This is a genomic window from Flavobacterium hydrocarbonoxydans (assembly GCF_009789235.1).
GTDB lineage: Bacteria > Bacteroidota > Bacteroidia > Flavobacteriales > Flavobacteriaceae > Flavobacterium > Flavobacterium hydrocarbonoxydans.
Genome location: NZ_WSTB01000001.1, coordinates 519044 through 576714, shown reverse-complemented (window position 1 = coordinate 576714; position 57671 = coordinate 519044). Strand labels below are relative to the sequence as shown.

Annotated in this window: 49 protein-coding genes and 1 other RNA gene (2 of these 50 running past the window's edge); 25 read left to right on the top strand and 25 right to left on the bottom strand. The window is 34.5% G+C overall.

The window, feature by feature from the left end; genetic code table 11:
- The 5 genes from nagB to GON26_RS02435 form a co-directional block, all read left to right on the top strand.
- A protein-coding gene (gene nagB / locus GON26_RS02455; protein ID WP_160373123.1) for a glucosamine-6-phosphate deaminase crosses the window boundary here: on the top strand, positions 1-19 show its 3' end. Its footprint begins 1919 nt before the window's first position; the window shows 19 of its 1938 coding nt (coding positions 1920-1938); its start codon lies beyond the left edge, outside the window; it ends in the stop codon at positions 17-19.
- Positions 20-180: 161 nt separating this feature from the next.
- Positions 181-2247 carry a beta-N-acetylhexosaminidase gene (locus GON26_RS02450; protein ID WP_160373122.1) on the top strand — a complete coding sequence of 689 codons (2067 nt, stop codon included), beginning with the start codon at positions 181-183 and terminating at the stop codon, positions 2245-2247.
- Between the two features lie 515 nt (positions 2248-2762).
- On the top strand, positions 2763-8267 hold the full coding sequence (locus GON26_RS02445; protein ID WP_160373121.1) for a glycosyl hydrolase family 18 protein: 5505 nt from the start codon (positions 2763-2765) through the stop codon (positions 8265-8267).
- A 187-nt stretch (positions 8268-8454) separates the two neighbouring features.
- A complete protein-coding gene (locus GON26_RS02440) occupies positions 8455-8661 on the top strand; it encodes a hypothetical protein (RefSeq protein ID WP_160373120.1) in 207 nt (68 codons plus the stop codon).
- Positions 8662-8682: 21 nt separating this feature from the next.
- Positions 8683-9456, top strand: coding sequence for a TlpA family protein disulfide reductase (locus GON26_RS02435; protein ID WP_160373119.1), 774 nt, complete (start codon positions 8683-8685; stop codon positions 9454-9456).
- Between the two features lie 93 nt (positions 9457-9549).
- On the opposite strand, the gene GON26_RS02430 is transcribed toward GON26_RS02435, so the two are convergent.
- On the bottom strand, positions 9550-10542 hold the full coding sequence (locus tag GON26_RS02430) for a virulence RhuM family protein (RefSeq protein ID WP_160373118.1): 993 nt from the start codon (positions 10540-10542) through the stop codon (positions 9550-9552).
- Positions 10543-10996: 454 nt separating this feature from the next.
- Between GON26_RS02430 and GON26_RS02425 the strand changes: the two genes are divergently transcribed.
- A complete protein-coding gene (locus tag GON26_RS02425; protein ID WP_160373117.1) occupies positions 10997-12616 on the top strand; it encodes an ABC-F family ATP-binding cassette domain-containing protein in 1620 nt (539 codons plus the stop codon).
- Positions 12617-12957: 341 nt separating this feature from the next.
- Here the strand turns inward: GON26_RS02425 and GON26_RS02420 are convergent, their stop codons facing one another.
- The 4 genes from GON26_RS02420 to GON26_RS02405 all read right to left on the bottom strand — a co-directional run bounded on the left by GON26_RS02420 (position 12958) and on the right by GON26_RS02405 (position 15365).
- The gene (locus tag GON26_RS02420; RefSeq protein WP_160373116.1) at positions 12958-13551 is read right to left on the bottom strand and encodes a dihydrofolate reductase family protein; all 594 of its coding nucleotides are present in this window, start codon (positions 13549-13551) and stop codon (positions 12958-12960) included.
- A 109-nt stretch (positions 13552-13660) separates the two neighbouring features.
- A complete protein-coding gene (locus GON26_RS02415) occupies positions 13661-14158 on the bottom strand; it encodes an SRPBCC family protein (protein WP_160373115.1) in 498 nt (165 codons plus the stop codon).
- 5 nt (positions 14159-14163) lie between these two features.
- Entirely contained in the window at positions 14164-14475 is a 312-nt protein-coding gene (locus GON26_RS02410; protein ID WP_160373114.1) for an ArsR/SmtB family transcription factor, read from the bottom strand.
- 698 nt (positions 14476-15173) lie between these two features.
- Entirely contained in the window at positions 15174-15365 is a 192-nt protein-coding gene (locus GON26_RS02405) for a hypothetical protein (RefSeq protein WP_160373113.1), read from the bottom strand.
- Between the two features lie 192 nt (positions 15366-15557).
- Here GON26_RS02405 and pyrR point away from each other — a divergent pair, with 192 nt between their 5' ends.
- From pyrR to GON26_RS02375, 6 genes are all read left to right on the top strand, one after another.
- Positions 15558-16097 carry a bifunctional pyr operon transcriptional regulator/uracil phosphoribosyltransferase PyrR gene (gene pyrR, locus GON26_RS02400; RefSeq protein WP_160373112.1) on the top strand — a complete coding sequence of 180 codons (540 nt, stop codon included), beginning with the start codon at positions 15558-15560 and terminating at the stop codon, positions 16095-16097.
- A 51-nt stretch (positions 16098-16148) separates the two neighbouring features.
- Positions 16149-17075, top strand: coding sequence for an aspartate carbamoyltransferase catalytic subunit (locus GON26_RS02395; protein ID WP_160373111.1), 927 nt, complete (start codon positions 16149-16151; stop codon positions 17073-17075).
- Positions 17076-17213: 138 nt separating this feature from the next.
- Positions 17214-17546 carry a ribonuclease Z gene (locus GON26_RS02390; protein WP_160373110.1) on the top strand — a complete coding sequence of 111 codons (333 nt, stop codon included), beginning with the start codon at positions 17214-17216 and terminating at the stop codon, positions 17544-17546.
- Positions 17547-17644: 98 nt separating this feature from the next.
- Positions 17645-18550 (top strand): ribonuclease Z, encoded by a 906-nt coding sequence (locus GON26_RS02385; RefSeq protein ID WP_160373109.1) that lies wholly within the window; start codon positions 17645-17647, stop codon positions 18548-18550.
- Between the two features lie 88 nt (positions 18551-18638).
- Positions 18639-19283 carry a pyridoxamine 5'-phosphate oxidase gene (gene pdxH / locus GON26_RS02380; protein WP_160373108.1) on the top strand — a complete coding sequence of 215 codons (645 nt, stop codon included), beginning with the start codon at positions 18639-18641 and terminating at the stop codon, positions 19281-19283.
- A 164-nt stretch (positions 19284-19447) separates the two neighbouring features.
- Positions 19448-19951 (top strand): CAP domain-containing protein, encoded by a 504-nt coding sequence (locus GON26_RS02375; RefSeq protein WP_202110821.1) that lies wholly within the window; start codon positions 19448-19450, stop codon positions 19949-19951.
- A 64-nt stretch (positions 19952-20015) separates the two neighbouring features.
- On the opposite strand, the gene GON26_RS02370 is transcribed toward GON26_RS02375, so the two are convergent.
- The 3 genes from GON26_RS02370 to GON26_RS02360 form a co-directional block, all read right to left on the bottom strand.
- Positions 20016-21956 carry an OmpA family protein gene (locus tag GON26_RS02370; protein ID WP_160373107.1) on the bottom strand — a complete coding sequence of 647 codons (1941 nt, stop codon included), beginning with the start codon at positions 21954-21956 and terminating at the stop codon, positions 20016-20018.
- A gap of 198 nt (positions 21957-22154) precedes the next feature.
- On the bottom strand, positions 22155-24095 hold the full coding sequence (locus tag GON26_RS02365; protein ID WP_160373106.1) for an OmpA family protein: 1941 nt from the start codon (positions 24093-24095) through the stop codon (positions 22155-22157).
- Positions 24096-24107: 12 nt separating this feature from the next.
- Positions 24108-25025 carry a PorP/SprF family type IX secretion system membrane protein gene (locus GON26_RS02360; RefSeq protein WP_160373105.1) on the bottom strand — a complete coding sequence of 306 codons (918 nt, stop codon included), beginning with the start codon at positions 25023-25025 and terminating at the stop codon, positions 24108-24110.
- 439 nt (positions 25026-25464) lie between these two features.
- Here GON26_RS02360 and GON26_RS02355 point away from each other — a divergent pair, with 439 nt between their 5' ends.
- The 4 genes from GON26_RS02355 to GON26_RS02340 are packed head-to-tail and all read left to right on the top strand — an operon-like array spanning position 25465 to position 29561.
- Complete coding sequence (locus GON26_RS02355; RefSeq protein ID WP_160373104.1) at positions 25465-25950, top strand: SixA phosphatase family protein; 486 nt, start codon at positions 25465-25467, stop codon at positions 25948-25950.
- A gap of 13 nt (positions 25951-25963) precedes the next feature.
- Positions 25964-28039, top strand: a complete 2076-nt coding sequence (ppk1, locus tag GON26_RS02350; protein ID WP_160373103.1) for a polyphosphate kinase 1 — start codon at positions 25964-25966, stop codon at positions 28037-28039.
- A gap of 47 nt (positions 28040-28086) precedes the next feature.
- Positions 28087-28977: a Ppx/GppA phosphatase family protein gene (locus tag GON26_RS02345; RefSeq protein WP_160373102.1), complete on the top strand. Its 891-nt coding sequence runs from the start codon at positions 28087-28089 to the stop codon at positions 28975-28977.
- Between the two features lie 8 nt (positions 28978-28985).
- Positions 28986-29561: a TMEM175 family protein gene (locus tag GON26_RS02340; protein WP_160373101.1), complete on the top strand. Its 576-nt coding sequence runs from the start codon at positions 28986-28988 to the stop codon at positions 29559-29561.
- Here GON26_RS02340 and GON26_RS02335 read toward each other — a convergent pair.
- From GON26_RS02335 to GON26_RS02325, 3 genes are all read right to left on the bottom strand, one after another.
- Positions 29550-29993 (bottom strand): DNA polymerase III subunit gamma/tau, encoded by a 444-nt coding sequence (locus tag GON26_RS02335; RefSeq protein ID WP_230407885.1) that lies wholly within the window; start codon positions 29991-29993, stop codon positions 29550-29552. The two genes, GON26_RS02340 and GON26_RS02335, sit on opposite strands and share 12 nt — an antisense overlap.
- Before the next feature lie 272 nt (positions 29994-30265).
- Positions 30266-31351, bottom strand: coding sequence for a DNA polymerase III subunit gamma/tau (dnaX, locus tag GON26_RS02330; RefSeq protein ID WP_160373100.1), 1086 nt, complete (start codon positions 31349-31351; stop codon positions 30266-30268).
- Between the two features lie 357 nt (positions 31352-31708).
- Positions 31709-32383 (bottom strand): hypothetical protein, encoded by a 675-nt coding sequence (locus GON26_RS02325; protein ID WP_160373099.1) that lies wholly within the window; start codon positions 32381-32383, stop codon positions 31709-31711.
- 712 nt (positions 32384-33095) lie between these two features.
- On the opposite strand from GON26_RS02325, the gene GON26_RS02320 reads away from it, so the two are divergent.
- The 3 genes from GON26_RS02320 to GON26_RS02310 all read left to right on the top strand — a co-directional run bounded on the left by GON26_RS02320 (position 33096) and on the right by GON26_RS02310 (position 35291).
- The gene (locus tag GON26_RS02320) at positions 33096-34325 is read left to right on the top strand and encodes a TMEM143 family protein (RefSeq protein ID WP_160373098.1); all 1230 of its coding nucleotides are present in this window, start codon (positions 33096-33098) and stop codon (positions 34323-34325) included.
- Between the two features lie 111 nt (positions 34326-34436).
- Positions 34437-34913, top strand: coding sequence for a BON domain-containing protein (locus tag GON26_RS02315; protein WP_160373097.1), 477 nt, complete (start codon positions 34437-34439; stop codon positions 34911-34913).
- A 6-nt stretch (positions 34914-34919) separates the two neighbouring features.
- Complete coding sequence (locus tag GON26_RS02310) at positions 34920-35291, top strand: LysM peptidoglycan-binding domain-containing protein (protein ID WP_160373096.1); 372 nt, start codon at positions 34920-34922, stop codon at positions 35289-35291.
- A 141-nt stretch (positions 35292-35432) separates the two neighbouring features.
- Here GON26_RS02310 and GON26_RS02305 read toward each other — a convergent pair whose 3' ends face one another.
- Positions 35433-35726: an SH3 domain-containing protein gene (locus GON26_RS02305; RefSeq protein WP_160373095.1), complete on the bottom strand. Its 294-nt coding sequence runs from the start codon at positions 35724-35726 to the stop codon at positions 35433-35435.
- A 124-nt stretch (positions 35727-35850) separates the two neighbouring features.
- Between GON26_RS02305 and rnpB the strand changes: the two genes are divergently transcribed.
- Together rnpB and GON26_RS02295 are read left to right on the top strand one after the other, a co-directional pair.
- Positions 35851-36168, top strand: an RNA gene (gene rnpB, locus GON26_RS02300) — RNase P RNA component class A.
- A 31-nt stretch (positions 36169-36199) separates the two neighbouring features.
- A complete protein-coding gene (locus tag GON26_RS02295; RefSeq protein WP_160373094.1) occupies positions 36200-37450 on the top strand; it encodes a cation:dicarboxylate symporter family transporter in 1251 nt (416 codons plus the stop codon).
- 232 nt (positions 37451-37682) lie between these two features.
- On the opposite strand, the gene GON26_RS02290 is transcribed toward GON26_RS02295, so the two are convergent.
- The 3 genes from GON26_RS02290 to GON26_RS02280 all read right to left on the bottom strand — a co-directional run bounded on the left by GON26_RS02290 (position 37683) and on the right by GON26_RS02280 (position 40029).
- The gene (locus tag GON26_RS02290) at positions 37683-37877 is read right to left on the bottom strand and encodes a hypothetical protein (protein ID WP_160373093.1); all 195 of its coding nucleotides are present in this window, start codon (positions 37875-37877) and stop codon (positions 37683-37685) included.
- 99 nt (positions 37878-37976) lie between these two features.
- The gene (locus GON26_RS02285) at positions 37977-38663 is read right to left on the bottom strand and encodes a response regulator transcription factor (RefSeq protein ID WP_160373092.1); all 687 of its coding nucleotides are present in this window, start codon (positions 38661-38663) and stop codon (positions 37977-37979) included.
- Between the two features lie 7 nt (positions 38664-38670).
- Complete coding sequence (locus tag GON26_RS02280) at positions 38671-40029, bottom strand: sensor histidine kinase (protein WP_160373091.1); 1359 nt, start codon at positions 40027-40029, stop codon at positions 38671-38673.
- A gap of 146 nt (positions 40030-40175) precedes the next feature.
- Between GON26_RS02280 and GON26_RS02275 the strand changes: the two genes are divergently transcribed.
- Positions 40176-42278, top strand: a complete 2103-nt coding sequence (locus GON26_RS02275; RefSeq protein WP_160373090.1) for an outer membrane beta-barrel family protein — start codon at positions 40176-40178, stop codon at positions 42276-42278.
- Between the two features lie 15 nt (positions 42279-42293).
- On the opposite strand, the gene GON26_RS02270 is transcribed toward GON26_RS02275, so the two are convergent.
- The 3 genes from GON26_RS02270 to GON26_RS02260 form a co-directional block, all read right to left on the bottom strand.
- Positions 42294-43364 (bottom strand): BamA/TamA family outer membrane protein, encoded by a 1071-nt coding sequence (locus GON26_RS02270; protein WP_160373089.1) that lies wholly within the window; start codon positions 43362-43364, stop codon positions 42294-42296.
- Positions 43365-43581: 217 nt separating this feature from the next.
- Positions 43582-44181: an RsmD family RNA methyltransferase gene (locus tag GON26_RS02265; RefSeq protein WP_160373088.1), complete on the bottom strand. Its 600-nt coding sequence runs from the start codon at positions 44179-44181 to the stop codon at positions 43582-43584.
- Positions 44178-44999 (bottom strand): DUF3822 family protein, encoded by an 822-nt coding sequence (locus tag GON26_RS02260; protein ID WP_160373087.1) that lies wholly within the window; start codon positions 44997-44999, stop codon positions 44178-44180. Before GON26_RS02260 ends, GON26_RS02265 begins: the two co-directional genes overlap by 4 nt.
- A 153-nt stretch (positions 45000-45152) precedes the next feature.
- Here GON26_RS02260 and GON26_RS02255 point away from each other — a divergent pair, with 153 nt between their 5' ends.
- From GON26_RS02255 to kdsB, 3 genes are all read left to right on the top strand, one after another.
- Positions 45153-46577, top strand: coding sequence for an ATP-dependent DNA helicase (locus GON26_RS02255; protein ID WP_160373086.1), 1425 nt, complete (start codon positions 45153-45155; stop codon positions 46575-46577).
- 121 nt (positions 46578-46698) lie between these two features.
- Entirely contained in the window at positions 46699-47529 is an 831-nt protein-coding gene (ygiD, locus tag GON26_RS02250) for a 4,5-DOPA-extradiol-dioxygenase (protein ID WP_160373085.1), read from the top strand.
- 154 nt (positions 47530-47683) lie between these two features.
- A complete protein-coding gene (gene kdsB, locus GON26_RS02245) occupies positions 47684-48418 on the top strand; it encodes a 3-deoxy-manno-octulosonate cytidylyltransferase (protein WP_160373084.1) in 735 nt (244 codons plus the stop codon).
- A 591-nt stretch (positions 48419-49009) separates the two neighbouring features.
- On the opposite strand, the gene GON26_RS02240 is transcribed toward kdsB, so the two are convergent.
- The 7 genes from GON26_RS02240 to uvrA form a co-directional block, all read right to left on the bottom strand.
- Positions 49010-51421, bottom strand: a complete 2412-nt coding sequence (locus GON26_RS02240) for an alpha-ketoacid dehydrogenase subunit alpha/beta (RefSeq protein WP_160373083.1) — start codon at positions 51419-51421, stop codon at positions 49010-49012.
- A 188-nt stretch (positions 51422-51609) separates the two neighbouring features.
- Positions 51610-54360: a gluzincin family metallopeptidase gene (locus GON26_RS02235; RefSeq protein ID WP_160373280.1), complete on the bottom strand. Its 2751-nt coding sequence runs from the start codon at positions 54358-54360 to the stop codon at positions 51610-51612.
- A gap of 540 nt (positions 54361-54900) precedes the next feature.
- Positions 54901-55629: an LOG family protein gene (locus GON26_RS02230; protein WP_160373082.1), complete on the bottom strand. Its 729-nt coding sequence runs from the start codon at positions 55627-55629 to the stop codon at positions 54901-54903.
- A 154-nt stretch (positions 55630-55783) separates the two neighbouring features.
- Positions 55784-56143, bottom strand: coding sequence for a cupin domain-containing protein (locus GON26_RS02225; protein WP_160373081.1), 360 nt, complete (start codon positions 56141-56143; stop codon positions 55784-55786).
- A gap of 374 nt (positions 56144-56517) precedes the next feature.
- Positions 56518-56988 carry a hypothetical protein gene (locus GON26_RS02220; RefSeq protein ID WP_160373080.1) on the bottom strand — a complete coding sequence of 157 codons (471 nt, stop codon included), beginning with the start codon at positions 56986-56988 and terminating at the stop codon, positions 56518-56520.
- A gap of 330 nt (positions 56989-57318) precedes the next feature.
- Positions 57319-57576: an addiction module protein gene (locus GON26_RS02215; RefSeq protein WP_160373079.1), complete on the bottom strand. Its 258-nt coding sequence runs from the start codon at positions 57574-57576 to the stop codon at positions 57319-57321.
- Positions 57576-57671 carry the final stretch of an excinuclease ABC subunit UvrA gene (gene uvrA, locus GON26_RS02210; protein ID WP_160373078.1) on the bottom strand. The gene runs 2736 nt beyond the window's last position, so 96 of the gene's 2832 nt are visible here — the last part of the coding sequence; its start codon lies beyond the right edge, outside the window; it ends in the stop codon at positions 57576-57578. Before uvrA ends, GON26_RS02215 begins: the two co-directional genes overlap by 1 nt.

The window sequence follows — 57671 nt, the reverse complement described above, 5'->3', positions numbered from 1 at the left end:
TAAACGTTTTGATTATTAAAGAGTACCTTTTTTAGGATTCGTTTTGGGAGCGAATCTAATAACAAAATTCAGATTGATTTCATAGCGATTAGTGAGGTTCAATAGCGATCACTCTGGGTTTTGTTTCTTTTATCTATTTAATAATGTTGCTATGGTAACATCTTTTTCAAATTCAATAAAATGAAATACTTACTAGTTTTACTATTCGCCGGTTTGACCTCTACTGCTCAGATTCAGAAAGAGCAGCTAAATCTTATGCCCTGGCCTCAGAATGTTGTTTTAAATGACGGAAATTTTACTTTGGATAAAACCTTTAAAGTAAACATTACCGGTAACCCTAATTCAAGAATATTTGGAGGAGTAACTCGTTTTTTACGCAGACTGGATGGTAGAACCGGATTGTTTTTCGAACAGGGATTTATTACAAAACTAAATGAATTTCCGGCTGCTTCGTTGCAAATAAACTGTGAGAAAAGCGGCAAAATTGGTTTGTATGAAGATGAAAGTTATCATTTGGATATTAAACAAAATCAAATTACAATAAATGCAACCAGCGATTTAGGAGCATTACATGGTCTTGAAACGTTATTGCAAATGCTGCAAAATAATAATAGTTCATTTTATTTTCCTACAGCCCAAATTTCAGACTTTCCAAGATTTACCTGGAGAGGTTTAATGATTGATGTATCCAGACATTTTCAGCCTATAGATGTTATTAAAAGAAACATAGATGCGTTGGCCGCAATGAAAATGAATGTTTTTCACTGGCATTTAGTGGATGATCAGGGATGGAGAATCGAGATGAAGAAACATCCTAAACTGATAGAATTAGCATCTGACGGATTGTATTATACACAGGAAGAAATTAAAAATATTGTAAAATATGCTGATGAGCGCGGTATTTTAGTTGTTCCTGAAATTGATGTTCCGGGTCACGGATCCTCTATATTAACGGCTTACCCTGAAATTGGAAGTAAAGTAATTACACTTACTGGGGGAACTTCTGAAAAAAATATTCAAGGCACCGCAATTGCGACCTATGGAATTGAAAGAAATGCTGGTATTTTTTCGCCAACATTAGATCCTTCAAATCCTAAAACATACCAATTATTAAGCGAAATTTTTGATGAGGTTTGTCCTCTGTTTCCGGGTGCTTATTTTCATATCGGAGGAGATGAAAACGAAGGGAAAGACTGGGATGCGAACCCTAAAATTCAGGAGTTCAAAAAGAAACATAAACTGGCAACCAATCATGAATTGCAGACGTATTTTACCATGCAATTAGTTCCGATGCTTAAAAAACACGGAAAACAATTGATGGGTTGGGAAGAAATTTTGACTAAAAACATGTCGAAAGAAGCAATTATTCATTCGTGGAGAGGACCAAATGAAGGAGTTGCTCCGGGACAATCATTAGTTGAAGCAGTAAAAAAAGGCTACAAAACAGTTTTGTCTAACGGCTATTATATCGATTTGATGTATCCGGTTGAAAGCCATTACCTAAACGACCCAATGCCTAAAGGTACAGAACTGACTACTGAAGAAAAAGCAAGAATTCTTGGAGGTGAAGCGACTATGTGGACAGAACTTGTATCATCATCAACAGTAGATTCAAGACTTTGGCCAAGAACAGCGGCTATTGCAGAAAGACTTTGGTCAGCCGAAAACATTACAGATTTGGCAAGTATGCGCAGACGTCTGGATGTGGTTTCTTTTAGATTAGAAGAATTGGGTCTGACACACATTCGTAACAGGGCTGTGATTCTAAGAAACATTGCAAACAATCAAAACATAAAATCAATTAATGAATTTTCTAATGTTTGTGAGCCTCTTAAAGGATATACCCGTAATAAAGGTGGAACGGAATATCAGATGTATTCTCCGTTGACACTTTTTGCAGATGCCTGTACGCCGGATGCTAAAGATGCCTTGGCTTTTGATGAGGCGGTTAAACAATACCTAACGAATAAAACAACTGAAAATAAAACAAAAGTAGCGGCCTTTTTTAATAAATGGATTGCGGTAAATAAAGGATTAATCGAATTGAGTGCAAACGCTCCTTTGGTTCAGCCCATTTTACCACTGTCTAAAAAATTAAATGACGCTTCTCAGGAATTGTTACTTGTTTTAGATAATAAATCAACTTTAAAAACAGAGGATTTAAAGAATCTGATAGAACAGTGTAATACAAAAGAACACGCTGATGTGGAGTTAGCAGTTTATGCAAGTCTTAAAAAATTAATATAATAAATTGAATAATAAGTTTGGTTTGAATTAGTGTTTAGTAAGTAAGTTTAGTTGCCATGATTATTTTAGAGTGTAATCCTTATCTCTACTAGAAATCTCTAGTAGAGATTATGGCAAAATTTAATTAAAAACATCTTTTTTGACCATCGAAATATAAAAACAAAAACCACCGAAACATAAAAAAAAATTATTAACACCTAAAACCAAATAGCTAGAAGAAACATGACAAATAAGTAAAGTATTTTTAAGAGGTAAGTCTGCTGATTTGCCCAATATGTTTAATACTAATTTTTAAAATAGCGTATAAATACAAATCACCTTATTTACTGATGAGCAGTAAAACCGGGAATTTTATTTATAAATGTAATACGAATAAATAAACCCAGTCGATTGTGACTTTTTTAGATTTTTCAATCGATTGAACCCTGATTTTTTTGTTTTATGATCGGATTTATCCGAATGTAATCTGAGAAGATTGGATTATTTTTTTTCTATTAACCAATTACTAATTAATTATGAAACATTATTACAGATTGCTTTTTTTGTTATTGTTTCCCTTACTCGCGTTAGCTCAACCAGCTCACGGTAAAAAAGTAGTGGGGTACTATGCGCAATGGTCGATCTATGCCCGGGACTTTAACGTTCCGAAAATAGACGGGAGTAAATTGACGCATTTGAATTATTCTTTTTATGGGACAACGTTTGATCCTGCCCATCCGGAGAATACAAAGTTATTATGTTTAGATTCGTATGCTGATTTTGAGCATATGGAAGGTGGAATTCCGTGGGATGCTCCTGTAAAAGGAAACTTTTATGATTTGAAAAAGTTAAAGGAAAAATATCCACATTTGAAAATCTTAATTTCTGTTGGAGGATGGACTAAAGGTCAGGATCTTTCTCCAATTGCCGCAAGTCCTGTGGCAAGAGCCGCATTGGCTGCAGATATGGCAAACTTCATTACAACTTATCCTTTTATTGACGGATTTGACATTGACTGGGAATATCCTCTTTCTGGAGGTACAGACGGTACCGAAGTAATCAACGGATCACCAATTCCTCCGCAAAAGTACAGCCCGGACGACAACAAAAACTTAGTGTATTTATTGAAAGCAATGCGTCAGGCAATGCCGAATAAATTAGTTACCATTGCTGCCGGAAACAATGTTCGCAAAGTCGGTTCGCAATATTTAGGACCAAACAACCGATCGCAATACGGAATGACAGAAGACATTTCGACTTATTGCGATTATATCACCTATTTCGGATACGATTTGGGAGGAAACTGGTATGATAAAACATGCTACAATGCTCCTCTGTATGCAAGTGGAAATACAAATGATCCATTATACGGAGCTACACAATCAGAATCACTTGATGAACTGACGAATCAGTTTTTAAACGTTGTTGGTTTTCCTGCCAATAAATTAATCATGGGATTGCCTTTCTACGGAAAAAAATTCGATAATGTTGCTAATAACGGAACCAATCCAAATTTACCAGGATTATTTGTTGCTGCTCCAAGATATATAGTTTCAGGCTGCACCAATCCACAAAATCCAACAGGAACCTGGGATGGACCGGCTGCTTGCGAAAAATCTGGAAGTATCGAAATCTGCGATTTAGTAGGCGGTCCTGTTACGAATCCGCATCATTATTTAGATCCAACTACTATGTTAGTAACTCCTACGGCAGCTGCTGCAGGATGGGTTCGTTATTTTGATAATACAACTAAAGTTCCTTATTTATACAATGCAACCCTAAAACAGTTTATCTCTTACGAGGATAAACAATCAATGGACTTGAAAGTACAATACATTAAATCTAGAAACCTTGCTGGTGGAATGATTTGGGAGTTGTCTCAGGATACCAGAGGTGCTGTACCGAATGCTTTGATTAATCAGGTAGATACTTCTTTTGGGAGTGCTGTTCCTGGAAGCGTAAGCATTGCTGGTTCAGTAAAAAACGGAACAGTTTTAGTTCCGCATGTTACAGTAGAATTAAGAGACGCCAGCAATACTGTTTTGACTACTATAGTTTCAACTGCGGGTAATTTTACTTTTAATAATTTGCCTTCTGGACAAAATTATTCACTTACCGCTTTAAAAGCAACTTATACTTTTACTCCGGTAAATTTGACTAACGTAACGGTAAATCAAACTGGAGTTACGATTCAGGGAACTCAGCCAACATATACCGTAAGCGGAACAATTCTTGACGGAACAACGCCAGTTTCAGGTGTTACCGTTACAGCGACTGCAGGAACAACAGTTCTAACGGCGGTTTCAAACGCAAGCGGAGTGTATAGTGTTGCAGGTTTAACAGCTGGACTTAATTTTACGGTTACGGCTGCAAAATCAGGGTTCTCTTATGCACCGATTTCAACGGTTTACAATGCCATAAGTTCGAACAAAACGTTAAACTTTACGCAAAGTCCTCCAATTGTTTATTATACCGTTAGCGGATCAGTTTTAAACAATACTACTCCGGTTTCAGGCGTTACGGTAACAGCTTCTTCAACAGGAGGAACGTTTACTGCGACATCAAATGCTGCTGGTGCTTATTCGGTTAGTTTACCATCAGGTGGAACTTATACGGTTACAGCAGCACTAACAGGTCAGACTTATACACCGGCTTCTACGGTTTATACAAATTTGACAGCCAATAAAACATTAAACTTTACTCAGGACGTAATTGTTATTGGTACCAATAAAATTAGCGGAACCGTTAAAAACGGAACTACCCCGGTTTCCGGTGCAAAAGTCGAATTGATTTTACCTTGGACAGATAGTACGCATGGGTACAAAAGCGTATTGGCAATAACAAATGCTCAGGGAAAATATAGTTTTGATAATGCAATTTTAGATGGCTATACGACTATTTCAAGTTTAAAATTGAATACATGGGAAAATGGCGAAGTAACATATTTACCATCTAATCTGGCGAACTTCCCTGTTCCTGCAACAGCAACGGTTTATGATTTTAATACAAGTGTAGTAACACCAGTATTTTATACCGTAACCGGAAGTGTTAAAAACGGAGCGACAGCAGTTTCAGGCGCGACAATTTCAGCTGTTTCTGGTGGTACGACACTAACGGCAACTTCTGACGCAAGCGGAAATTACACATTGGCTAATTTAGCTGCGGGACAGAATTATACCGTTACAGCTGCTAAAACAGGTTTGAGTTTTACTCCGGCTTCAACAGTTTATACTGCCATTGCCGAAAATAAAACATTAAACTTTACACAAGTAGTAACACCAGTTTATTACATAATTAGCGGAACTACTAAAAACGGTGCAACTGCAGTAGCAGGAGTTACAGTTTCAGCGGTTTCAGGATCAACTACGCTTACAGCAACATCAGATGCAAGCGGTAATTACAGTATTGCAAATGTGGTAGGAGGTTCAAATTATACGGTAACAGCTGCTAAAACAGGTTTGAGCTTCACACCGGCTTCAACAGTTTACAACGCCATTGCTGCAAATCAGACTTTGAATTTTGTACAGGTAGTTTCTCCGGTATATTACACCGTAAGCGGAACTACTAAAAACGGTAGTGTTGCAGTAGCAGGCGTTACAGTTTCTGCAGTTTCAGGAACTACTACGCTTACAGCCACTTCAGATGCTAGTGGTAATTATACGGTTGCTAATTTAGTTGCAGGGTCAGATTATATTGTAACTGCTGCTAAAACAGGAGTAACTTTCAGTCCGGCTTCTACAGTGTATTCGGCTATTAGTTCTAATAAAACTTTAAACTTTACACAAAATATCGTTAGCGGAAACCTCATTAGCGGAAGCGTAAAAAATGGTTCAACTCCTGTAGCTGGTGCCAAAGTAGAATTAATTTTACCTTGGACAGACAATACACATGGTTATGCCAGCATTATTGCGTTAACAGATGCATCGGGTAATTTTACGTATAACAATTCGGTTTTGGCTGGATATACTACTATTACAAGTTTGAAATTGAATAGTTGGGAAAATGGTGAAATTGCCTATTTTCCAAATAATTTGACAAACTTTGCGGTGCCAACATCTCCACAAGTTTATAATTTTAATACACAAGCGGTGGTTGTGACTAAGCCAGTGGTGGCTATTACAGCGCCAACAGCTTCGGCGATTGCTATAAATTTAGGATCAGCAATTAATTTTGTTGCAAGTGTTGGATTAAGTGCTGCTGATGCCACTATAATCTCATCTGTTGTATTTAGTTTAGACGGACAAAGCCTGAGTGCTACCAATTCTTCGGGAACTTATATCTCTATTTGGACACCAGCAGCAAATCAGTTTTCACTTCCTCATACGTTAACCGTTACGGCTACTGCATCAAACGGAACAACAGATTCAAAAACTTATAGTTTTACATTAAATTGTTCAGGTTCAAACTGCCCAAATTCATTGCCTGTAATTACTTGGAATTCACCATCAAATACTACTGTATATCAGAATTCTTTCCAGGCTGTGCCAATTTCAGTTACAGCTGTTGATACTGACGGATCGGTTTCAGGTGTTACTATTACAATAAATGGAGGTACATTTAATATGACTGCAGGTACAAATGGTACTTATACGTATAATTTTACGCCATCTGCTTATCAGGATTATCCAGTTGTAATCAAAGCAACCGATAATATAGCTGCTGTAACCACATTAAACAATACCATTAAAATTGCTCAGGTGGGCACTAATAGATTCATTCCGCTTCCATCTAGAATTATTTTAGGGTACGCACATTCTTGGGAAAATGCAGGTGCACCATTTTTATATTTTTCTCAAATGATCGGAAGTAAGTTTAACGTAGTTGATTATTCTTTCGTAGAAACCGTTAATCGTGATGGTTATACACCAGTATTAACTACAAATGACAACAGATATCTGACCAATGGTGTTTTCGATAAGCAATTGTTGAAAAACGATATAAAATCTTTAAGAGATAGCGGTGTTCCTGTTATTGTCTCTATCGGAGGTCAAAATGGGCATGTTGTTTTAGAGAATGTAGCTCAAAAAAATATTTTTGTTAATGGTCTAAAAGCAATTATTGACGAGTATCAATTTGATGGAGTCGATATAGATTTTGAAGGCGGATCGATGAATTTTAGCGCAGGAGGTTTAAGAGATATTTCTTATACAGGAATTTCTGCTTATCCAAGATTAAAAAACGTAGTAGATGCTTTCAAAGAATTAAAAGCGCACTATGGCCCTGGATTTTTATTAACTGCAGCTCCGGAAACACAATACGTACAAGGAGGATATTCTACCTATACGGATACTTTTGGTTCCTTCCTGCCAATCATTCAAAACTTGCGTAACGAATTAGATTTGTTAGCGGTACAATTGTATAATACAGGAGGAGAAAACGGATTAGATGGTCAATATTATGGTTCTGCTAAGAAAGCAAACATGGTAACAGCCCTGACCGATATGATTATAAAAGGGTATAACATTGGCACAACAGGAATGCGTTTTGATGGTTTACCGCCTTCAAAAGTTCTTATTGCATTACCAGCTTGTCCAAGTGCAGCAGGTAGCGGTTATTTAACGCCGGCAGAAGGAATTAGTGCGATGCATTATTTAAGAACCGGAACCACTTTTTCAGGAAGAACATACACGATGCAGCCAGGCGGACCCTATCCTTCTTTAAGAGGTTTAATGACCTGGTCTGTAAACTGGGACGCATCTTCTTGTGGTAATTCATCCGAATTATCTAATGCCTATGCAGCTTATTTTGCATCACAGGCGGCTGGTAAAACATTATCTCTTGATAAAATTGAGATTAAGAGCAGTACCGTAGCTTACTTTAAAAACAATGCCTTATCTGTTACAAATGACACTGAAAACATTGCTCAGGTTGACGTTTATAACACCGTTGGTCAGTCTTTAGTAAGTTATAGAAATATCCAAAACAATAAAGAAGTGCTACTGCAAAACCAAAGTTTCTCAACAAAACAATTGTTTATAGTAGTCGTTACGGATAGTCTTGGAAACAAAAAGTCATTCAAAGTAATTAACTTTTTAAACTAGAATAAAACAATGAAACAGAAATAAAAAAATTAGGACGGTTAAAATTGAGTTTGGTTATTTATTTTTTAATCTGATTTTTATATTTCGATAAATGTTCCAAATCAGGGTGATTTGTTATTTGGTTTTCACCTTGAGGAGGAGCATTATGAACCTGGCAATTATGTTGTCAGGTTTTTTTTGTTTTAAAATGAAAAGTAATTTAGTTAGTTTTCAGGAGCTGTTTCCTGCTATCCGCTTGTATCTTTTCCTCGCTAAAGAAGCGAGAAAAAGGATACCGCTGCTATCAGGGCTAGGGCATCAGTTTTCATCAGAAAGCATCTTTTTTAAAACAAATAATAATAAAAAAGAAAACAAAAATCTGCTAAATCTGCGAGCAAAAAAAAAGTACTTTTGATGCCAATAAGTAAAAGGTTTTATGCAGAAATTCATCAGTTTTATTATAACAGTATTCATTTTCACTTCTAGCTTCAGTCAAACCAAATACGGAAAGCCTGAAGTACATCCAATTCAAATCCAAAATACTTTTGAGACTTGGTCAGCCTATCAAAAGAAAAACATCATGCTTTCAAGAGATTTTGTAGCATTAGATGCTTCTTCAAAAGAAATCTCAAAAGAAGCCTTCTTAAACGAATTAATAAACGGAAATCACATTCCAATTCGCTTACAATCAACCGATTCTGTTTTCTATTATAAATTATTCAAAATTCAGCCCAAATCGGATACCAGCATAAAAGCCACCATCGGCCAAACCGCTTTTGATGAACTCAAAAATCATAAAACAGAAGGAAAACCTTTTCCAAAATTCTCCTTCACAGATTTAAACGGAAATATAGTTTCAAACGAAACCATGAAAGGAAAAATCATTGTTATAAAATGCTGGTACATTCACTGCGCTGCCTGCATCAAAGAATTTCCGGCCGTAAATGCGTTAGTAGAAAAATACAAAACTCAAAAAGACATCCTTTTCATAAGCCTGGCCGAAGATTCTCCAGAACAATTAAATACTTTTTTAGCCAGAAAACCATTGTCGTATTCCGTAATTCCAGACATGAAAAGCTATATGAATGAAACCCTGGAACTAAATGCTTTCCCAACGCATTTTATTCTAAACAAAGAAGGTGTAATTACCAAAGTAGTCAACAGTTACGAGAGTTTGGAAGTAGCTTTGGAGATAGAGAGTAAATTGTAAATTGTTAGAAGTAAGATGTGAAATGTAAGATGTTAGAAGTTTCTAGTTTAATCATATCTCCCAACTCCCATCTTACATTTCACATTTCACAACTCACTTCTTATTCAGCTTCATTATTTCTTTATCAAAATCAGATAAATATTCTCTGTCCTGAATAATTCTAAATTTATCAAATTCCATTTCAGCCTTAATTTTTGCTTCTAAATGCGAAATTTTTCCTTTCTCATTCAGTATTGGATAATTGGAAAGTTGTAGAAAATTATTTAGAAAGACAGTCCAGTCTTCCATTTTCATAATAATTTGTCTTTTAGCATAGTTTTCAGCCAAATCTAAATACGCAGAAACAATTCTGTTCAGTTCCTGAAGATGAGCTGTATTCAAATAATTTTTTGCTACACTAACATCACTTTTCTGAATTTTTCCGTCAGGAGCATCTTTCCATGTAGAAAGTCCCATATAGATTTTAGTAGCGTCTGCTTCTGAGTAAATAATTTCGGCTGCAGTTTTTCCGGTTATAGCCCAATGTAGTTTGTTTTGTACCGTTGCAAAAAAGGATTTTGTTTCAGCACTCTCTTTGTCGTAATTTGCTGAAAGAGAATAAATATCAGTTATTTTTTGATAAAATCTTCTTTCAGAAGAACGAATTTCGCGAATGCGTTCCAGTAATTCTTCAAAATAATCTCTACCAAATGCTTTTCCGTTTTTCAGCATTTCATCATTCAAAACAAAGCCTTTAATAATGAATTCTTTTAGCGTTTTTGTTGCCCAAATTCTAAATTGAGTAGCTTGCTTCGAGTTTACTCTGTAACCTACTGCAATAATAGCGTCAAGATTGTAAAAATCAATTTCTCGATTAACTTCTCTTTTTCCTTCAATTTGAACTATCCGGATTTTCCGGTTAGTTGAATTTTTTTCTAATTCAAATGAATTAAATATATTTTGAAGATGTTCATTTATTGTTCTTGTATCTACATCAAATAATAAAGCCATCGCTTTTTGTGATAGCCAAAAATTTTCATCTAAAAATGTAACTTCTACTTCTATATTATTTTCAGAAGTTTGATATAATAAAATAGGTGCCTGCATAATTTTGAATAAAAAGTGAAGGTAATCAAATTTGTAATTTTAAACCATATAAGTTGTATAAGAGATTTTAAGTCAAACTTTTTAGTTTTAAAACTTATATGGTTTGAAAAACTTTTTCAGAAATAGAGGTCTAGTTTAAATGCCCTTATATAACTTATATGGTGAAAAAAAACTTTTATAAAACATAAAAAACTTAGATTACGAAAGTTTAGAAGTGGCTTTGGAGAAAGAAAGTAAATTGTAAAATGTTAGAAGTAAGATGTGAAATGTTAAAAGTAATGTTAGAAGCTTTTAGTTTAATCAATATCTCCCAACTTCCAACTCCCAACTTCCAACTCCCATCTTACATCTTACTTTTTTACGTCTTACACTAAAAAAAACTTAGCACCTAAGCACCTTTGCAACTTAGAACCTTTTTTCATACTTTTGCACAAAATTAATTAAAAAGACATTCATGTTAACAGTCAATAATTTATCAGTTCAATTTGGCAAACGAATTTTGTTTGACGAAGTAAATACTACTTTCACTCACGGAAATATTTACGGCGTTATTGGAGCCAATGGTGCTGGAAAATCTACTTTTCTTAAAATCATTTCGGGCGATATCGACCCAACTTCCGGACACATTCATTTAGAACCGGGAAAACGTATGTCGGTTTTAAACCAAAATCACAACATGTTCGATGAACATACCGTTTTGGAAACCGTTTTGATGGGGAATAAAGTATTGTACGCTGTTAAAAAAGAAATGGATGAACTTTACTTAGACTACAACGACAAAAACGCGGATAGAATAGGGGAGTTACAGGTTCAGTTCGAAGAAATGAACGGATGGAATGCTGATTCTGATGCCGCTTCGATGTTGTCTAACTTAGGAATCAACGAAGAGCATCATTATACCTTAATGGGCGATTTGGAGGGAAAAATTAAAGTTCGTGTGCTTTTGGCGCAGGCACTTTTTGGAAACCCGGATTTGCTTATCATGGATGAGCCTACCAACGACCTGGATTTCGAAACCATCGCATGGTTAGAAAACTTCCTGGCAAATTATGAAAACACAGTAATTGTAGTATCGCACGACCGTCACTTTTTAGATTCGGTTTGTACACATATTTCGGATATCGATTTTGGAAAAATAAATCATTACTCAGGAAACTATACGTTCTGGTACGAGTCTAGCCAATTAGCGGCAAAACAACGTGCGCAGCAAAACAAAAAAGCCGAAGAAAAGAAACAGGAATTAGAAGAATTTATTCGTCGTTTTTCTGCGAACGTTGCAAAATCGAAACAGGCAACTTCCCGTAAAAAAATGATCTCTAAATTGAATATTTCAGATATCAAACCTTCAAGCCGACGTTATCCTGCTATCATTTTTGATCAGGATCGTGAAGCAGGTGATCAGATTTTGAATGTTGAAAATTTATCAGCTTCTATTGATGGAGAACTTTTGTTTAAAGACGTACATCTGAATATGGCAAAAGGCGATAAAATCGTGCTTTTCTCTAAAGATTCACGTGCTACAACCGCTTTCTACGAAATTCTAAACGGAAATCAAAAAGCAGATGCAGGAACTTTCGATTGGGGAATTACGACCAATCAGGCCTATTTGCCGGCTGAGAATCATTCTTTCTTCGAAAATGATTTGACTTTGGTAGATTGGTTACGCCAATACGCAAAAACGGAAGAAGAGCGTGATGAGGTATTTATTAGAGGTTTCTTAGGGAAAATGATTTTCTCTGGAGAAGAAGCTTTAAAAACAAGCAGAGTTTTATCAGGAGGAGAAAAAGTACGTTGTATGTTGTCTCGCATGATGATGGAACGCGCCAATATCCTGATGCTGGACGAACCTACGAATCACTTAGATCTGGAATCGATTACGGCTTTTAACAACTCGCTAAAAAACTTTAAAGGTTCAGTGATTTTCACCACACATGACCACGAATTTGCACAAACTGTTGGTAACAGAGTAGTAGAGCTTACACCAAACGGAGCAATCGATCGTTATATGACATTTGACGAATACCTGGATGACGAAAAAATTCAGGAACAAAGAAAGAAAATGTATAATTTGTAATTGACATAAAAAGTAAAACCCGTTATGCGAATAACGGGTTTTTTTATGCTTATTTCCTTCCGAAAAGTTTGGCGAAAACAAAAATAATAATGGCTAATACCAGGATAAAAAGAAAGATCCCGAAGCCCATTCCGGCTTTAAAAATGTCTCCTATAACTTCGCAGCTTGTGAATGAAAATAGTATTACAAATACCATTAGCAAACGTGTAATTTTATTTTGCATGATTCTGATGTTTTAATTATTTGAAAAAGAATAAATCCTTTTGTTATAATGTAAAATTACAGCTGTCAGCAAAAAAAAGTTTTATATAATTTAGTTGAAAAGTTCTATGATTTGTGGATTACTCCCCAATAGTTCCTGTTTTTACATCACCCGCCCGTTTGTAGCTTACAGCAATTACGCCACTGGGAGTAGTGGTACTTTCAGTTAAAGTAAATCCTGCTGGAGTTGAGCTATTATCAAACATTTTTTTGCCTTTGCCCAGAATTATGGGATAAATCAGGAGTCCAAGTTCATCAACTAAATCATGCTCAAGCAGCAGTTGAACCAGTGTCGCGCTTCCCCAGACTTTTAAATCGCCTCCTTCTGAATTTTTGAGTTTTTTAATAGCATCTACAGTCGAAAGAAATTCTGAGTTCTCCCAATCGGAATATTTTCTGGAAGTCGATAAAACGTATTTAGTAACTTCATTAATTCCCGGCCATCCTTCAGCATGTTTGGGCCAATAATCTTCAAAAATATCAAATGTTTTTCTGCCCAAAAGGATATCGGCAGGTTCCATTTGTTTCTGCATGACCTTGCCGTATTCTTCATCTCCAAAAGGCGCCACCCAGCCTCCATATTCAAAACCTCCCGAAGTATCTTCTTCAGGAGCACCAGGCGCCTGCATTACGCCATCGATTGTAATCATGGTTATAACGATTATTTTTCTCATGATGTTTGGTGTTTTTTGTTGTATCAAATATAAGAAAAATGCTAAAAATATGCGAAACCAAATAAAGAGCCTAGAGCTCTTTATTTGGTATTCATTCTGCAAACTAAAATTATTTTTGAGACAAACTTGCCAATAATTCCTCTAAGCTTTGTAATGTCATTGTAAATCCTTCTTTGAAGCCCATTTCGATCATTTGTTCCATTCGCTCCAGAGATTCGTTGTAAATCGTAATTACTACTTTGGTATTTTCGTTTAGGTCAGTAAAGTTTAAGTCCCATTCAGAACCCGGTAATTGTGGGTTTTCATCTTTGTCTGCAAAAGAATTATAAAGTTTAAAATTTGTTTTCGGACTAATAGAAGTATATTTCTGAAGCGCCCAATGTTCCTGTCCTTCCGGACTCACCATCGCATAAAAGCGTTTTCCACCTTCTTCAAAGTTCATTACTTTGGTTACTGATTTCCATGGTTTTGGTGCCCACCATTGGTCCAGAATTTCCTGTTTGGTATAAGCGTCCCAAACCAAAGAAAGTTCGGCTGCAAATTCTTTTACGATAGTTACGGTTTTGCTTGGTTTGTCAACTGTAAAATCAAATACTAAATTTTCCATCTTTTTTATTTTTTAATTGTTGCTAATAATTCATCCAGTTGATTGAATCTGGTTTGCCAGATCTCTCTGTATTGGCTCAGCCATTGGTCAATCTCTTTCATTTTTTCGATTTCAAGCGAGTAATAAATTTCCCGGCCTTGTTGTTCCTGTTTCACTAATTCGCATTCGCTCAAAATGCGAAGATGTTTCGAAATGGCTTGTCTTGTAGTATTAAAATTTTCTGCAATGGCGTTGGGTGTCATCGCTTGTAAAGCAATCAAAGATATAATAGCCCGCCTGGTTGGGTCGGCTATTGCCTGAAAAATGTCTCTTCTCATTTTGTTTTAACTATTAAATACGAAACTAATTGGTTGCAAATATATGTGCAACTTTTCGGTTTCGCAAATTTTTAAGAGGTTATTTTTTAATGAGTTAGAAAAAAAGCGTGAGATTGTTGGTTTTTTTAGGTGAGTTCAAAGCAAGAGCCATTGGCTCGATAAAATATTGTAGGGCTTTCCCGAAGCTTCGGGATTAAACCAGTTTAGATATGTAAGATAAAAAAGAGCCGTAGGTTCGGCAGATATTTGCGTTTGATATGGTTTGTTCCTATGAAATTCTTGTGTGTGGTGTTTCATTTTACAACGGATTAAAATCCGTTGCTACAATATGGTTCATTCCTATGGAATTTAATATCTGAATTGTAGGGTTATGAAAATATTATGTTTAATCGTTTTGCATATAAGTTCAAAGCAAGAGCCTTAGGCTCGATAAAATATTGTAGAGCTGGATTTTAATCCAGTTTAGATATGCAAGATGAAAAAGAGTCGGAGGTTCGGCACATATTTAGGTTTAATATGTTTCGTTCCTACGGAACTCTTGTGCGTGGCGTTTCATTTCTACAACGGATTAAAATCCGTTGCTACAATATGATTCATTCCTACGGAATTTTAATGTTGCTAATGTTGACATTTTAGCAGCACTAAATTAATTATAGCTTGTCAAATATTATGAATAATCTCAACTTCCTTTAAAGAAATCATTGAGCAAGTTTATGTAGTAATTCGCTGTCTTCAGAAAGAATTTTTTTGAAGTTTGTAGTCAAGGTGGTTGAACTTGTAGTTTTTTCAGCTTGAACTTTTTTTAGGAGGTCTAAAATATCAACAAGAAATTTTTCTGGAACTTGATCCAATACTTTACCAATTTCTTTTTTAATTTCTATAGCTGTCATATTTCAAAGATACTATTTTTCTTAATCGTATGATTTTTTTTTGAATTGCTTGTAGCAAAAATAATAATTGAGCGCAGCTTTTTATTTTCAAATTTAGATCTAAATTTCAAAAAATAATATTTCCCCACACAACACCCCAACAAATAAATTCTGATTTCGTATATTTGCACAACCAAACATCACACTTAAATTATGAGCCCAAAAGTATTACTTAATTCAAAAGAAGTTACTATCATACTCCATCGTTTGGCTTGTCAGTTAATTGAAAAACATCTTGATTTCTCAGACACCATTTTGGTCGGGATTCAGCCAAGAGGCGTTTTCCTTGCTGAACGTTTAAAACAAATATTAGAAAACGAATACCAAACGCCCGAAATTTCGTTGGGATATCTGGACATTACTTTTTTTAGAGATGATTTTCGCCGTACTGATAAACCGCTTGAAGCCAATAAAACACAAATAAATTTTATAGTCGAAAACAAAAAAGTCATTTTTATCGATGACGTTTTGTTTACCGGACGCAGCATTCGCTCTGCCTTAACCGCGATTCAGTCTTTCGGGAGACCGTCAGAAATCGAATTGTTAGTGTTAATCGACAGACGTTTTAGTAGAAATCTGCCAATTCAGCCCGATTATCGCGGCCGTCAGGTAGATGCCATAAATAATGAAAAAGTAAAAGTAAGCTGGAAAGAAAACGAGGGTGAAGATGTTGTCTATTTGATAACGAGCTAATTCACCTTTCATTTTAATACCACTATTCAAAAAAATATAATCGAAACAAAAATGAAAGAATTAAGCGTAAATCACTTATTAGGAATTAAATACATCAACGAGAATGATATTAACCTAATTTTTGAAACGGCAGATCATTTTAAAGAAGTCATTAACAGACCCATTAAAAAAGTTCCTTCATTACGAGATATTACCATTGCCAACATTTTTTTCGAAAACAGTACGAGAACAAAACTTTCTTTTGAGTTGGCTCAAAAACGATTATCAGCCGATGTTATTAGTTTTTCGGCAGCACAATCTTCCGTTAAAAAAGGCGAAACCCTGATAGATACCGTAAACAATATCCTTTCGATGAAAGTAGATATGGTAGTAATGCGCCACTCCAATCCCGGAGCGGCTTATTTTTTATCCAAAAATGTCAAAGCCAGTATAGTAAACGCTGGAGACGGAGCACACGAACATCCAACTCAGGCTTTGTTAGACAGTTATTCTATCAGAGAAAAACTGGGTGACGTAGCCGGAAAAAAAGTAGTGATTGTAGGTGATATTCTGCACTCAAGAGTAGCACTTTCTAATATTTATGCTTTGCAAATGCAAGGTGCCGAAGTAAAAGTTTGCGGACCAAAAACCTTGATTCCGAGATATATTGAATCGCTTGGTGTTACGGTCGAGCCGAATTTACGTAAAGCTTTAGAATGGTGCGACGTGGCGAACATGCTTCGTGTACAAAACGAACGTATGGATGTGAATTTCTTCCCTTCAACACGTGAATACGCACAACAATATGGTGTTGATAAACCGCTTTTGGATTCTCTTGGAAAAGAAATTGTCATCATGCACCCGGGACCAATCAACAGAGGAGTAGAGATCACTTCTGAAGTAGCAGATTCGAATCATTCGGTAATTCTGAATCAGGTGGAGAATGGTGTAGCAATCAGAATGGCGGTTATTTATCTTTTGGCGTCTAAGATTCAGTAATAGTTAGTTTTTATAGTTTCAAGTTTCAGGTTTCATGTTGTGGAACGCACAGCTTATCAAACCTGAAACAAAAACTAAAGAAAACTTCGTACCTTAGCGCTCAAAACGATTATTTGTATAAGCCCAGATTTAATAAAAATGAAAGTAGATCAAAAAGGACATACCGTTACGATAAAAGACACCCAGGGAGATTTTAATGCTTTTTTGGAGAAAGTGACGCAGCAGTTTAAAACCTTTGAAAAACAAAATATTATCATCGATTTGACTGCAGATACTGAATTGTCTGAAAAAGAATTGAAGTTGTTTTTACCACTTTCGAAACAACAAAAAAAAGCAAAAAAGTCTTTTGTAATTGTGGTTGCTGACCTTGATTTTAATGCTGTTTCTGATAAATTAGTTGTAGTTCCTTCACTTCTGGAAGCACACGATATTATCGAAATGGAAGAAATCGAAAGAGACCTGGGATTCTAATTTTAGATTTCTGATTTTAGAGTTTAGATTTTTATTTCTGAATTCTGAAGTAATTTTTGTTAATCTAAAATCTGCGATCTAAAATCTAAAATCAAAAAATGAAGCTCACCATACTTGGCTGTTATGCCGCAACTCCCAGAACGATTACCAATCCGACTTCGCAGGTTCTTGAAATCAAAAACAGATTGTTTTTAATTGATTGTGGAGAGGGAACTCAGGTGCAATTGCGCAAGAACAAGGTTAAGTTTTCGAAAATCAATCATATTTTTATTTCGCATCTGCATGGCGATCATTTCTACGGACTGATTGGTGTTATTTCGACTTTTGCACTTTTGGGCAGAACAACCGATTTGCATATTTACGGGCCAAAAGGCGTAAAAGAAATTATTACCTTACAGCTTAAACTCTCGAATTCCTGGACGACTTATAATTTGTTTTTTCATGAATTAGAGTCCAACGAAAGCGAAGTGATTTTTGAGGATAATAGGGTAGTAGTCAAAACGATTCCGCTCAAACACCGTATTTATACCAATGGTTTTTTATTCGAAGAAAAGCCTGCAGAACGAAAACTAAATGTGGAAGCGGTCGAAAATTATAATATTCATATTGCTTACTATCAAAAAATAAAAAACGGAGGCGACATCACACTCGATGACGGAACCGTGATTGAAAACGAAAAATTGTCATTCGATCCAATTCCGCCACAGCGTTATGCTTTTTGTTCGGATACGGTGTATAATGAAGCTATAATTCCGATTATAAAAGAAGTGGATGTTTTGTATCACGAAGCTACTTTCTTAGAATCTGAAGCAGCATTAGCCCAAAAAACTTTGCATTCAACAGCAAAGGAAGCAGCAACAATTGCCCTAAAAGCAAATGTAAAACAATTGGTTTTAGGACATTATTCGACCCGTTACGGCGACATCAATGTTTTCAAACAAGAAGCCGAAACCATTTTTCCGAATGTTTTATCGGGAGATGATGGAACTTGTTTTGAGTTTTAAAATGTAAAAAAGTGATATGTAAAAAGTGAAAAGTCATTCGGTTTAAATATATCACATTTCACATCTCACGTTTAACAAAGTACATATTATGAGCGATTTAAGTAATTATAGAAAATCATACGAAAAAAGCGAATTGCTGGAAACTTCGATTCCGGAAGATCCAATTAATCTTTTTAACAGATGGTTTCACGAAATGGAAGCATTTGACGGAAGTGGCGAAGTAAATGCAATGACGGTTTCTACCATTGGTTTGGATGGTTTTCCGAAAGCCAGAGTGGTTTTACTAAAGAAATTTTCTGAAGAAGGATTCATTTTCTACACCAATTACGATTCCGAAAAAGGAAAAGCAATAGCGCAAAACCCGCATGTTTGCCTGTCTTTTTTCTGGCAGGAAATGGAACGTCAGGTGATTATAAAAGGAATTGCCCAGAAGACGTCTGAAAATATATCAGATAATTATTTTGATTCCCGTCCCGATGGAAGTAAATTGGGTGCGATTGTTTCGAATCAAAGCGAAATTATACCGTCAAGAACATTTCTGGAGGATAATTTAAAGCAATTAGAAAATAACTTTGAAGGAAAACCGATTCCGCGTCCTGAAAATTGGGGAGGTTATTTGGTGACACCGCTGCAAGTTGAATTTTGGCAGGGAAGACCTAACAGACTGCATGACAGGATTCGATATACAAGTAAGTCAGATTTTTCATGGATAATTGATAGATTGTCTCCATAAGTAAGATTTTTACCTTATATAATGTTTTTATAGTGCATTTCATCGATTTTTTTTGGTAGTTAAACGTTTTATTGCTTATTTTTATTGTAAGAAATAAACGATTTATCAAAAATATAGTTAAGGAATTTGCCCCACATCTACTTTAAACTTAAACTACTCAGGTTATGAAAAAGATATTTCGTGCTACTTGGTTCATTATAATGCTAATGGTAATGAATTCCTGCTCTAATGATTCGAATGAATCCGAAGATAGTACTAGTAGTACGCCCGAAGTATTAGTTACAGATTACGTCTATAACCAGTCTGAGCTAGCGTTAATACAATTGGTAAATGATTATCGTCTTAGTATTGGATTAAATGCTTTGCAGGAAGTAAATCACATTTCGTACCAGTCAAGTTTGCATAATGAGTACATGATTGCGAATAATGTGATGAATCATAATGGTTTTGATAAGCGAGCTCAAAACATTATGAAATTTCTGAATGCAAAAAGTGTGGCCGAAAATGTTGCGTATGAGTACATTACTTCGGAGTCTGCCTTTAATGCTTGGTTGGTTAGTTCCGGACATAAAGCAAACATCGAAGGTGATTACACACATTTTGGAATCGCAGTAAAAGCAGATGCAAAAGGTAAAAAATATTATACCGCTATTTTTGCTAAAATCTAAAGCTAAGAATTGGTTTGGTTTGTTTTGGTATAGTCGTTGCAATTTTTTTTGCAACGACTTTTTTTTATAATGCTTTGATAATAAATTCGATACGGTTGTTAAGCTGATGTTCTTCTTCAGAACATTTAATACCATCAGTACAATTATTAATTAATTGAGTTTCAGCGTAACCTTTGGCTGTTAAATTGTTGGTGTTTGCCCCTTTTTTTATTAGCCATGATAAAATTGCATCTGCTCGTTTGTCGGATAATGCCTGATTGAATTTATGTATTTGTTTGTTATCGGTATGCGAACGAATATCGAGTTTCATCGTCGGATTTTGTTCTAAAATGTCTAATATTTTTTCTAAATCAATTGCAGCGGTTTGAGTTATGTTAAATTCATTCAAATCAAAAGGAATTATCTTTTTAATAAAACATTTCCCTAAATCATCGCCTATTTTTACACTAAAATTTGTTTTTTCTAATGCAATGGGCAAATTGCTTTTTCCAGCCTGAAAAGAAATTAAAATGTTTGTTTCTTTAGTATTGTATGCTGTTGTTTCGGTTCTTATAAAATAGGTTTTTCCACATTCAACACTAAAAGAGTAGTTTCCGTCAATATCGGTTGTCACTGTTTTTTGGACTACTAAATTTTGGTCATATAAAATAACTTTTGCTCCGGTCAATTTTAACCCTGATTGAAAATCTGTTATTTGTCCGGATAATTCCTGATTGCAGCTTAGTTTGGCAATTTCTAAAAAAGAATAAATGTCATCAGATCCTTTTCCGCCGTTTTTATTAGAACTAAAATAACCTCTTTTGGTAACGGGGTCAAATATGCAGGCAAAATCATCCAGAGGAGAGTTTATGTCAGCTCCAAGATTTTGAATGTTACCGATACTTCCATCCAGATTTAAATTTGCAGAAAACAGATCAAAACCACCTAATCCAGGATGACTGTTTGAGGCAAAATAAATGATGTTGTCATCGGTTATATAAGGAAAGCTTTCTCTTCCTGCGGTATTAATTTCCTTACCTAAATTAATAGGTTTTCCGTAGGTGCCATCACTATTTATACTCACTTTAAAAAGATCCGATTGTCCTAACGTTCCAGGCATATCAGAGGCAAAAAATAATGTTTTTCCGTCTGGACTAAGCGCAGGATGTGCCGTGCTGTAATTATCACTGTTAAAGGGAAGTTCTGTTACTTTTGTTGCTTTGCCGTTTTCGATAGTGGCCGAATATATTTTTACCAAAGTAACATTTTTGGTATTTTCACCTTTTTTGCCTTCTAAATAGTTGTTTCGAGTAAAATAAATTGTTTTACCATCTTTGGATACTACTGGCGAAGATTCATTAAATTTAGAATTGATGTTATTATCCAATTTGGTTATTTCCGTATTGGGTCTGCCATCAGAATCTAATGCTGCCGTATATATATCCGTAAAATATTTTCCGGTTAAATTTTGCTTTTGTTGTTTTACACCACCAGTATCTCTTGCAGATGCGAAATATATTGTATTTCCATACTTAAAACTGCCATATTCAGAATATGGGGTATTGATAGCTAAATTTTCAATCTTATAGCGTCCGATGTCTTTTTTAATTTGGGCGATATAATTTTTATTTTCTTTAAAGATTTTACTTCGGGTGTCTTTTTTATCTTTAGCATAAAATTTTTCAAGCATTTGGTTGCCTTTTTCGGTTTCGCCTATTGCCTTTAATGATTGCCCAAAACGATACAAATAGGCTGTTTCCATATTTTTATTCATAGCATACAATTCGCCATACCATTTTGCTGCACTTTCAAATTTGGAATTAAAATAATCCGAATCCCCAAGTTTGGTCAAGATTTCTTCAGATTTATAGCCTTTGTTGGCGATTCTTTTATAAGACTCTATAATGTCAAGAGTTGTATTTTTTTCGTGCTTTTCATTAGCAGAATTAATTTTTGACGGCTGTGCATAAAGCTTAATTAGAATTAGACTTGCAAAAATTAAATAGAATGCTAAAATTTTTTTCATAATTACTTTTTAAGAAGAAACGAATTGATATCGATTCTGTTTTGCGTTAATAATAAGATACTTGCAGCAGTATTTTTTGCGGCAATTTTTGGTAAATGGTTAATGGGTTTGATTTTAAGACAATAAAAGTTTCCTAATCTTTATTCGGTTTATGAATAAAGATTAGGAAACATTATAAAGTCTCTTTTTAGTGTGGTATTATAAAGCAGTGATAATAAATTCACTACGTCTGTTGGCAAGATGCTCTTCTTCAGAACATTTAACGCCATCTGCGCATCGGTTTACTAATTGTGTTTCGCCATAGCCTTTTCCGGTTAAGCGATCAGCATTGATGCCGTTTTGAACGAGCCAGCTTATGATAGATTTAGCTCTTCTGTCTGATAATGCTTCATTGTATTTGTTCGTTGCACGGCTATCAGTGTGCGAGCGAATATCAAGTTTCATTGTTGGATATTCATGCATTTCAAACAAAATTTTCTCTAAATCTACAATCGCAGCTTTAGTAATATCTGATTTGTCCAGATCAAAATAAATTAATTTGATATTGAAACATTTTCCTAAATCATCTCCAACCAATACTTTGCATCTCTCTTTTTTCAACGTAATAGGCAAATCAGTTTTTCCGTTTATATATAAAATAGAAGCTGTAAGTTCTTTGGTTACATAATCGGTTCTTTCTGCGGTTATTTTATAGGTTTCACCGCAATTAACTTTCAGGTTATATGCCCCTAAAGCATCGGATATTGCAGTGCTTTTTAGTACCATTTTACTATCGTATAAAGAGATCTTAGTATTCGGTAAGATAAGACCGGTTTTGGCATCTGTTACAATGCCGCTTAGTTCTTGCAGGCATATTAATTTTCGTGTTTCTAAAAAAGCATAAATATCATCAGAACCCTGACCTCCGTCTTTGTTCGAGCTATAATAACCTCTTCTGGAAACCGGATCGATTGTGTAAGCAAAATCATCATTGGGAGAATTAATGTCGTTTCCTATGTTTTGTATGTTATTAACTTTTCCATTGGTACCTAAACTACCCACAAAAACATCAAAACCTCCTAAGCCAGGATGCCCGGTAGAAGCAAAGTATATTTCATTTTCGTTCGTTACATAAGGAAAACTTTCTCTTCCTTCAGTATTTATTTCAGGGCCAAGATTTACCGGAGAACCATATTCGCCATTGGAATCAATACTCACTTTAAAAATATCTGATTTTCCCAGAGTTCCAGGCATATCAGAAGCAAAATAAAGCGTTTTTTCATCCGGACTAAGTGCTGGATGTGCTGTGCTGTAGGTGTCACTCGTAAAGGGTAAAGCTGTTGTGTTTGTCCACTTTCCGTTTTCTAAGGTGGCTTTGTAAATTTTTATTAAAGTAATTTTTTCAGCGTTTTTTCCTTTTTTCCCCTTTAGATAATTGTTTCGGGTAAAGTAAACTGTTTGACCGTCTTTTGTAAAAACGGGTGATGATTCATTGAATTTGGTATTAATACTTTTATCAAATTTATGTACTGTTGAAGGTTTTTTGCTTATACTGTCAAGATCAGCTACATATAAATTGGTAAAATGCTGTTCGGTCCATTTATGTTTACGCTGGACTAAATTGCCTGTATCTCTTGCAGAAGCAAAGTAAATTTTGTTTTGGTAAGCAAAGGTTCCATAATCGGAATATTTACTGTTGATACCAGCATCTTCAATGGTATAACGGCCTGAATTGGCTTTAATCTGATTTAAATAATTTTCATCTTCAATAAATAATTTTCCTCTTGTGTCTTTTTTATCCAGTGCATAAAATTCCTCAAGAACCTGATTGGCTCTTTCGGTCTGGTTTATGGATTTAAGCGATTGTGCGTAACGATAATAATATTCAGGTTCCAGATTTTTAGTGGTTGCATATAGCTTTGCATACCATTTTGCAGCACCTTTAAAATCTGAATTATTATAATAAGAGTTTCCTAGTTTTTTTAGCACATCCGGAGAAGCGTACCCTTTGTTAGCTACTTTTTCGTATTGTTTTATAGCATCAATATAAGCGAAATCGTCATACTTTTGATCCGCGGTGTTTATTGTTTTTTCTTGTGCAAGGCTACTTAACGAAAAAAAACTGATTAGTGCAAGAGTAAAGAATATCCATTTTTTCATAACACTTAAATTTTAGAAGAAACGAGGAGTAGTAATTCTGCTATTATTTTTAAAGAGTTCAAAACGCAGGAAAATTTCGTGTGAGCCAGAACTATACCTTCTTAGATTAGTTGTTTCATTATCATAACCGTAACCAATATATAAACCATCCGTAATCTGAAATCCTGCTGTAGCACTTACAGCTGCACTCCATCTGTAAGCAACGCCAACATTAAATTTCTCGAAAAATAAAAAATTACCTGAAAGATCTACCTGCAAAGGGGCTCCTTCTACTAATTTGGTCAAAAAAGCGGGTTTGAATTGTAAATCTGGAGAAAGGTCAAAAACATATCCCCCTATAAAATAATAATTTATTTTATCCGTATAAATAGCCACCTGATCATCTGCCTCGCTATAGCGGTCGCTTTCAATAAAATTAGGTACCGATAATCCTAAATACAATTTATCAGAATGCCAGTAAATCCCGGCACCTATATTAGGTCTGAATTTATTATCGAAATTTTGAAATTGTGGATCATCCTGATGTTCAATATCAAGTCTGGTTGGATCTAAATTAAAGATATTAGCTGTTCCTTTAATTCCAAAAGACAATTTATAGGTTTCTGATGTAGGAATACTATACGATATATCAACAGAAAAATCATTTTCGTTTGTAGGCCCAATTTTATCATTAACTAAAGAAAAACCAAGCCCTAAATTACTGTTGTTAATAGGAGTATGAATCGAAACAGTATTGGTTTCAGGAGCTCCGTCTAAACCTATCCATTGCGAACGATGCAAAGCAAAAATACTCATAACTCCCCGTGAACCGGCATAAGCTGGGTTGATATTAATAGTATTGTACATGTACTGGGTAAACTGTGCGTCTTGTTGTGCAAAAATAGAAACGCTGGTAATCATCATGACAAATAAAAATAATTTTGTTTTCATAAATAGATAGTATTTTATTTATTTATTCCAGTCGGTTATGTCAGATTTTGGGGATTTGAAAGACATAAAATATCATTTCTATTCAAAAATAAGGATTTTTTTACTAATTGTAGCTATTTTATTCCATAAATATTATGCTATCAAAGGGTTGTAGTTTAGGCAAATTGAGTAAAGCGGTATTGTTCTTAGGAATAGGGAAAGAAGAAAAAGAAAAGATTTTTTTGGTGTTAATAATAATTAATGATTTGAGCCATGTGATTGTTAAGGAACATAATTTTTGAAATAAGAAATAGTTTTAGACGTTTCAGTAATATCAGAATATGGAGGGATAATTATAAATTGAAATAAAAAAAACGGGACTATTAAAATATCTTTTGTAAATTAGAACTTGAATTAATGCTGCCCCCATTTTTTTTCATTTCAAAAAAAAATATTTTCTATGAAAAATTTAATCTTAATACGACATGCAAAATCAAGTTGGGAAGCGCCTCTTAAAGATTTTGACAGACCTTTGATGAAAAGAGGAATTCTTGACGCACATGATGTGTCTGTAACCATTTCAAAGTATCTCCCTAAAACGTATATTATTTGGAGCAGTACAGCTGCCAGAGCTTCAGAAACGGCTCTTATTTTTGCACAAAACATTTCTTATCCTATTGAAAGTATTATTTACAAAGATGATTTATACACTTTTGATGACAGACAATTAGAAAAGGTTATCAAATCATGTGATAATAGTTTTGAAAGCGTTATTCTTTTCGGACATAACGAGGCTATTACAAATTTTGTTAATAAATTTGGGGATGTTTTTATTGAAAACGTCCCAACATCAGGATTTGTCTCATTACAATTTGATGCAAAAAGCTGGGATGATATCAGTAAGGGCAAGACCAATAAAGTTATTTTCCCCAAAGATTTAAAATAAATTACATACCACTGTGCACGAACAAAAATATATTGATAGAGAAAAAAGTTGGTTAGCCTTTAATGCCCGAGTACTTCAGGAAGCGGCAGATAACACCGTTCCTCTTTTAGACAGATTGCGTTTTGTTGGAATTTTTTCGAATAATTTAGATGAATTTTTCAGAGTTCGATATGCGGCTATTCGCAGATTAAGCCTTTCCGGGATTTCCGGTGAGAAATATTTAGGCGGAGTTTCAGCCCATCAGTTGATTAAAGATATTACAGAAATTGTGATTCAGCAGCAATCGGAAAGTTTGCGTATTCTAAGTAATATAGAATCGGAGCTGGAAGCTGAAAATATTTTTATTGTCAAAGAAGATCAGATAAACGAAAAACAAGAGAAGTTCTTAAAAGATTTTTTTATTCAGAGACTGAGTCCGGAACTGGTAACCATTATTTTGAATGATCTGGCTGAATTTCCTATACTAAAAGATACGCTGGGTTATTTGGCAGTTCGATTGGAGATGAATACCAATGACGAAATCAGATATGCTGTAATCGAAATTCCAAAGACAATCAACCGTTTTGTTGTTTTACCTTCTACAGATGACAAACATTATGTGATTCTTTTAGATGATGTAATACGTCATAATTTAGAAAATATTTTCAATATTTTTGATTACAAAAGTGTATCGGCGCACATGATAAAAATCACCCGCGATGCACAGTTGGATATCGATAGCGATTTGAGCAAAAGTATGCTCGAAAAAATTGCCAGTTCGGTAAAAGACAGACGTATAGGTGAACCGGTGCGTTTTATTTATGACAGCCAAATCGAAGAAGATACATTACGTTTCTTTTTAGATAAAATGAAAATCGTAGAAACAGACAGTATCATTCCGGGAGGAAGGTATCACAACCGTCGTGATTATATGAACTTTCCTAATTTAGGAAGGTTTGATTTATTATACAAAATGAATGATCCGTTACCAATTCCTGGATTGAGTTTGGGAGGAAGTATATTAGAAAAAATCAGTAAAAAGGATTATTTATTACATGCACCTTATCAGTCTTTCTCGTATTTAACCAAGTTTTTGCGTGAAGCAGCTCTTGATCCAAAGGTTACGAGTATAAAGATTACCTTATACCGATTGGCTAAGAATTCGCAAATCATCAGTTCACTGATTAATGCGGCCAAAAACGGAAAAAAAGTTACGGTACAAATCGAGCTTCAGGCGCGTTTTGATGAAGCTTCGAATATTTCGTATGCCGAGCAAATGCAAACCGAAGGAATCCAATTGATTTTTGGAATAAAAGGACTGAAAGTACACAGTAAAATATGTGTAATCGAGAGAGTAGAGGATGGTAAAACCAAACGATACGGATTTATTTCGACTGGAAATTTCAACGAAGCAACGGCAAAAATTTATACAGATGTTACGCTTTTTACCTGTCATCAGCAGATACTAAAAGACATCTCAAAAATATTCGAATTTTTTGATATTAATTACAGAGTACACCGTTACAAACATTTGATCGTTTCGCCGCATTATACCCGATCTAAGTTTATCAAATTGGTTGACCGTGAAATTTTGCACGCCCTTGCAGGCAGAAAAACACATATCAAATTAAAAATGAATAGTTTATCAGATTTTAAAATGATTGATAAACTATACGAAGCGAGTAATGCAGGAGTAAAAATCCAGTTGCAGGTACGTGGAATTTGCTGTTTGATACCGGGAATTCCAGGGATGAGCGAAAATATAGAAGCCATCAGTATTGTCGATAATTATCTCGAACATACCAGAGTGTATATTTTTGGCAATGCAGGACTCAATGAGGTTTATATTTCTTCGGCAGATTTTATGACCCGAAATTTAGACGGAAGGGTAGAAGTTACCTGTCCGATTTATGATCTTTCGATTAAAAAAGAATTAATTGACAACTTTAATATTGCCTGGAAAGGAAACGTAAAAGTGCGTTACCATTCGTATAAATTAGATAATAAATACAAACCCCGAAATCATCATGCTCCTTTTAGAGCTCAACTCGAAACCTACAAATACTATCAAAATAAACTTGAAATTATCGAGGAAGTAGTTCAAAAATAAAAGAAAAAATACCATATAAAATTTCCAAATTCAAATCATAAGTGAGCATGATTAATATAAAAAAATACGCAGCAATAGATATCGGTTCAAATGCCATGAGGTTGCTGATATCTAACGTTGTAGAACAAGAAGGAAAAGAGCCTCAGTTTAACAAAAGTTCCCTTGTTCGTGTGCCAATACGTTTAGGACAGGATGCCTTTACGGTTGGTGAAATTTCTACAGAAAATATAGATCGAATGGTAGATGCTATGAAAGCATTTAATCTTTTGATGAAAGTACATAAAGTCGAGCGCTATATGGCGTTTGCAACTTCGGCAATGCGTGAGGCTTATAATGCCAAAGAGGTTGTAGCGATCATTAAGAAAAAAGCCGATATCAAAATCGAAATTATAGATGGAAAAAAAGAAGCGGCCATCATTGCTTCTACAGATTTACATCATTTGCTTAAAACCGATGAAACCTATCTTTTTGTAGATGTGGGTGGTGGAAGTACAGAGTTTACCCTTTTCTCTGATGGTAAAATGATTAATTCCAGATCTTTTAAAGCGGGTACGGTGCGTTTACTAAATAATATGGTACACGAAAGTGTTTGGGACGAAATCGAAAAATGGATTAAGACCAACACAGCTGATTACGATGAAGTAACACTTATTGGTTCTGGAGGGAATATCAACAAGCTGTTTAAAATGTCGGGTAAACAACAGGAAAAACCGCTTTCGTATATTTATATCAACTCGCAATACGCTTTTCTGAATTCATTAACGTATGAACAAAGAATTGCTGAATTAGGACTGAATTCTGACCGCGCCGACGTAATTATTCATGCTACCCGAATTTATCTCAATGCAATGAAATGGAGTGGAGCACGACAAATTTATGTACCTAAAATTGGACTTTCAGACGGAATTGTAAAAGCGATGTATTATGGCAAAATTTAATTTAGAAAATGAATAAAACCAGATTCGAAGCTTTTAGCGATGGTGTTTTGGCTATCATTATTACGATAATGATTTTAGAAATAAAAGTACCTCACGGAGAAGAATTTTCAGATTTAAAACCCTTAATTCCTAAGTTTTTAAGTTATGTTTTAAGTTTTATCTACGTTGGGATTTACTGGAATAATCACCATTATCTGGTGCATGGTGTTTCTAAAGTCAATGGGAAAATTCTATGGGCCAATCTGCATTTACTTTTTTGGCTATCGCTTATTCCTGTAGCGACTGGCTGGATGGGCGAGCATAATTTTGCAAAAGCTTCTATGACTTTGTATGGAATTGTGTTGCTTTTTTCTTCTATTGCTTATTTTATTTTGCAGAGAATTATCATCGTAAATGAAGGAGATGGTTCTGTATTAGCTAAAGCAATAGGAACTGATTTTAAAGGAAAACTATCTACCTTTTTATATCTCGTAGGAATTGTTTGTTCGTTTTATAACGAATGGATTTCTGGAGGTTGCTATTTTGTAGTAGCCTTATTATGGCTCATTCCTGATAAAAGAATTGAAAAAGCTTTAAGTAAGTAAATCCAAACCAAAGGTAGAGCGTAAAAGCTCAATATTAGGATTTATTTCTTTCAGGCGATTGTATCTGTCCTGATCGTTAAAACTGCGTCTGACTTCGATAGTTTCGTTTACCACAACTTCTATCGTGATGTCATGATTGTGCAAATGTCCTTTTAAATGCCCTAAAAGGCCGTGAATCTGACCTTCAAAATCTAGTTTCGAACCCTCATTGGGTAATTCCAAAGTAATGACTGTGCCGTTTAATGTAGGGTCGTTAATAAGCAATAACGATTCCATGATCTTAAACCCTTTTTCGCCCAAACGCTGAGCATATTTATTCCATTGCAGCAACATTTCGGTCTCGGTAAAGGATTCCGTAGGTAAATTGGTTGTTGGTTTTACGTAGGATTTACTGCTTTCTTCCAATGCTTTTTTGGCACGAATACTCGCCAAAGAAAAAGCAGAAACTTTAACTTCTGTTTCTTTGTTTTCAGTTTTCGGTTGTGGGTTTTGAGTTGTTGGTTGTGGGTTGTGGGGCTCTGTTGTACTATTTTGAGTACTATTTACAGCAACCTTTTCAGTCTCAATATTTTTTATATTGGAAATTTCACTTTCCGGGTTTGGAATTTGGGATTTTAAATTTAGGATTTCACTTTCGGCTTTGGGCTTTGGGCTTTGGACTTCAAGAATAGAATATCCTGAATTTTTAAAATAAGTTGGCGGAATTATATATTGCTCAACTTTTTTTTTTCTCCATCAAAAGTGATAGAGGCTAATTGCATCAGACATAATTCGACCAAAAGTCGCTGGTTTTGACTTAGTTTGTATTTTAAATCACAGTCGTTAGCAATATCAATTCCTTTTAATAAAAAGGCCTGCGAACATTTTTGCGCCTGTACATGATACATTTGCTGTGCTTGCTCACCCACTTCTAATAAAGCAATTGTAGCAGGCGTTTTGCTTACCAATAAATCTCTGAAATGCGAAGCCAGACCTGCAATAAAATGATGTCCGTCAAAGCCTTTTGATAAAATATCATTGTAAGCCAGTAAAAGCTCCGGAATTTTATTTTCTAAAAGTAAATCGGTAATGCTGATATAGGTTTCGTAATCTAAAACGTTTAGGTTTTCGGTTACGGCCTGACGCGTTAAGTTGGTTCCGCAATACGAAACTACACGGTCAAAAATCGATAAAGCGTCGCGCATTGCACCATCTGCCTTTTGGGCAATGATGTGTAGAGCATCGTCTTCAAAATTAATTCCCTGACTTGCTGCAACTTCGGCCAAATGTTCTTTAGCATCTTTTACCGTAATTCTTTTGAAATCAAAAATCTGGCAACGGGATAAAATCGTTGGAATGATTTTGTGCTTTTCTGTTGTTGCTAAGATAAATATAGCGTGTTTTGGCGGTTCTTCTAATGTTTTCAAAAAAGCATTAAAAGCAGCCGAAGACAACATATGAACCTCGTCGATAATATAGACTTTGTATTGCCCGGTTTGTGGCGGGATTCGAACCTGATCGATCAGGTTACGAATATCATCAACCGAGTTGTTCGAAGCGGCATCTAACTCAAAAACGTTAAATGCAAAATCTTCGTTGGGGTCATCGTAGCCAGGCTGATTTATTTTTCGGGCCAGAATACGGGCGCACGTTGTTTTTCCAACTCCACGCGGACCAGTAAATAAAAGGGCAGAAGCAAGGTGATTGCTCTCAATGGCGTTCAATAAAGTGTTGGTAATGGCTTTCTGACCTACAACATCCTTAAAGGTTTGTGGGCGATATTTACGAGCCGATACTACAAATTGTTCCATATTCTTTTTATTCGATAGCAAATATAGGCTGAAAATTACCAAATCACAAATCTGAAATCAACAAATCTGAAACGGTTTTTTGAGTGGTTTGAATATGAGAAAGTAAGATGAATTTTTTCTATAGTTGTGGTGATAATGGAACGTGGATGACACTGATTCGCTAAAGCGAAAACGCAGATTTTAACGGATTTTTTTTCTATAAATATTTCATCCCGCTGGGGTTTTTATGTGAACGGTTATTTTCTTTGCTATAAATATTTCACCTCGTTGGGGTTTTTATGAATGGATATTTGCTTTTCTGAAAGGGTTTTTCAAGAGTTTAGAGAGATTTTATTTTCAACATTTTTCCTCAACAGATTAAGAAAATGTTGAGTTATTTGAGTTGCTTTTCTTCCTGAAAACAATAAAAATCAAAATGGAGAGTAATACAATAATTAAAAACAAAAAGATAGAAATGTACTTTGCATACTTTACAAGTTCTGAATCTGTTTTTTCTTTTTGCGATATTGAATTTTGCGCAGATTTATATGCTCTTAATTGTTCTAGTTGGTAGAAGAATGTGTAAAGTGTTTCATTATTTATTTTTAAATTTAAAATATCATTTTTTAATGAATCTGTCTTTGTGATTTTTTCACCATAAATTTTTGCAATAGGGATGGGAGGTAGGAATCCAGGAGGTATTTCCATTGTTTGAGAAGGTAAACAATAACTGAGACTTATTGTATTGTCTTTATTTATATTTGCATATACTATCCACAAATCTTTTTTAAAAGGTTCGATTTCACAATTATTTTGTAAGCCTTTACCATGAATAATTTTGGATTGATATTTTCCTTTAAATAATTCAATTATTCTAAAATCGTATGTGTATTGAATGGTATCTACCCTAATTAATTCTCCATAAAAAACAATGTCGGAATTTTGAAGTCCTTTTTGAACCATTGTTTCTTTTTGATGCGGAGGACAATCGCAAGAGAAGGAATAATTAAAAAAGCAAAAAAATACTAAAACGAAAATAGCTCTTAATTTCATAAGTTCGGTTTTTACTACAATAATACATTTTTAAGAGAAGAGTCTAACAATTTTAAAATGTATTATTTTAGAAAATTTCTAAAACTATTCCAAAGGCTAGTGAAAATTCAAGTCTGGAACTTCAATTTTCAAGTGATTCACTCACATTTTGAAGTTCTGAATATGAAAATTCAAGTCGGGAACTTGAATTTTTAAGTGATTTACTCACATTTTGAAGTTCTGAATATGAAATTTGAAGTCTGGAATATGAAAATTCAAGTCTGGAACTTTAATTTTCAAGTGATTCACTCACATTTTCAAGTTTGGAATATGAAAATTCAAGCCGGGAACTTCAATTTTCAAGTGATTTACTCACATTTTCAAGTTGTGAATATGAAAATTCAAGTCGGGAATTTGAAAATGTAAGGAATGAATATGAATTTTGCTTAAAGTGCAGCTCGTGTGAGGGATAGGAATAAGCTACCGAAGTAGCATGGATAGCCCGACAGCAGCCCGGCAAGAGGGCGTATAAGCGCAAAGAAGGTTGGCCCTCTTGTCGGGATGGTGGCACACCCTGATGCGGATTATGGACATAAAAACAATAACTAAACTTTAATCCCGAAACTGTTCGGAAATCGAATTTGGGATGCTATTTTTGCTTTTAGAAACGGAATATAATAATGCACCCAATTTCGTTGTTTATACTAAAATTTAAAACCTACAAAATACAAATATGACACGAGAACATTATATTCCTTTTAATAAGGAATTCTTACTCGATCAACAAATTGCTGCTTTCCAGGCTGATAAAAATAAGGTTGATGATTTCAGAAAATTATTTGATATAATTGAGCATTATTATCATTATGAGGCCTTTAATCTTAACCGAAACCTAAAGCAAAATTATGCCTTATTTGATCCAGATTTAAGTCCGAAAGAGCGTGAAGTCTTTAGAGGTAAAAGTGATTTTTTAGTCTTTAAGGAAACATTGCTAAAAGTACTGGAACAGGGTAATTACAGGCGAATTGATCAGGAAACACTGGATAAGGCTTTTAAGGATTCGGATTTGATAGGGTTGAATTTGTCTATTGATTTTAATGCTTTTAAGGATTACGAATTGTATGTTCGGGGCCATCATAAAGCGAAAGAAAAGGTTACAAAATATATTTTCTGGAAGAAAAAAATAGAGGTTGAATATTATGATCGGGTGATGATTTACCTGAATTATAACGATGCGGATTTTCTGAAAGAAAGGAAGGTGAAATTAGGGAAAATGCCAATTGATCCAGAAGCCATAGTGCTAAAAATCTTTAAGCGTGTTCCTAAAAACGATCTCGAAACGATATTTCCTAATGCGATTCCGAAGATGTCCACTACAGATAAACTGCTTTTTTGGGTGCCGGGTATTTTTGGAGGGGTTTCGTTATTAAGTACCAAGGTAATTCCTGCTTTGGTTGCGATGTATGCGGCTTATCAGTCGAGGGAGACTATTGATTTGTTGAACAGTAAAGCGTCTCTAAATCAGGGTTTGATTGCGTTGGGAGTGTTGTCGCTGTATTTATTTCGCCAGTACAGTACTTTTGTAAACAAGAAAATCAAGTATTCGAAAATGCTGTCGGACAGTCTTTATTTTAAAAATTTAGGTAATAATAGCGGTGCATTTTATTCTTTGTTAAACTCATCTGAAGAAGAAGTTTTGAAGGAAACTATTTTGGTTTACAGTTTTTTATACAAAAGTACAGTTCCTTTGACTGCTGAAGAGCTTGATGATCAGATTGAATCCTGGTTTTCTAAAGAACTAAAAACGGATCTTGATTTTGATGTAACCGATGCACTGATAAAATTAAAAAATATTGGTTTAGGTATTGAAACAAACGGAAAATGGGAAGTTATTGCGCTGGATAATGCCCTGGTAAAAATGGATGAGTTATGGGATGGTGTTTTTGATTACAATCAGAGGTAATGTTTTATGTTGTGACTGATGGGAAATATATAAATTTCATAATATTAGAATGTAAAACTTTGATTTTTAATTTATTAACTTTAAATGGTTAAATAATTAAAAAATAGTGTTATGAAAATTAAATCGATTTTATTAGGAATGAGTCTTGTGTTTTCCTTGGTAGCTTGTGGTCCTAAAGACGCAGATATTCAGGAGGAAATCGCTTCGCAAACGGTCAATTTTCCACAGGTTTCAGTAACGGTTAAAGATGGTGTTGCGACTATTTCAGGAATTTGTAAAGATGATGCTTTGAAGCAAAATGTAGAGGGTATTGTTAAGGGTACAAAAGGAGTTAAATCTGTGGTGAATAACTGCGAAATTCCAGCTCCGGATCCTGTTGTAGAGGCTCCTGTAGAAATTAATCCGGATAGTGTTCTGAACACTTCGGTAAATGAAGTGGTGAAAGCGTATAATGGCGTTAGTTTTACGGTGGTAAACGGTGTGGTGACACTTACCGGAAACATTAAAAGAGAACAATTGCCGTCTTTGATACAAAGTGTACAGGAATTGAAACCTAACAAAGTAGAAAATAAGTTAACTATAAAATAAGAGATCATGAGTTTACTGGATAAATACAAAGAGTTAACGGATTTGGCTCACAATTTAGGAGTAGCCAATTTACAGGTTAGGGAGCAGGACAATGTTTTGTATCTGGATGGAACAGCAAAATCTGCAGAAGATAAAGAGAAATTATGGCAGCTTTACGGAAAATTAGATCCTGATTTTAGAGCGTCTGATGCGGTTATAAACTTTGCGGTAGCCGAGGGTGCCACAACAGAATATACGGTTCAGAGTGGTGATTCATTATCTAAAATTGGAAAAGATCACGGTGTTTCCTGGCAGGCTATTTTTGAAGCCAATAAAGATGTTATTAAAAATCCCGACCTGATTCAGCCAGGCTGGAAACTGAAAATACCAACAGCGTAATGTAAATGAGTTGTTCTGAAAAGTCTTTCCTTGCGAAGGACTTTTTTTGTTGTGTATTTTTGTTTCATTTCGACGAAAGAGCATCGGATATAAATTCTCTTTCGTCGAAATGAAACACTTTGTTAAAAAACTCCTGAAAATTTACCTCCCCTTAATACTCAAATCAAATAAAAACTTTGCGGTTTCCTGATCTGAGTCGGCGGAGAAGCCAGCGACATAAACACCTTTTTTGCCTGATGTTGATTTAATTCCGTAAACAACTGCCTCATCGCCTGGGTCTGATTCCCCTTCGTATCGATACACATGAACAATTTCAAATTTCTCAGGATTTTTTTTAATCATGTCTGCATTTCGATTAAAATCACAAGTAAATCCTTTTTCATTCAATTGATCTAAAGCTTTTGAAACAGTTGCGTAATGATACATTTTAGTCATAGTAATTGAATTTTAAAAATTAGGATTTTAAAGATAACCATTTTAAAATTAAATTGTTACGAAATTGATGCTAAAATCTAAAATTTAAAAGTTCGGTTCTTCGTTTATAAATTGCTACTTTTGCCGCGCAGACCGCCTTATCGTCGTCCTGATTCGTTGGGAGGGAGGAAAGTCCGGACACCACAGAGAAGCATAGCGGGTAACGCCCGTCGGTGTTAGTAATAACGCAAGGACAAGTGCAACAGAAAGTATGTACAGGTAATGCTGTAGTGAAACCAGGTAAACTCTATGCGGTGAAATACCAAGTATATCAGCATTTAAGGGCTTCTCGTCCGTTGTTGAAGGGTAGGTAGCTTGAGTTCCGCAGTAATGCGGAATCTAGATAAATGATAAGGCTCTGATTTATCAGAGACAGAATCCGGCTTATAGGTCTGCATTTTTTATATATTTGTGAAAGTCTCTAACTTTCTTTCATGAAAACCACCACTTCTAATTCTTCTAGAAAAGCAAAAAAAAGCACTTTCAAAACGATTATAACCAATCTTACTTTTTGGGTATTGATTGCTATCATTGCCGGTATTTTGCTCGGACATTTTTCGCCTGAAAATGGGGTAAAAATGAAAATTGTGGGACAAACCTTCATCGATATTATTAAGCTTTTTATAGGACCGATTATATTTCTAACGATTGTATTGGGAATTTCCGGAATGGGAAATTTAAAAAAAGTAGGCCGGATTGGAGTGAAAGCCTTAGCCTATTTTGAAGTGGTTTCAACCGTCGCTCTGGCAATTGGAGTTGCTATTGCCTATCTTTTTGAACCTGGAAAAATTGATAAATCAGGATTGGCTTTGCAGGATGCCAGTGAATATACCAAAAATCCTTCGGCAGATTTTTCGTGGCTGCAGTTTTTTCTATCCAATTTTACTTTGCAGGTTTTATTAGCAGCCATTGTATGCGGTATTGTATTGAATTTCTATAAAAAACGCGAACAAACGATTTTGGTTTTAGAAAGGGCTTCAAAAGTGGTTTTCTTCGGATTAAAATATGTCATGTATCTGGCTCCTCTTGGTGCTTTTGGCGGAATGGCTTATACCATCGGGAAGTTTGGTTTGTCAACACTTATTCCGCTTGGAAAACTGATGTTATGTGTGTATGCTACGATGTTTTTGTTTGTATTTCTAATTTTAGGAAGCATTCTGAAATATTATAAAATCAATATTCTTTTGATTTTAAAATACATCAAAGAAGAACTTTTATTGGTACTCGGCACTTCTTCATCCGAAGCAGCTTTGCCCAGTATCATGGTTAAACTGGAACAAATGGGCTGCAGTAAATCGGTGGTGGGTTTGGTGATTCCTACGGGTTATTCGTTTAATCTGGATGGAACTTCGATTTACCTGTCGATGTCCGTTATATTTCTGGCGCAGTTGTATGATGTACATTTGAGTTTTTTCGAAATTCTGAGTGTGATTGGTATTCTGATGATTACTTCGAAAGGTGCTGCAGGCGTTACCGGAAGCGGGTTTATAGTTTTGGCATCGACTTTGACAGCCATTCATAAAATTCCCGTTGAAGGACTGGCTTTTTTGTTAGGTGTAGATAAGTTTATGAGCGAAGCCAGAGCGATTACCAATTTGATTGGAAATACCGTGGCTACAATTGTAATTTCTAAAACCGAAAGAGATTTTACGGAGCTGAATTTGGAACCAATTGTTGAGGAGTAACTTGGTCTGATGGAATGCGGATGACACGGATTCGCTAAAGCGAAAGCGCGGATTAAAACGGATTTTTTTATCATCCCGATTCGAAAGTTGGTGGGGACGATTGTAATTTCTTAAATAATAGATTTTTTGTTTTTTTAATTAGGCAAAGGCTCAGAGGTACAAAGTTTTTTAAAGCGTTTGACAACCTTTCCTTTGTATCTCTGAACCTTTGTTCCTTTATATCTCAAAAAAATTAAGCTTCGTCTTTTGTAGTTCGAACCAAACTGATACCTGACATAAAAAATACGATTCCTAGTATGCCATAAATAACCAGCGATTTAATATCTCTGGTTTCGCCTGTCGTTCCAGCAAATATAACTGCTGTATAAATAAGTCCTACGATTCCAAGAACGGTAAGTAATCCTCCGAAAAATCTTTTTAGATTCATGATGTATGTTTTTAATGTTTCATTACAAATGTATTGTCATTATAGCTTTACAACGTTACATAATTGTTCATCAAAACTTATATCATTCGCAGGCTCAGGCTATTTTGAAATTTTAAATTCTAAACCAATACTTCGTACTGTTTCAATACTAATCTTAGGATCAGCACTAAAATATTTTCTGAGTTTACTGATAAAAACATCCATGCTTCGGCCGGAAAAATAATCGTCTTTTTTCCATACAGACATTAGAATTTGTTCTCTTTTTAATAACTGATTATGATTGAGATATAAATACTCAATAAGAGAAGCTTCCATTTCTGTAAGTTGGTGAATCAAATCCGGATGACTGAGTGTTAAACGTTTACTGTCAAAAATATACGAACCAATTTCGATATTATCAATTCCGTGTAGGGTTTTCTTTTGCTCCATTCTTTTTAAGATATTCTGAATGCGCAGTATCAGTTCTTCAGCCTCAAAAGGTTTTGCGATATAATCATCGGCACCCAATTTTAATCCGATGATTTTGTCTTCTTTTAATTTTCTGGCAGTCAGGAATATAAAAGGGGTTTCAGGGTTGATTTTAATGACTTTTTCGGCCAATGAAAATCCGTCAAGTTTCGGCATCATCACATCAAAAATACAAATATCATAGGTGTTGTTTTTGAAGAATTCTAAGGCCTTTTCGCCATCTTCTGCCCACGTAACTTCGTAATTGTAAAGTGACAAATATTGTTTTAAAACATTTGCAAAATCAATATCGTCTTCGGCTAAAAGAATCTTTTTCAATGGTGAATTAAACTTTAAAATTAATAGTAAACACTGCGCCTTTGCCCAAATCACTTATTACTGCAATGGTTCCCTGATGCGCTTTTATAATTAGATCAACATAATATAATCCTAATCCAAGGCCTTTTGTATTGTGCAAATTTCCCTGCTCTACGCGATAAAATTTCTCAAAAAGCAAAGGTTGTTTGGTTTTCGAAATCCCAATTCCGTCATCCTGAATACTTATAGAAAACTCATTTTGAATGTTTTTTGTCGTCAGGCGAATGGTATTCGAGCCATATTTTACAGCATTTTCGAGTACATTCAAAATTGCAGTTGTCAGGTGAAATTTGTCTAAAACCAAAATAGTTTTTTCCGTTTGAAAATCAGTTTCAATCGTAATTTTCGGATTACCAATTTTAAAATCTTCAATAATCGCTTTTAAAAATTCTTCACTATTTATTTTTTCTTTTTGAAGTTCGATTTCGTTTTCGGCCAGTGAATTCGCCATTACCTGATCGATTAAATTTTGTAAACGATTGTTTTGCCGTGAAATAGTATTGACAATCGCAGTAAAATTTTCATCATTATCGCGAATGTTTTTTTGCTCTAAAATTTTAGTCGAAATACCCAGAGTAGCTAAAGGTGTTTTGAGTTCGTGTGTAATATTGTTGATGAAATCGGTCTTGACATCGCTTACTTTTTTTTGTTTGATTAACGCTTTAATAGCAATTACAAAAAGCGTAATCAGCGTTAAAATAGAGAGCAAAGACAAAATCAGGATGAAAGTCATTCGTCTCAAAATAATCATTTCCCAGTCGATTACAGAAACGTACATGGAGTCTTCGGTCAATAATTTATAATCCTGATTTTCAAAGGAACCATTAGTTGTTCCTACATAATTCCGAACTAAAAAGGATTGATTTAAAGAGGCTAAATTCCCGTATAATTTATTCTGAATAAAAGGTTTCTCAGAGAAAATTGTATCTGCTTTCTTGAAGTTTTGGTAAAAAATAAATTTATTCAAAACAATGGCAAAATCTATTTTAAGATTGGGTAAATCCCGTTCCAATTTTTGCTGAATTTTCAATGTTAACGCATCTCTGAATTCATTTTCCAGAATGGCTTTTTTTAATTGAAATTTGGTAGTTTTTCCTTGAAAAAATTGTTCCGCTAATCCTTTATAGAGTAATTCCTTTTTTGAAATCAGAGCCGAGTCAATATCATTGTAATTGTTCGTAATCTGCGCAATTTCATTTTTGATTTCGGTGTGAAATTGTGCCACTTTATAATCGTAAGTCGTTTTTACCAAATAACATTGCACCGTCGATAAAACGAGTAGCGCAAGCACTGAAAATGCGATTAATAAATTGATTCTTTGTTTCATATCAAAAAGAAATTCTGTTCAAAAATAAAGCTTTTAGAATACAATTTTAGCATTAACTCCGCATTAACCTTCAATTAACTTTCAGACGCCTTTTTTAGAAGCATTTTTGCAGCAAATCAATCTAACTTTTTTAAAATTCAATTTATATGGCTTCAAAAATGATCTTATGGATACTGTTGTTTCTCTTTTCACTTATTGGATATTCCCAAAATGAAACGGCCAAAGACAGTGTGTCAACTCAATTGAATGAAGTTGTGATTAGCCAAAACAAAAAAGCATTTTCTTACCAAAACGGTAATGTAAAATTGGATGTAGCCAATTCGATTTACAATGTAATTCCGAATACTTTAGATGTATTATCAAAAATGCCTTCCGTTCAGATTAGCGCTGATAAAGAAAGTATTTCAATTATCGGAAAAGGAAATCCGCTGATTTATATTGACAATCAAAAAGTAGGAATGAACGATTTGAATGCTTTGGCTGTAGCCGATATCAAAACGATTGAAATCATTCAGAATCCATCTGCAAAATATGAAGCCGAAGGCCGCGCAGTGATTTTAATTACAAGAAAATTTAGCAAAAAAGATGGCTTTCAGACTTCAGTTTCAGAGGTCGCATCTTTCAAAAAAGAGTATAATAATTATTTGGGATTCAATTCAAGTTTTAAAAAAAAGAAGATAGAATGGAAAACTAATTTCAATTACAATCAGTTGCAGCCCTGGGAAGGGCATAGTATAAATTATGAGATTGTAGATGCAGCTATTCAGTCTAATTATGATGTTGTTGCCAATACTAAAAGAACGCAGTTTATTTTTGGCGGTGGTATGTTTTATAAAATGAATGACGATGATTATGTTTCGTTCAACGTGAGTGGCAAGCTGCAAAACGGACCTTTTGATATCATCACTTCTACTTATAATAAAAAGGAAAATGTAGAAAATTACGTTTTAACTTTTGGTGATAATACAAGCAAAAAGAATTTTGTAAACTCGTTTCTAAATTATTCAAAGAAAATAAAAGCTATTGATACGCAGGTTTTTACCGGTTTTCAATATTCTAATTTTGATCAGGAAGAATGGAGTCAGATGAAAAATAATTTCAATAATACTCAATTCGAATTGGCGCAAAATCGTAATCAGCTCTTTAATGTTACTGTTTTTTCAGGAAGAATTGATGTAAAAAAAAAGTTTAAAAACGAAATGAAATTTGAGTTTGGCGGACTTTATTCTGATGCGAATTCTAAATCAGATTTTGATTTTTTTGATTTTGAAAGTAGCACAAATACAGCCAATCATTATGATTTTAAAGAACAAAATATTTCAGGATATAGTCAGTTTTCCGGAAAAATAAAAAAGATTGATTTTTCGGCAGGTTTACGAGTTGAAAACACCCATGTAAACGGAAAATTTAGTACAGATGAAACACCTTTAATCCAAAAGAATTACACCAATTTATTTCCGAAAGCACAGCTTAGCTTTGCAATTGACAGTTCAAAAAATATAAGTTTCAACTATGCCAGAAGTATCGCCAGACCCAATTATTCGTCTTTAAGCCAGGGTTCAACGTATATTAATCCGTATTTTTTGTACGCGCGAAATATCAATTTAGATCCCACAATTACTAATGAAGTTTCTACTGCTTTTCAGTATCATGACAAATCGATAAAAGTAACTTACTATACGATTTCGAATGCTGTCGAAGGAAGTTTTTCGTATGACAGCCAGCAAAATAGTATGACTTTTAAAGATGTGAATTACGACAAAGAAACCGGTTTTAATATAGAAATAACGGCTCCATTTACCTATAAAATCTGGACTTCAACCAATTCTCTAATTTTTGTAAAAAATAAAATTGTCGATGATGCTGCAGTTTTTAGAACTGTAAAGCCTTATTTATATCTTTCGTCTAATCAGGAGTTCAGGCTCCCAAAAAGATATGCTTTTGTGCTTAATTTTTGGGGTTCTACCAAACAGAAAGAAGGTGTTTTTGAACGAAGTGCTATGTTTATAACAGATGCATCAGTTTCGAAAACTTTTTTCAAAAATTGGAATTGCACTTTGAGCTACAATGATATTTTCAAAAATACTATTTTTAAGGAGCAATTTACCGTCAATGGCGTAAGGTCAAATTCGAGATATAGGGTTGATTCTAATGAGTTCTCGATTGCCATCAAATATTCTTTTGGGAAAGTTTCGTCAGCTGAATTTAAAGGGAAAAATATAGATGAGAACGAAAATCGCATTCGATAAAGGAAAATCAATACATTAAAAAGCTTCTCCAATTCTAAAATAAACGCCCCAATCGTCTTTTCCTACCGCAGCGTCGAGACCTATATTAAATTTTACACTTTTAAAAGCCTTGTAGCGATACCCAACTCCGGCTCCCGGATAGGCTTTCCAGTTAAAGTTTTCGGTGTCGGAGCCATACATTGTAGCCAAACCAGCAAATCCAACGACGCCCATTTTGTCATTAAAATTATAACGATATTCAGTCTGCAATGCCATAATACCATCGCCTCGATATTTTCCTTCAGAATACCCGCGAATATCTTTTCCTCCAATGTGAACCTGCTGTTCGAAAGCAATGTTTCCTAAACCAAATGTACCTGCAAATCGTGCAGCCAGTACATCTTTTCCGTTTCTGATGGGAAGGTATTTATTGTATTCGGTTAAAATTTTATTGGCACTAAGGTCGTTTCCGAACCATTCGGGAAAGTTTATCCAGCGCAATTTTATTTTTTCACCATGAGTAGGATAATAAATAGCATTTCGGGTATCATAAAGCAAATTATATTGTAAAGCATTCGTGTGCGAAACAGATTGTGGCTGTACATCATCTTCATACACGGTGTTATAGTGCGAATAGGCGTAATTGATTCCTCCATAAAAATGCGGAATTATTTTTCGATCTACACCCACACTGATTCTCGTCATTTTGGTTCCATAATCATAAAAATCTGGCGCATCAATATCGTCCATGTAAAATTGTGAATTTACATTTCCGGCTAAAGCAAAAAACTGAACTCGCCACGAGTCTTCATTAAAATATAATTTATTAAAAAAAGAAATAAAATAGGATTTATTAGTAGTATATATGGCAGCCAATCCCGACAGTGATTTTGGAGAAATGGTATCCTCTTTTTTTGCTCGGTACATTGCCATCGGAATTGCACCAAACATGAAATCAAGGTTTCGGTTGTAACTCAGATAAGGCATAATGGTTAAATCGAAACGTTTTGCTTTTTCAGCAGGAGCAATGGTGTCTTTTGGCTTTTCCTGAGACCATACGAATGAAGAGCAAAATAAAAAAACTATAACGGGAAGTATCTTTTGCATAATAATTATTTAAAATTATACATGATCAAACAGGATTATATAAATCAATCGTATTTGTAAAAATAAAGATACAAAATTTATTTAATTTCAGATAGTTTATTTGATATATGATTTCTGAAAATGAATTATTTGAAAAATAGTATAAAAAGGGAAACCGAATGTGATCAAATACAAAATCCCATGAACTTCATGGGATTTTTGTGATTAGAAGGATATTTTAATCTTCTTCTATATTTTTATCAATCGGTTCGTCAGCGAGTTCTTCATCGTCGTCAGTTGAGTCAAATTCGAAGAAACTAAAAAACGAACCTCCGTAGCTCTTTTGAAAAGAAAAATTACTCAGATGTTCGAGTTTTGTATATTTTGAATGTTCGATAATCATCATGCCGTCTTCGTTAAGTAAATTTCTTTCGAAAACCAACAAAACCACTTTTTCAAAAGTAGCCTGATCCAATCCGTAAGGCGGATCGGCAAAAATAATATCGTAAGATGTTTTGCAATTCTCTAAATATTTAAAGACATCACTTTTGGTAGCAGCAATTTCAAAATCATATTCTGATGCGACTTGTTTGATAAATTTTACACAGCCAAAATCACCATCAACCGAGGTAATTGGGGCACTTCCGCGTGAAGCGAATTCGAAACTAATGTTTCCTGTTCCCGAAAATAAATCTAAAATCTTCAAGCCATCAAAACTAAAATGATTATTCAAAACATTAAATAATGCTTCTTTACTCATATCAGTTGTGGGGCGAACCGGAAGGTTTTTCGGCGGAAAAATGCGGCGTCCTTTGTACTTTCCTGAAATGATTCTCATGATTGAAATAGAATATAATGTTTTAAATTTTCTGCAGTTGAAAAGCTGTTTTTTTGTTGCAGACTGCTAACATCCAAAAATGAAATATTGCGGATGTATTGATAAGCAATTGCATAATAAGGGTCGTTCTTTTTTATGGTGCCTAAAAAATCCAACTGAAAAGTTTCCGGATTTAAACTGGTTTGTTCGGCAGTAAAAAGTACATAATATATAAAATCCTCAGGGCTATTGTATTCAAATGAATTGAATAATAAGAGCTTTTGATTTTGTACCACAATAATTTCGAAATGATTTTCATTAAAATTGATAACCATTTTTTTATCATCATTATTTTTGGAAGCTTCCAGAATTTTTTCGACTAAAATACTGTTTACGTGCTTGTAATCGAATGATCCAACTTCATCAATCAAAAAATTATTAATGTTTACATACGGAATATACACCGCGTTCATTTGGTAATTTGAAATTTGATCGAAGGTAAAAAAGTCGGTTTCAAAAACTTTTGTGTTGTACTGTAGATAACTTCCCAGAAAATTTTCATCAAACAGAGCAGCGGGTACAAAAGTTGAAAGATTGTTATTGTGAATCACTACAATTTCATCGTAAGTATCTTTTAGCTCAGGATGCTGTTTGAAAGCATCAGCAAGAAGTTCTTCGATTTTATTTCCTTTATGAAAAGTATCAAAAATAACTTCAGCAAAAGAAGTTATCGTATTATTGAGGGTATCAAAACAACAAAATGACAATCCAGTCAAGGAGACCTGAATAGATAATTTTTTGTATTTTTTTGAGGTGATATTAGTATTTTGCAATGACATGATTTGATTTACAATTCGTTACCTGCTTTAGTATCAAGAATGAATTTAATTCGATTACAAACTTACAATTTTTTTTTATTCATTTTCGATTTTATGTGTTTCGCTCGTCTTTCATGATTATATTTGATGTTTTCTTAATATTATCTCTTATAAATGAACTCATCACTGTTTTACAGCGTTTTACAAAAAAGATTTCCTTTTGCACCAACGTATAAACAGGATATTTTTTTTCAAAAAATTGCTATTTTTTTAACGGAACCTCAAAACGATACCATTTTTGTACTGAAAGGATATGCCGGAACCGGAAAAACTACCGTGATTTCTACGATTGTAAATAATTTAGGCGACATCAACAAGAAATTTGTTTTGCTGGCTCCAACGGGCCGCGCGGCAAAAGTTATTGCCAATTACTCGAATACAGCTGCTTTTACGATTCATAAAAAAATCTATTTTCCGAAGAAATCTGCCGGTGGAGGCGTGGCTTTTACCAAACAAATCAACAAACATAAAAACACGATTTTTATTGTCGATGAGGCTTCGATGATTTCGGATAGTAATTCCGATTCGAAGTTGTATGATAATGGTTCGTTATTGGATGATTTGATTCAGTACGTGTATTCAGGAACCAATTGCAAAATGATTCTTTTGGGAGATACGGCTCAGCTGCCGCCCGTAAATCTGGATATTAGCCCCGCTTTGGATACACAGACTTTGGGAATTCATTACGATAAAGAAATCGAACATATCGAACTCGACGAAGTTATGCGTCAGGAAGAAAGTTCCGGAATTTTGTATAATGCAACTGAACTACGTGAATTGCTAAAAGATTCTTTTATAACTGAATTCAAATTCAATGTAAAAAAGTTCAAAGATATCGTTCGGCTTACGGATGGTTACGATATTCAGGATGCTATTAATACCGCTTACAGCAATTATAGTATTGAGGATACGGCGTTTATTGTTCGCTCTAATAAACGTGCAAATCAATATAATGAACAAATCAGAACCCGAATTTTATTTAAGGAAAGCGAACTTTCGGTTGGTGATTTTTTGATGGTGGTGAAGAATAATTATTTTTGGCTGAAAGAAACTGACGAAGCTGGTTTTATTGCCAATGGCGATATTATCGAGGTTTTGGAAATGTTCGGAATCAAGGAATTATATGGTTTTACTTTTGCAAAAGTAAAAATCAGAATGGTTGATTATCCTAATCAGAAACCTTTTGAAACCGTTTTACTTTTAGATACTATAAAAAGCGAATCTCCGTCGTTAACCTACGAAGAATCGAATCGTTTGTATGAAGAAGTGATGAAAGATTATGAAGATGAATCTACCAAATACAAGAAGTTTCAGAAAGTAAAAAACAACGAATATTTTAATGGTTTACAGGTGAAATTCTCGTACGCCATTACGTGTCATAAATCGCAAGGTGGACAATGGAATACGGTTTTTATCGAGCAGCCTTACCTACCCAACGGAATTGAGAGAGATTATATCAGATGGCTGTACACGGCTATGACGCGTGCTAAAAATAAATTATATTTGATAGGATTTAAAGACGAGAGTTTTGAGGAATAGTTTTTTAGCCACAGATTAAAAAGATTCTCGCAGATTTTAGAATTTTTTTAGTAAGTATTTTTTAAATCCTTTTAATCCTTCTAATCTGTGGCTAAAAAAAAACATAGAAATAGATGTTTAAATGACAACACTAAACAACTTACATTCGATTTCATCTACGTTTTCGAATACAGATAAAATGCCGGTTCTGTTTTTAGGACATGGCAGCCCAATGAATGCTATTGAGGAGAATCAGTTTGTGGCTGGTTTTCGTAATCTGGCCAAAACATTGCCGCAGCCCAATGCTATTTTATGTATTTCTGCGCATTGGTTTACCAACGGAACCAAAGTCACTTCGATGCAAATGCCGAGAACCATTCATGATTTTGGAGGTTTTCCGCAAGCGCTTTTTGACGTTCAATATCCAGCCAAAGGAAGTCCGGAATTGGCTTTGGAAACTCAAAAAATATTAGAACCTGTTCAGGTCGATTTGGATGAACATTGGGGATTGGATCATGGAGCCTGGAGTGTGATTAAACATTTATATCCGGATGCTAATGTTCCTGTAATTCAGCTCAGTATTGATTATACCAAGTCGGGACAATATCATTTTGAGCTGGCTCAGCAATTACAATCTTTGCGTCATAAAGGGGTTCTGATTATCGGAAGCGGAAATATCGTTCATAATCTCCGTTTGGTAGATTTCAGAAATTTTGATAAAGACAATTATGGTTTTGACTGGGCAATTGAAGCGCGTGAAACCATTAATAATTATTTGTTGGATGGAAATTTTCAGCCTTTGATTGATTTCGAAAAAATGAATAAAGCGATTCAGTTGGCGATTCCAACTCCGGATCATTATTTGCCTTTGTTATATACTTTAGGATTAAAAGAAAAGAATGAAGAATTGAGTTTGTTTAATGACAAATTACTGGCGGGTTCTCTCAGTATGACTTCGGTGAAGATTATGTAAAAAAATTTTTGTGAGTCTCTGTGAATTCTTTGTGATATTTTGTGTAATAACTCTTTCACAGAGATACACAAAAATTTTCACGAAGATTCACGAAGAAAAATAAAAAAATAATTTGAGAGCGAAATTGCCTCGTTCCTCGCAATGACAAAAAAAAATGAAAATAATAGCTGTAATTCCGGCACGATATGCATCAACACGTTTTCCTGCCAAATTAATGCAGGATTTAGGCGGTAAAACCGTAATTCTAAGAACGTATGAAGCATCAGTTGCAACCAATTTATTTGATGATGTATTTGTAGTGACCGACTCGGATTTGATTTTTAATGAAATTGTTTCGAATGGTGGAAAAGCCATTATGAGCATCAAAGAACACGAATCGGGAAGCGATCGTATTGCCGAGGCAGTAATGAGTCTGGATGTTGATATTGTGGTAAATGTACAGGGAGATGAGCCATTTACAGAAGCGGGACCTTTGGAGCAGGTTTTGTCTGTTTTTAGAGATGATGAAGATAAAAAGGTAGATTTGGCTTCGTTAATGCGTGAAATTACCGATGAAGACGAAATCAATAATCCGAATAATGTGAAAGTGGTGGTAGATCAGTCGCAGTTTGCTTTGTATTTTTCACGTTCTGTAATTCCGTATCCGAGAGATAAGGATGTTGGTGTGCGTTATTTTCAGCATATCGGAATTTATGCTTTTAGAAAACAGGCGTTGTTGGATTTTTACAGTTTACCGATGAAATCGTTGGAAGCTTCTGAAAAACTGGAACAGCTTCGTTATTTAGAGTTTGGAAAACGTATTAAAATGGTCGAAACTACGCATGTCGGAATTGGGATTGATACGGCCGAGGATTTAGAGAAGGCGAGGGCTATTTTGGGATTGAAGTAGATTTCGAAATGGAACGCGGATGACACGGATTCGCTATCGCGAAAACGCGGATTTGTACGGATTTTTTATAATTAATAATTGGTTTTGTGATTGAAGTAGATTGCGGAATGGGCCGCGGATGACACGGATTCGCTATTGCGAAAACACGGATTTGTATGGATTTTTATAATAAATCAAATTGGTTTTGTGATTGAAGTAGATTGCGGAATGGACCGCGGATGACACGGATTCGCTATTGCGAAAACACGGATTTGTATGGATTTTTTATAATTAATAATTGGTTTTGTGATTGAAGTAGATTGCGAAATGGCACGCGGATGACACGGATTCGCTATCGCGAAAACGCGGATTTACACGGATTTTTCTAATGAAAACAAGTGCCCTAGCCCTGATAGAAGTGGAAATCCTTTTGTGCCGGGGTTCGGTACAAAAGATTGAAACGGATAGCAGGAAATAGCTCCTGAAAATTTCAATTATAAATTTTAAGCATTATGCAATTAATCTAAAATCTAAACTCAGAAATCTAAAATAGAAAAAGCTCCAAATCAAATCGTTTTGGAGCTTTTTTAATATTTAAAACCGAATAAATCCTTAGTACAAACTTGGGAATTTAGATGGATTTACTTCGTGCATCATATCGTAAACTTTCTCGAAAATGTCTTCGGCAGAAGGTTTAGAGAAATAATCACCATCGGTTCCGTAAGCAGGTCTGTGCGCTTTTGCAGCCAATGTTTGTGGTTTGCTGTCCAGATGTTTGTAAGCGTCCTGCTCTTCTAAAATCTGTTGTAAAATGAATGCTGAAGCTCCACCAGGAACGTCTTCGTCGATTACCAAAAAACGGTTTGTTTTGGCGATACTTTTTACAATATCCTTATTTACATCAAAAGGAAGCAGCGATTGAATATCGATAACTTCGCAGTCAATTCCTAAATCTAATAATTCATTCGCAGCTTGTTGCACCAATCTCAACGTAGAACCGTAAGAAACTAGAGTAATATCAGCACCTTCTTTTAGGGTTTCAACTACACCAATTGGCGTTTTGAATTCACCAAAATTAAGAGGAGTTTTTTCTTTTAAACGGTAACCGTTCAGACATTCGATAACTAGAGCGGGTTCGTCACATTCTAACAAAGTGTTATAAAAACCTGCAGCTTGTGTCATATCTCTTGGAACCAAAACGTGGATTCCGCGAATAGCGTTAATGATCATTCCCATTGGAGAACCTGAATGCCAGATACCTTCAAGTCGGTGCCCGCGGGTTCTGATGATTAGCGGTGCTTTTTGTTTTCCGACAGTTCTGTATTGTAAAGTTGCCAAATCATCGCTCATGATCTGAATTGCGTACAATAAATAATCTAAATACTGAATCTCAGCAATTGGGCGTAAACCTCTTAAAGCCATTCCGATTCCCTGACCAATGATGGTCGCTTCACGAATTCCAACATCGGCAACACGAAGATCTCCGTATTTTTCCTGCATGCCTTCAAGTCCCTGGTTAACATCGCCAATGTTTCCTACATCTTCTCCAAAAATCAAAGTTTCAGGATATTTGGTAAACAGAGCATCGAAGTTATCACGCAAAATCATTCGGCCATCCAAATCTGGTTTGGCATTTTCTGCATATTCAGGAAGTACTTTTTCTACCGAAAAAACATTTTTATCTGAATCAGAATGTAAATGACTGCTGAATCTTGGTTGTGTAATTTCGATATAGTTAGTAATCCAGTTGGATAGTAAAACTTTACTATTTGGAATTTCGATAAAACGTAAAATTCTACGGGCAATCATTAACATTTCCTTTTTCAAAGGATTTTTGATTGCTTTTATTTCAGAGATATATTTCTGAATTTTATCTTTATGATTGATACTTGCTGCAGAAATTTGCTCCAGCAACGTAATCAATTCTTTTTGGTCTTCAATAATTGGATCAATAAAAGAATTCCATGCTTCTTTTTTTGCTTCTAAAACCTCTTTTTTGATAGCAAAATCAATTTCAGATAATTCTTCTGGCGATGCGATATTGATAGCAATCATCCATAAACGCATCTGACGGATACAGTCAAAATCTCTTTCCCAAGCCAGTCTGTCACCGTTTTTATAACGTTCGTGAGAACCTGAAGTGGAGTGACCCTGTGGCTGTGTCAGTTCGTTTACGTGAATTAAAACTGGTACGTGCTGTTCGCGGGCAATAGCAGCAGCTCTTTCGTAAGTCGAAACCAACTCGGCATAATCCCAGCCTTTTACTCTAAAAATATCATATCCTTTTGAATCCTCGTCACGTTGGTATCCTTTTAGAATTTCAGAGATGTTTTCTTTGGTTGTCTGATGTTTTGCATGAACCGAAATTCCGTATTCATCATCCCAAACACTCATAACCATCGGAACCTGTAAAACTCCGGCGGCGTTGATGGTTTCAAAAAATAAACCTTCAGACGTACTGGCATTTCCTATAGTTCCCCAGGCAATTTCGTTTCCATTTACAGAAAATTTGTCTTTGATTGTAATACCCTCAACGTTTCTGTAAATTTTTGATGCCTGAGCCAATCCTAATAATCTTGGCATTTGTCCGGCAGTAGGTGATATATCTGCGCTTGAATTTTTTTGTTTTGTTAAGTCTTTCCAGGAACCATCTTCGTTTAAACTATGTGTTACAAAGTGGCCGCCCATTTGTCTTCCTGCAGACATTGGATCAAAATCTAAATCGGTATGACCGTATAAACCTGCAAAGAATTGTTTTGGGGTTAATTCGCCAATTGCCATCATAAAAGTCTGGTCGCGATAGTATCCTGAGCGGAAATCTCCGTTTTGAAAAGCTTTTGCCATAGCAAGCTGCGGCACTTCTTTTCCGTCACCAAATATTCCAAATTTGGCTTTTCCTGTCAATACTTCTTTACGTCCTAAAAGACTACATTCTCTGCTAGTTACGGCAATTTTATAGTCGTTCAATACTTCCGTTTTGAAATCTTCGAAAGTTAGCGTAGTATTGTTTTTTTCTAAAATCATAATCTGGAAAGGGTTATGTTGTGAGGCAAAAATACTTAAAAACTATCAATAATCATAATTCATTAAAATAAATATAATTTAATTATTTGCAAGTAAAATGTAAAAACTACGTATTTATTTTGAGTTATTGTTAATAAAATTTCTTTTTTAATGATAATAATTTATGTTTTTGTTTAAAATTTATTCAATTAGAACCATTTTCGGGTAAAAAGATTAACTAATGTTTTAGGAGAAAAAGTAATCACAAATCGTATTTTTTCGTTGTATTTATTTTGCGAAATTTCCCAGCCATTGTTCGAATAGACCGGAAAATAGAGTTCAAAGTAATCCGGAACCAGATTCAAGCGGATGCCGCTATCATAAGCAAAATGTTCTTTTTGGTATTTATTTTTAAGCAAACCAACATCTCCATATACTTCAACCCAGTCCCAAAGTGCATAACTGGCATTAAATGTCGTCATCCACTGATTGGCAAAATTAGGTTCTAACTTCGATTTGAATCCGCCTTCGGCCATTAGAAATTGTTGGCTGAAGAATCCTGAACTTTCGGATCTTCCGTAATAATTATAATCGAACAAATAATCCGAAGGGCGATCTAAACCAAAACTGAAATAATCAGAGTTGGTTCTGTTGTATAAAAAACTTCCCGCATAGAGGCGTAAATTGATTCTGCGATTGTTCTCGAATAATTTTCTGTATTCAATTTCTCCCGCCAGTTTTCCAAAATCGCCTGAAATTTGCACATCGGTCATAAAATTAAAATGATGAACCAATTCGGTTTTAGTATTATAATAACGTGCATTAAAAACAGAATAATTGGGTGTTGAATTATCCGTTACATAAGTGCTTTTTTCTCTGTTTACTATAACCTGGCGCAGCAATATCAGTTGTTTACGATTGTCTCTGAAATTTTCTTCCCGAATGCGAAACTGAACCATTGGAGTCAGTTTGAGATAGGTTGCATCAGGTGCGTAATGAAAATAATTCCCGCTTATCGAGTATCTGACATTGTATAAAGTACTGTTACGGTAATAATGATTTACAGAAAAAGCAGATGATCCCGATAAGGTTTTGGCATTAATCGAATAGGCTGGATTGATGTCAAAAGTAAAAGGTTTGTCCAGAATGGTTTTGTTATAAAACCGAATTCCAGGCGAAAAACCGTCATACAAGTTATAAGTCAGGGTAGGCACATATAAAATCTGATTGTAATACGGGTCTTCTAAATCTTTCAGAAAATTAAATTTGACAGGTCTATTCGTAATTGCGACATTTTTTAAGGATTTCCAGTTGTTTCGCAGATTGTATTCCGGTACTTCGTTATCGTAATTCAGCACTATTTTGTCAGCATTTTTTCGTTCAAAAACATATAAGCTGTCCTCTTTCAAAGGCTCAAGCCAATGTTTAAAAACGATTTCTTTTTTCTTGATTCCGTAAATTGGAATAGGTGCATAGATTCCGGTTCTATTGTTTATCGAAAAACGAATACTGTCTTTGGTCCTCGTTACATCCGAAAATTTATAATCCAGAATATCTCTCGAATCAATAATGGTAGTAAAAAACCAGTCGATTTTTTTAGGGCTATTGTTAGTCAGGATGCTTTCAAAATCCGAACGGTTTGTTTGTCTGTTTTTGTTAAGACTATAAAATTCCTGAACACTTTTGGGTACAATATTTTGGTTTAAATAATCATCCAGATAACTCAAACTCAAACCAGCTCTGTATTTGCTGGCAATTTGCTCATTAAATTTAATCAAACTGTTTTTAGGGTCGCCAAGTGGCTGATCGAGATTTTTACGCGCCATTAGCATGTAGTAATAGCTGTATTGCTCATTAAAACTTAAATTGGTAATGTTATAGCTTTTCAGTAGCCTCATTTCCGACAGACTTCCCAGCATCTTCTGATCAGCATGATTTTCTTCGATGTATTTCATCATCGCATAAATCTGGATTCCGTCATACACCCAGTTGTCTTTTCTTGGGTCGAGGCGTAAACTATTCTTGAGATAATTATTCAGATAGGTTTTTAGAAACGTAATTTCAAACACAAATTCATCCGTAAACGGACTGATAAACGAAGGCAATTGATTAAGACCATAAAACGGATTCCGGTCATAATCAACTTGCGAAACCGTTATTTTTTGATGTGGATATTTGCCAATAAAATTTTCAGTAAATGCAATCACCCGATTGATGATGAGTGCTTTTTGAAAATCATCTGTTTTTTTGCTTTTTAAATTGGTAAGTATTTCTAAATCATTGTTTTGAAAACTTTTAAAACTTGTGTTTTTTTCGATAAATAAATTAAAATCGGTTCTGTTATTTCCTGAAAAAGACTGAGTTTGAAAAGACGTATTGGTTGTATCCCTGTAAATCAAATTCAAATCTGTAGAAATACTGTAATTGTTAGGCGTTTTTATCTCAAGCTGATAATCGGTACTTGCATTAGCAATATCATCCAGATTGTAGTTGTTGTATTTTATAAAATCATGATTTTCATATCGTGCAGGAGCCAAAAACCAGTTTTTCAAAACCATTCCGCCATTTTGCGTATAGCCATAACGGGTAAATTTATCACTCGGTATTTTAGCGATATAGGTAATATGTATGTCAGTTTTTTGATTAGGAGCCAGTTTTTCTTTTAGTTTTACAACAATAAAATCTGGGTTTTTAGTAGTTCTTTCCCAGCTAAGAGCCGTATTTTCAGTATCAGTTAGGTTAGTAATAGTGGTGCTGCCTCTTTCCTGATCTTTGGCCAAATGAAATCCTCTATAAAACTCATCCGAAAAGCGTCTTGCCAAAGGCGTGTTTTTATTCGAAAAAGCATTGTTCCAGTCATTCAAAACAATATAACTCAATGAATCACCTGTTGTATTATGAAATGTAATATCCTGTTTTACATGCAGTGTTTTAAGTTCAAGATTTACAGCAACCTCCAGCTTTGACTGATGTTGCGCATACTGTTTTATTGAACTGAATAAAACTAAAATGAAAACTAAAAATTTATAAATTGATTTCAATGATGGCTGAGAATAGTTAGGGTATAAGGTAATCTACGAGCATAAAGCAGTTTTGGTTTTATTGTAAAAATAGTATAAATAAAGCTGTTTAAAAAAAACAGCTTTATAAAACATTTAAACTTTGGTTTTTAAACCATATAAGTGATATAAGTTTTTACCCGTTGGGTGCTAATTAATAAAAATTTAATTAAACACATAGAAAAAATAAATTTTATGATTTTGAAAAAAAAGGAAATCAAAAAGAAACTCATTTCTTCACACATAGCTATGTGTTTTAATGCAAGTGAAACGCCTTTTTTGAATTCAATAAACTATGTTTCTATGTGTTAAATAATTTCACCCAACGAGTTAAGTTTTTATAAAAAATCAAAAAAAATCCGTTTTTATCTGCGTCTTCGCTTTAGCGAATCAGTTTTATCCGCGTTATTTTTTTATATGACTTATATGGTGAAAATTATTTTAGAAATTCGGACTCAAATCGTATTTTTTATAGAATTTATCCAGAACGTCAACCACTTCATCTTCCGTATCCACAATTTTAAATAAATTTAAATCATCCGGACTTACCGTGTGCATTTTTTCGACCAAAACGGCTTTTACCCAATCAATCAATCCCGACCAGAATTCGACTCCCACTAATATAATAGGGAATTTTCCAATTTTTTTAGTCTGAATCAGCGTGATGGCTTCAAACAATTCATCCAAAGTTCCAAAACCACCCGGCATCACCACAAACCCCTGCGAATATTTGACAAACATAACTTTTCTAACAAAAAAGTAATCAAAATTCAGGTTCTTATCATGGTCAATATAAGGGTTAAAGTGTTGTTCAAAAGGCAATTCGATATTCAGGCCCACCGAGATTCCGCCACCTAAATGCGCCCCTTTATTACCCGCTTCCATAATTCCGGGACCACCGCCCGTAATCACGCCATAACCCGCTTTACTAATTTTATAGGCAATTTTCTCCGCCAGCAAATAGTATTTATCCTCAGGTTTTGTTCTCGCCGAACCAAAAATCGATACACAAGGCCCAATACGCCCCATTGCTTCGTACCCATTTACAAACTCAGACATGATTTTAAAAATCGCCCAGCTGTCATTCGTTCTAATTTCATTCCACGTTTTTTGCTTCAAACGATCCTGGATTACCTTATCCTCATCGTTATCAAAATCTTCTAATCTCATGTTTTGTATATTAATTTATTTTTTAAGGAGCTATTTCCAGCTATCCGTTGCAATCTTTTGTGCCGAACCCCGGCACAAAAGGATTTCCACTTCTATCTGGGCTAGGGCACCCGTTTTCAGTTGAAATTTTGTTTATTAAATAAAGAGTTACTTCTTAATACGTTTGCTCTTCAATAGATTTGGTGATGTTGCTTTTTACTTTTCCGGTATGTTCCGTAGTCTTAGATTCGATCAGCATAATCAGACATTCCTCAACCGATGAAACCCTGTGATTTACGCCTTTTTTCACCACGAATAAATCACCTTTTTCCATTGTAAATGACGGTATGTTTTCAATTTCCATCAACAGTTCACCTTGTACAATATAAAATAATTCGTCTTCATTCTCGTGATTATGCCAGGGTATTTCCTGACCTTTTATTTTGGCCACTTTAACATATTGATCGTTTACTTCATCAATTATCTTAGGCGAAAAATACTTTTCTACGTTACTGAAATTTTCTTTTAGATTCATACGCTTTTTTAGTTTTTCCCAGAATCAAAAAAATTTGACAAAATGGGCATACTAAATTAAGCCTTTTTTTAAGATTTGACACAAAATTACCCACATATTAATTTAAATATAACATTTTTAACGCTGTAGTTTTAATTGGGGTTTCATTATCAACAGATTAAAATTTTGTGCAGGAATATTTATTTGTTCCTATGAAACTTTATTTTGGTTTGCAAAAAAGAGCCAGCGGCTCGACCAATTTTGTAGGGATGGATTTTAATCCATTCAAAATTCAAGAAATCAATATAAAGAACCGTAGGTTCGGCTTATATAAATTTTGCGAAAGTTTAAAAATTTCTAAATATCAAAAGGATTACGAAAAACTTAAGTTTCTGTTATAAAGTTTTATTTATTTGTTTTATTTCAATTATTTCGGTCAATTTATTTACTGTAATCTTTGACACAATTTTAAATCCTAACTCAAGAAATACAAATCGGATTATCAAAATAGTCAAAAGGTAATAAAATATTAATTCTAACTTATTTTGTATGATTGCTAAAATTATTGCAGAGAGAGTAAATGAAATTATTAAAAGAAAAATAATTTTAAAAATTTTGCCAGTGCGAATTTCTATTTTCTCTTTTTTATTTTCCAACTTTCCATTTAAAATACAAAACTCTCCAGATATCTGTTTAGAGAGTTTTATTTCAAATTCATTTTCTTTAATTATTCCTATAAATGATTGATTATTCCAGTTTGTAACGAATTGTTCTTTTGATAAAGTTTGATTTTCTAATTTAGAAACTGCTAATTTACTATCAATATTCAATTCGATAGAATAATTACTTTCGGGAAATATCTTCATTCGGTAAAGAGTTTGCTTTTAAATATTTCTAGAATTCCAAATTTCAGGATTTCTACTAGTGTGAAATATAGCAAAAATTTCAACAAGAAAACCTTCTTCATCAATTATGTAATGAATCATAAATGGAAATTTATTTACGAGCATACAACGAGTATCACCATATCGAATTGCACAAATTTGTGGATTGTTTTTTTAAGAATTGATTTGTGATTTTACCTGCTTATGAAAGCGTAAACCTAAATTTTGTAATTGATTATTATACCAAATAACAATTTCACGAAGATCATTTAATGCTTCTTCATCAATTTTGATTTTATACATTACTTGAAATTATTGAATTGGCAAATCTGAGACTTCATCCCAATCCAACATTCTTTCAGGGGAGTTTTTACTTTTTTGAATTCTTTCTAAAACAATTTTTTGATGTTCTATAGGAATTTCTATGTCATCTTTCCAAATTGCATCATTTAGTTTTAACTTTTCAGAAGGCGATAACTGCTTAACAACTTTTAAAAGTTGCTTAAAATCTACATCTACTTTTAAACTCAAACTGTCCATACCGTAAAGATTATTAATTAATTCAAACACTAAGTTAGTTCCTTTTTCAAAAACTTAGCCGTATAACTCTTCTTATTTTTCGCCACTTCTTCAGGAGTTCCTTTGGCAATTAATTGTCCGCCGCC

Bases quoted from the DNA above. Each gene is read 5' to 3' on its own strand.
- GON26_RS02340 (WP_160373101.1), top strand. From the start codon at position 28,986: ATGAATAAAACCAGATTCGAAGCTTTTAGCGATGGTGTTTTGGCTATC.
- GON26_RS02405 (WP_160373113.1), bottom strand. From the start codon at position 15,365: ATGACAGCTATAGAAATTAAAAAAGAAATTGGTAAAGTATTGGATCAA.
- GON26_RS02390 (WP_160373110.1), top strand. From the start codon at position 17,214: ATGAAAGTAGATCAAAAAGGACATACCGTTACGATAAAAGACACCCAG.
- GON26_RS02225 (WP_160373081.1), bottom strand. From the start codon at position 56,143: ATGAATCTAAAAGAAAATTTCAGTAACGTAGAAAAGTATTTTTCGCCT.
- GON26_RS02240 (WP_160373083.1), bottom strand. From the start codon at position 51,421: ATGATTTTAGAAAAAAACAATACTACGCTAACTTTCGAAGATTTCAAA.
- GON26_RS02360 (WP_160373105.1), bottom strand. From the start codon at position 25,025: ATGAAAACAAAATTATTTTTATTTGTCATGATGATTACCAGCGTTTCT.
- GON26_RS02260 (WP_160373087.1), bottom strand. From the start codon at position 44,999: ATGTCATTGCAAAATACTAATATCACCTCAAAAAAATACAAAAAATTA.
- GON26_RS02430 (WP_160373118.1), bottom strand. From the start codon at position 10,542: ATGCAGGCACCTATTTTATTATATCAAACTTCTGAAAATAATATAGAA.
- pyrR (WP_160373112.1), top strand. From the start codon at position 15,558: ATGAGCCCAAAAGTATTACTTAATTCAAAAGAAGTTACTATCATACTC.
- GON26_RS02325 (WP_160373099.1), bottom strand. From the start codon at position 32,383: ATGAAATTAAGAGCTATTTTCGTTTTAGTATTTTTTTGCTTTTTTAAT.
- GON26_RS02450 (WP_160373122.1), top strand. From the start codon at position 181: ATGAAATACTTACTAGTTTTACTATTCGCCGGTTTGACCTCTACTGCT.
- GON26_RS02315 (WP_160373097.1), top strand. From the start codon at position 34,437: ATGAAAATTAAATCGATTTTATTAGGAATGAGTCTTGTGTTTTCCTTG.
- GON26_RS02375 (WP_202110821.1), top strand. From the start codon at position 19,448: ATGAAAAAGATATTTCGTGCTACTTGGTTCATTATAATGCTAATGGTA.
- ygiD (WP_160373085.1), top strand. From the start codon at position 46,699: ATGACAACACTAAACAACTTACATTCGATTTCATCTACGTTTTCGAAT.
- GON26_RS02435 (WP_160373119.1), top strand. From the start codon at position 8,683: ATGCAGAAATTCATCAGTTTTATTATAACAGTATTCATTTTCACTTCT.
- GON26_RS02345 (WP_160373102.1), top strand. From the start codon at position 28,087: ATGATTAATATAAAAAAATACGCAGCAATAGATATCGGTTCAAATGCC.
- GON26_RS02425 (WP_160373117.1), top strand. From the start codon at position 10,997: ATGTTAACAGTCAATAATTTATCAGTTCAATTTGGCAAACGAATTTTG.
- GON26_RS02410 (WP_160373114.1), bottom strand. From the start codon at position 14,475: ATGAGAAGAGACATTTTTCAGGCAATAGCCGACCCAACCAGGCGGGCT.
- dnaX (WP_160373100.1), bottom strand. From the start codon at position 31,351: ATGGAACAATTTGTAGTATCGGCTCGTAAATATCGCCCACAAACCTTT.
- GON26_RS02420 (WP_160373116.1), bottom strand. From the start codon at position 13,551: ATGAGAAAAATAATCGTTATAACCATGATTACAATCGATGGCGTAATG.
- GON26_RS02310 (WP_160373096.1), top strand. From the start codon at position 34,920: ATGAGTTTACTGGATAAATACAAAGAGTTAACGGATTTGGCTCACAAT.
- GON26_RS02445 (WP_160373121.1), top strand. From the start codon at position 2,763: ATGAAACATTATTACAGATTGCTTTTTTTGTTATTGTTTCCCTTACTC.
- GON26_RS02290 (WP_160373093.1), bottom strand. From the start codon at position 37,877: ATGAATCTAAAAAGATTTTTCGGAGGATTACTTACCGTTCTTGGAATC.
- GON26_RS02280 (WP_160373091.1), bottom strand. From the start codon at position 40,029: ATGAAACAAAGAATCAATTTATTAATCGCATTTTCAGTGCTTGCGCTA.
- GON26_RS02355 (WP_160373104.1), top strand. From the start codon at position 25,465: ATGAAAAATTTAATCTTAATACGACATGCAAAATCAAGTTGGGAAGCG.
- GON26_RS02230 (WP_160373082.1), bottom strand. From the start codon at position 55,629: ATGAGATTAGAAGATTTTGATAACGATGAGGATAAGGTAATCCAGGAT.
- GON26_RS02255 (WP_160373086.1), top strand. From the start codon at position 45,153: ATGAACTCATCACTGTTTTACAGCGTTTTACAAAAAAGATTTCCTTTT.
- GON26_RS02370 (WP_160373107.1), bottom strand. From the start codon at position 21,956: ATGAAAAAAATTTTAGCATTCTATTTAATTTTTGCAAGTCTAATTCTA.
- GON26_RS02320 (WP_160373098.1), top strand. From the start codon at position 33,096: ATGACACGAGAACATTATATTCCTTTTAATAAGGAATTCTTACTCGAT.
- GON26_RS02365 (WP_160373106.1), bottom strand. From the start codon at position 24,095: ATGAAAAAATGGATATTCTTTACTCTTGCACTAATCAGTTTTTTTTCG.
- GON26_RS02295 (WP_160373094.1), top strand. From the start codon at position 36,200: ATGAAAACCACCACTTCTAATTCTTCTAGAAAAGCAAAAAAAAGCACT.
- GON26_RS02220 (WP_160373080.1), bottom strand. From the start codon at position 56,988: ATGAAGATATTTCCCGAAAGTAATTATTCTATCGAATTGAATATTGAT.
- GON26_RS02275 (WP_160373090.1), top strand. From the start codon at position 40,176: ATGGCTTCAAAAATGATCTTATGGATACTGTTGTTTCTCTTTTCACTT.
- GON26_RS02395 (WP_160373111.1), top strand. From the start codon at position 16,149: ATGAAAGAATTAAGCGTAAATCACTTATTAGGAATTAAATACATCAAC.
- GON26_RS02440 (WP_160373120.1), top strand. From the start codon at position 8,455: ATGAAAAGTAATTTAGTTAGTTTTCAGGAGCTGTTTCCTGCTATCCGC.
- GON26_RS02415 (WP_160373115.1), bottom strand. From the start codon at position 14,158: ATGGAAAATTTAGTATTTGATTTTACAGTTGACAAACCAAGCAAAACC.
- GON26_RS02305 (WP_160373095.1), bottom strand. From the start codon at position 35,726: ATGACTAAAATGTATCATTACGCAACTGTTTCAAAAGCTTTAGATCAA.
- pdxH (WP_160373108.1), top strand. From the start codon at position 18,639: ATGAGCGATTTAAGTAATTATAGAAAATCATACGAAAAAAGCGAATTG.
- GON26_RS02385 (WP_160373109.1), top strand. From the start codon at position 17,645: ATGAAGCTCACCATACTTGGCTGTTATGCCGCAACTCCCAGAACGATT.
- GON26_RS02265 (WP_160373088.1), bottom strand. From the start codon at position 44,181: ATGAGAATCATTTCAGGAAAGTACAAAGGACGCCGCATTTTTCCGCCG.
- GON26_RS02270 (WP_160373089.1), bottom strand. From the start codon at position 43,364: ATGCAAAAGATACTTCCCGTTATAGTTTTTTTATTTTGCTCTTCATTC.
- kdsB (WP_160373084.1), top strand. From the start codon at position 47,684: ATGAAAATAATAGCTGTAATTCCGGCACGATATGCATCAACACGTTTT.